63 protein-coding genes (1 of these 63 only partly in view) are annotated in these 53,739 nt (G+C 71.7%); 24 read left to right on the forward strand and 39 right to left on the reverse strand.

Annotated elements, in window-relative coordinates:
* Both JAP66_RS23105 and JAP66_RS23110 read left to right on the forward strand, forming a co-directional pair.
* Positions 1–375, forward strand: partial view of an Rv3212 family protein gene (locus tag JAP66_RS23105; protein ID WP_199433918.1) — the 3' portion only. The gene continues 954 nt to the left of window position 1, outside the view; only the last 375 of its 1,329 coding nucleotides appear in the window; the start codon falls outside the window, past its left edge; it ends in the stop codon at positions 373–375.
* Positions 372–1,289, forward strand: coding sequence for an alpha/beta fold hydrolase (locus tag JAP66_RS23110; protein WP_199433919.1), 918 nt, complete (start codon positions 372–374; stop codon positions 1,287–1,289). Before JAP66_RS23105 ends, JAP66_RS23110 begins: the two co-directional genes overlap by 4 nt.
* 20 nt (positions 1,290–1,309) lie before the next feature.
* On the opposite strand, the gene JAP66_RS23115 is transcribed toward JAP66_RS23110, so the two are convergent.
* The 6 genes from JAP66_RS23115 to JAP66_RS23140 all read right to left on the reverse strand — a co-directional run bounded on the left by JAP66_RS23115 (position 1,310) and on the right by JAP66_RS23140 (position 4,934).
* Entirely contained in the window at positions 1,310–1,693 is a 384-nt protein-coding gene (locus JAP66_RS23115; RefSeq protein WP_199433920.1) for a hypothetical protein, read from the reverse strand.
* Between the two features lie 23 nt (positions 1,694–1,716).
* Positions 1,717–2,571, reverse strand: coding sequence for a RecB family exonuclease (locus tag JAP66_RS23120; protein ID WP_199433921.1), 855 nt, complete (start codon positions 2,569–2,571; stop codon positions 1,717–1,719).
* A gap of 95 nt (positions 2,572–2,666) precedes the next feature.
* Positions 2,667–3,293, reverse strand: a complete 627-nt coding sequence (locus JAP66_RS23125) for a MarC family protein (RefSeq protein WP_199433922.1) — start codon at positions 3,291–3,293, stop codon at positions 2,667–2,669.
* 4 nt (positions 3,294–3,297) lie between these two features.
* Positions 3,298–4,167, reverse strand: a complete 870-nt coding sequence (locus tag JAP66_RS23130) for a PHP domain-containing protein (RefSeq protein ID WP_199433923.1) — start codon at positions 4,165–4,167, stop codon at positions 3,298–3,300.
* Between the two features lie 25 nt (positions 4,168–4,192).
* Positions 4,193–4,753 (reverse strand): PH domain-containing protein, encoded by a 561-nt coding sequence (locus JAP66_RS23135; protein ID WP_199433924.1) that lies wholly within the window; start codon positions 4,751–4,753, stop codon positions 4,193–4,195.
* A 19-nt stretch (positions 4,754–4,772) separates the two neighbouring features.
* Positions 4,773–4,934, reverse strand: coding sequence for a hypothetical protein (locus tag JAP66_RS23140; RefSeq protein ID WP_199433925.1), 162 nt, complete (start codon positions 4,932–4,934; stop codon positions 4,773–4,775).
* A gap of 184 nt (positions 4,935–5,118) precedes the next feature.
* Between JAP66_RS23140 and JAP66_RS23145 the strand changes: the two genes are divergently transcribed.
* On the forward strand, positions 5,119–5,517 hold the full coding sequence (locus JAP66_RS23145) for an NUDIX hydrolase (protein ID WP_199433926.1): 399 nt from the start codon (positions 5,119–5,121) through the stop codon (positions 5,515–5,517).
* A gap of 96 nt (positions 5,518–5,613) precedes the next feature.
* Here the strand turns inward: JAP66_RS23145 and JAP66_RS23150 are convergent, their stop codons facing one another.
* The 3 genes from JAP66_RS23150 to JAP66_RS23160 all read right to left on the reverse strand — a co-directional run bounded on the left by JAP66_RS23150 (position 5,614) and on the right by JAP66_RS23160 (position 9,106).
* Complete coding sequence (locus JAP66_RS23150) at positions 5,614–7,251, reverse strand: acyl--CoA ligase family protein (RefSeq protein ID WP_199433927.1); 1,638 nt, start codon at positions 7,249–7,251, stop codon at positions 5,614–5,616.
* 161 nt (positions 7,252–7,412) lie between these two features.
* Positions 7,413–8,516, reverse strand: coding sequence for a DUF2332 domain-containing protein (locus JAP66_RS23155; protein WP_199433928.1), 1,104 nt, complete (start codon positions 8,514–8,516; stop codon positions 7,413–7,415).
* Between the two features lie 86 nt (positions 8,517–8,602).
* Positions 8,603–9,106 carry a MaoC family dehydratase gene (locus tag JAP66_RS23160; RefSeq protein WP_199433929.1) on the reverse strand — a complete coding sequence of 168 codons (504 nt, stop codon included), beginning with the start codon at positions 9,104–9,106 and terminating at the stop codon, positions 8,603–8,605.
* A 351-nt stretch (positions 9,107–9,457) separates the two neighbouring features.
* Between JAP66_RS23160 and corA the strand changes: the two genes are divergently transcribed.
* The 3 genes from corA to JAP66_RS23175 all read left to right on the forward strand — a co-directional run bounded on the left by corA (position 9,458) and on the right by JAP66_RS23175 (position 12,260).
* Positions 9,458–10,546: a magnesium/cobalt transporter CorA gene (gene corA / locus JAP66_RS23165; protein ID WP_199433930.1), complete on the forward strand. Its 1,089-nt coding sequence runs from the start codon at positions 9,458–9,460 to the stop codon at positions 10,544–10,546.
* Positions 10,547–10,745: 199 nt separating this feature from the next.
* Positions 10,746–11,411: a metallophosphoesterase family protein gene (locus tag JAP66_RS23170; protein WP_199433931.1), complete on the forward strand. Its 666-nt coding sequence runs from the start codon at positions 10,746–10,748 to the stop codon at positions 11,409–11,411.
* 6 nt (positions 11,412–11,417) lie between these two features.
* Positions 11,418–12,260, forward strand: coding sequence for a ParB N-terminal domain-containing protein (locus JAP66_RS23175; RefSeq protein WP_199433932.1), 843 nt, complete (start codon positions 11,418–11,420; stop codon positions 12,258–12,260).
* A 6-nt stretch (positions 12,261–12,266) separates the two neighbouring features.
* On the opposite strand, the gene JAP66_RS23180 is transcribed toward JAP66_RS23175, so the two are convergent.
* From JAP66_RS23180 to JAP66_RS23210, 7 genes are all read right to left on the reverse strand, one after another.
* Entirely contained in the window at positions 12,267–13,154 is an 888-nt protein-coding gene (locus JAP66_RS23180) for a hypothetical protein (protein WP_199433933.1), read from the reverse strand.
* A complete protein-coding gene (locus JAP66_RS23185; protein WP_307849689.1) occupies positions 13,151–13,915 on the reverse strand; it encodes a DUF998 domain-containing protein in 765 nt (254 codons plus the stop codon). Before JAP66_RS23185 ends, JAP66_RS23180 begins: the two co-directional genes overlap by 4 nt.
* Positions 13,916–14,046: 131 nt before the next feature.
* Complete coding sequence (locus JAP66_RS23190) at positions 14,047–15,228, reverse strand: ABC transporter ATP-binding protein (RefSeq protein ID WP_199433934.1); 1,182 nt, start codon at positions 15,226–15,228, stop codon at positions 14,047–14,049.
* A 5-nt stretch (positions 15,229–15,233) separates the two neighbouring features.
* On the reverse strand, positions 15,234–16,073 hold the full coding sequence (locus JAP66_RS23195) for a carbohydrate ABC transporter permease (protein ID WP_199433935.1): 840 nt from the start codon (positions 16,071–16,073) through the stop codon (positions 15,234–15,236).
* Positions 16,073–17,035, reverse strand: a complete 963-nt coding sequence (locus JAP66_RS23200; RefSeq protein WP_372449006.1) for a carbohydrate ABC transporter permease — start codon at positions 17,033–17,035, stop codon at positions 16,073–16,075. Before JAP66_RS23200 ends, JAP66_RS23195 begins: the two co-directional genes overlap by 1 nt.
* Positions 17,032–18,354, reverse strand: coding sequence for an ABC transporter substrate-binding protein (locus JAP66_RS23205; protein WP_199433936.1), 1,323 nt, complete (start codon positions 18,352–18,354; stop codon positions 17,032–17,034). Before JAP66_RS23205 ends, JAP66_RS23200 begins: the two co-directional genes overlap by 4 nt.
* 187 nt (positions 18,355–18,541) lie before the next feature.
* Positions 18,542–19,063, reverse strand: a complete 522-nt coding sequence (locus JAP66_RS23210; RefSeq protein WP_199434023.1) for a YflT domain-containing protein — start codon at positions 19,061–19,063, stop codon at positions 18,542–18,544.
* 380 nt (positions 19,064–19,443) lie between these two features.
* Between JAP66_RS23210 and JAP66_RS23215 the strand changes: the two genes are divergently transcribed.
* Both JAP66_RS23215 and JAP66_RS23220 read left to right on the forward strand, forming a co-directional pair.
* Positions 19,444–20,193 carry a hypothetical protein gene (locus JAP66_RS23215; RefSeq protein WP_235999311.1) on the forward strand — a complete coding sequence of 250 codons (750 nt, stop codon included), beginning with the start codon at positions 19,444–19,446 and terminating at the stop codon, positions 20,191–20,193.
* 4 nt (positions 20,194–20,197) lie between these two features.
* On the forward strand, positions 20,198–20,788 hold the full coding sequence (locus tag JAP66_RS23220; RefSeq protein ID WP_199433937.1) for a class F sortase: 591 nt from the start codon (positions 20,198–20,200) through the stop codon (positions 20,786–20,788).
* 15 nt (positions 20,789–20,803) lie between these two features.
* Here the strand turns inward: JAP66_RS23220 and JAP66_RS23225 are convergent, their stop codons facing one another.
* Positions 20,804–22,000, reverse strand: coding sequence for an acyl-CoA dehydrogenase family protein (locus tag JAP66_RS23225; RefSeq protein ID WP_199433938.1), 1,197 nt, complete (start codon positions 21,998–22,000; stop codon positions 20,804–20,806).
* Between the two features lie 51 nt (positions 22,001–22,051).
* Positions 22,052–22,888, reverse strand: a complete 837-nt coding sequence (locus JAP66_RS23230; RefSeq protein WP_199433939.1) for a slipin family protein — start codon at positions 22,886–22,888, stop codon at positions 22,052–22,054.
* Positions 22,889–22,992: 104 nt separating this feature from the next.
* Here JAP66_RS23230 and JAP66_RS23235 point away from each other — a divergent pair, with 104 nt between their 5' ends.
* From JAP66_RS23235 to JAP66_RS23245, 3 genes are all read left to right on the forward strand, one after another.
* Positions 22,993–24,336 (forward strand): magnesium transporter MgtE N-terminal domain-containing protein, encoded by a 1,344-nt coding sequence (locus tag JAP66_RS23235; RefSeq protein WP_199433940.1) that lies wholly within the window; start codon positions 22,993–22,995, stop codon positions 24,334–24,336.
* Positions 24,329–24,850, forward strand: coding sequence for a DUF1003 domain-containing protein (locus tag JAP66_RS23240; protein WP_199433941.1), 522 nt, complete (start codon positions 24,329–24,331; stop codon positions 24,848–24,850). Before JAP66_RS23235 ends, JAP66_RS23240 begins: the two co-directional genes overlap by 8 nt.
* Before the next feature lie 79 nt (positions 24,851–24,929).
* Positions 24,930–26,069: an Mrp/NBP35 family ATP-binding protein gene (locus JAP66_RS23245; RefSeq protein WP_199433942.1), complete on the forward strand. Its 1,140-nt coding sequence runs from the start codon at positions 24,930–24,932 to the stop codon at positions 26,067–26,069.
* An 82-nt stretch (positions 26,070–26,151) separates the two neighbouring features.
* Here JAP66_RS23245 and tatB read toward each other — a convergent pair whose 3' ends face one another.
* The 4 genes from tatB to sigE all read right to left on the reverse strand — a co-directional run bounded on the left by tatB (position 26,152) and on the right by sigE (position 29,591).
* Entirely contained in the window at positions 26,152–26,553 is a 402-nt protein-coding gene (gene tatB / locus JAP66_RS23250) for a Sec-independent protein translocase protein TatB (protein WP_199433943.1), read from the reverse strand.
* Positions 26,554–26,597: 44 nt separating this feature from the next.
* Complete coding sequence (locus JAP66_RS23255) at positions 26,598–28,145, reverse strand: trypsin-like peptidase domain-containing protein (RefSeq protein WP_199433944.1); 1,548 nt, start codon at positions 28,143–28,145, stop codon at positions 26,598–26,600.
* Between the two features lie 85 nt (positions 28,146–28,230).
* Positions 28,231–28,950 carry a zf-HC2 domain-containing protein gene (locus JAP66_RS23260; protein ID WP_199433945.1) on the reverse strand — a complete coding sequence of 240 codons (720 nt, stop codon included), beginning with the start codon at positions 28,948–28,950 and terminating at the stop codon, positions 28,231–28,233.
* Positions 28,947–29,591 carry an RNA polymerase sigma factor SigE gene (gene sigE, locus JAP66_RS23265; RefSeq protein ID WP_199433946.1) on the reverse strand — a complete coding sequence of 215 codons (645 nt, stop codon included), beginning with the start codon at positions 29,589–29,591 and terminating at the stop codon, positions 28,947–28,949. Before sigE ends, JAP66_RS23260 begins: the two co-directional genes overlap by 4 nt.
* A 214-nt stretch (positions 29,592–29,805) precedes the next feature.
* Here sigE and JAP66_RS23270 point away from each other — a divergent pair, with 214 nt between their 5' ends.
* Positions 29,806–30,453, forward strand: a complete 648-nt coding sequence (locus JAP66_RS23270; RefSeq protein WP_199433947.1) for an O-methyltransferase — start codon at positions 29,806–29,808, stop codon at positions 30,451–30,453.
* On the opposite strand, the gene JAP66_RS23275 is transcribed toward JAP66_RS23270, so the two are convergent.
* Positions 30,410–31,621 (reverse strand): MFS transporter, encoded by a 1,212-nt coding sequence (locus JAP66_RS23275; protein ID WP_372449009.1) that lies wholly within the window; start codon positions 31,619–31,621, stop codon positions 30,410–30,412. The two genes, JAP66_RS23270 and JAP66_RS23275, sit on opposite strands and share 44 nt — an antisense overlap.
* 72 nt (positions 31,622–31,693) lie before the next feature.
* On the opposite strand from JAP66_RS23275, the gene JAP66_RS23280 reads away from it, so the two are divergent.
* The gene (locus JAP66_RS23280; protein ID WP_199434026.1) at positions 31,694–32,695 is read left to right on the forward strand and encodes a LysR family transcriptional regulator; all 1,002 of its coding nucleotides are present in this window, start codon (positions 31,694–31,696) and stop codon (positions 32,693–32,695) included.
* On the opposite strand, the gene JAP66_RS23285 is transcribed toward JAP66_RS23280, so the two are convergent.
* Together JAP66_RS23285 and JAP66_RS23290 are read right to left on the reverse strand one after the other, a co-directional pair.
* Positions 32,620–34,149, reverse strand: a complete 1,530-nt coding sequence (locus JAP66_RS23285; protein WP_199434025.1) for a leucyl aminopeptidase — start codon at positions 34,147–34,149, stop codon at positions 32,620–32,622. The two genes, JAP66_RS23280 and JAP66_RS23285, sit on opposite strands and share 76 nt — an antisense overlap.
* Positions 34,150–34,233: 84 nt before the next feature.
* Positions 34,234–34,401 carry a DUF3117 domain-containing protein gene (locus tag JAP66_RS23290; RefSeq protein ID WP_142000455.1) on the reverse strand — a complete coding sequence of 56 codons (168 nt, stop codon included), beginning with the start codon at positions 34,399–34,401 and terminating at the stop codon, positions 34,234–34,236.
* Positions 34,402–34,591: 190 nt separating this feature from the next.
* Between JAP66_RS23290 and JAP66_RS23295 the strand changes: the two genes are divergently transcribed.
* On the forward strand, positions 34,592–35,386 hold the full coding sequence (locus tag JAP66_RS23295; RefSeq protein WP_199433949.1) for an enoyl-CoA hydratase-related protein: 795 nt from the start codon (positions 34,592–34,594) through the stop codon (positions 35,384–35,386).
* 14 nt (positions 35,387–35,400) lie between these two features.
* Here JAP66_RS23295 and JAP66_RS23300 read toward each other — a convergent pair whose 3' ends face one another.
* From JAP66_RS23300 to JAP66_RS23315, 4 genes are read right to left on the reverse strand one after another with little or no spacing between them, the layout of a single operon-like run.
* Positions 35,401–35,970, reverse strand: a complete 570-nt coding sequence (locus tag JAP66_RS23300) for a DNA-3-methyladenine glycosylase I (protein ID WP_199433950.1) — start codon at positions 35,968–35,970, stop codon at positions 35,401–35,403.
* Complete coding sequence (locus JAP66_RS23305) at positions 35,967–36,419, reverse strand: SRPBCC family protein (protein ID WP_199433951.1); 453 nt, start codon at positions 36,417–36,419, stop codon at positions 35,967–35,969. The genes JAP66_RS23300 and JAP66_RS23305 overlap by 4 nt, the downstream gene beginning before the upstream one ends.
* Positions 36,416–36,739, reverse strand: coding sequence for a DivIVA domain-containing protein (locus tag JAP66_RS23310; RefSeq protein WP_199433952.1), 324 nt, complete (start codon positions 36,737–36,739; stop codon positions 36,416–36,418). Before JAP66_RS23310 ends, JAP66_RS23305 begins: the two co-directional genes overlap by 4 nt.
* A 27-nt stretch (positions 36,740–36,766) precedes the next feature.
* Positions 36,767–37,687, reverse strand: coding sequence for a glucosyl-3-phosphoglycerate synthase (locus JAP66_RS23315; protein WP_199433953.1), 921 nt, complete (start codon positions 37,685–37,687; stop codon positions 36,767–36,769).
* Between the two features lie 47 nt (positions 37,688–37,734).
* Here JAP66_RS23315 and JAP66_RS23320 point away from each other — a divergent pair, with 47 nt between their 5' ends.
* A complete protein-coding gene (locus tag JAP66_RS23320) occupies positions 37,735–38,412 on the forward strand; it encodes a lysophospholipid acyltransferase family protein (protein ID WP_199433954.1) in 678 nt (225 codons plus the stop codon).
* A gap of 20 nt (positions 38,413–38,432) precedes the next feature.
* Here JAP66_RS23320 and JAP66_RS23325 read toward each other — a convergent pair whose 3' ends face one another.
* From JAP66_RS23325 to dapE, 3 genes are all read right to left on the reverse strand, one after another.
* Complete coding sequence (locus JAP66_RS23325) at positions 38,433–39,002, reverse strand: LOG family protein (protein ID WP_199434028.1); 570 nt, start codon at positions 39,000–39,002, stop codon at positions 38,433–38,435.
* A complete protein-coding gene (locus JAP66_RS23330) occupies positions 39,002–39,778 on the reverse strand; it encodes an LOG family protein (RefSeq protein ID WP_307849693.1) in 777 nt (258 codons plus the stop codon). The genes JAP66_RS23325 and JAP66_RS23330 overlap by 1 nt, the downstream gene beginning before the upstream one ends.
* A gap of 64 nt (positions 39,779–39,842) precedes the next feature.
* Positions 39,843–40,919 carry a succinyl-diaminopimelate desuccinylase gene (gene dapE / locus JAP66_RS23335; RefSeq protein WP_199433955.1) on the reverse strand — a complete coding sequence of 359 codons (1,077 nt, stop codon included), beginning with the start codon at positions 40,917–40,919 and terminating at the stop codon, positions 39,843–39,845.
* Between the two features lie 36 nt (positions 40,920–40,955).
* Between dapE and JAP66_RS23340 the strand changes: the two genes are divergently transcribed.
* The 3 genes from JAP66_RS23340 to JAP66_RS23350 all read left to right on the forward strand — a co-directional run bounded on the left by JAP66_RS23340 (position 40,956) and on the right by JAP66_RS23350 (position 43,452).
* Positions 40,956–41,396: a hypothetical protein gene (locus tag JAP66_RS23340; RefSeq protein WP_307849690.1), complete on the forward strand. Its 441-nt coding sequence runs from the start codon at positions 40,956–40,958 to the stop codon at positions 41,394–41,396.
* 22 nt (positions 41,397–41,418) lie between these two features.
* On the forward strand, positions 41,419–42,402 hold the full coding sequence (dapD, locus tag JAP66_RS23345) for a 2,3,4,5-tetrahydropyridine-2,6-dicarboxylate N-succinyltransferase (protein WP_199433956.1): 984 nt from the start codon (positions 41,419–41,421) through the stop codon (positions 42,400–42,402).
* Between the two features lie 93 nt (positions 42,403–42,495).
* Complete coding sequence (locus tag JAP66_RS23350) at positions 42,496–43,452, forward strand: CHAD domain-containing protein (RefSeq protein ID WP_199433957.1); 957 nt, start codon at positions 42,496–42,498, stop codon at positions 43,450–43,452.
* Positions 43,453–43,484: 32 nt separating this feature from the next.
* On the opposite strand, the gene dapC is transcribed toward JAP66_RS23350, so the two are convergent.
* From dapC to JAP66_RS23365, 3 genes are all read right to left on the reverse strand, one after another.
* Positions 43,485–44,579 (reverse strand): succinyldiaminopimelate transaminase, encoded by a 1,095-nt coding sequence (gene dapC / locus JAP66_RS23355; protein WP_199433958.1) that lies wholly within the window; start codon positions 44,577–44,579, stop codon positions 43,485–43,487.
* On the reverse strand, positions 44,576–44,896 hold the full coding sequence (fdxA, locus tag JAP66_RS23360; protein WP_199433959.1) for a ferredoxin: 321 nt from the start codon (positions 44,894–44,896) through the stop codon (positions 44,576–44,578). Before fdxA ends, dapC begins: the two co-directional genes overlap by 4 nt.
* Positions 44,897–45,020: 124 nt before the next feature.
* On the reverse strand, positions 45,021–45,257 hold the full coding sequence (locus JAP66_RS23365) for a hypothetical protein (RefSeq protein ID WP_199433960.1): 237 nt from the start codon (positions 45,255–45,257) through the stop codon (positions 45,021–45,023).
* Between the two features lie 38 nt (positions 45,258–45,295).
* On the opposite strand from JAP66_RS23365, the gene JAP66_RS23370 reads away from it, so the two are divergent.
* The 6 genes from JAP66_RS23370 to JAP66_RS23395 all read left to right on the forward strand — a co-directional run bounded on the left by JAP66_RS23370 (position 45,296) and on the right by JAP66_RS23395 (position 50,229).
* Complete coding sequence (locus JAP66_RS23370; protein ID WP_307849691.1) at positions 45,296–46,030, forward strand: GNAT family N-acetyltransferase; 735 nt, start codon at positions 45,296–45,298, stop codon at positions 46,028–46,030.
* 28 nt (positions 46,031–46,058) lie between these two features.
* Positions 46,059–47,060, forward strand: a complete 1,002-nt coding sequence (cofD, locus tag JAP66_RS23375) for a 2-phospho-L-lactate transferase (protein ID WP_199433961.1) — start codon at positions 46,059–46,061, stop codon at positions 47,058–47,060.
* Positions 47,053–48,402: a coenzyme F420-0:L-glutamate ligase gene (locus tag JAP66_RS23380; protein WP_199433962.1), complete on the forward strand. Its 1,350-nt coding sequence runs from the start codon at positions 47,053–47,055 to the stop codon at positions 48,400–48,402. Before cofD ends, JAP66_RS23380 begins: the two co-directional genes overlap by 8 nt.
* Entirely contained in the window at positions 48,399–48,944 is a 546-nt protein-coding gene (locus tag JAP66_RS23385) for an NUDIX hydrolase (RefSeq protein WP_199433963.1), read from the forward strand. Before JAP66_RS23380 ends, JAP66_RS23385 begins: the two co-directional genes overlap by 4 nt.
* A gap of 128 nt (positions 48,945–49,072) precedes the next feature.
* A complete protein-coding gene (locus JAP66_RS23390) occupies positions 49,073–49,876 on the forward strand; it encodes a hypothetical protein (RefSeq protein WP_199433964.1) in 804 nt (267 codons plus the stop codon).
* Positions 49,873–50,229, forward strand: coding sequence for a GntR family transcriptional regulator (locus JAP66_RS23395; RefSeq protein ID WP_199433965.1), 357 nt, complete (start codon positions 49,873–49,875; stop codon positions 50,227–50,229). The genes JAP66_RS23390 and JAP66_RS23395 overlap by 4 nt, the downstream gene beginning before the upstream one ends.
* 6 nt (positions 50,230–50,235) lie before the next feature.
* Here the strand turns inward: JAP66_RS23395 and JAP66_RS23400 are convergent, their stop codons facing one another.
* Genes JAP66_RS23400 through JAP66_RS23415 form a run of 4 tightly spaced genes read right to left on the reverse strand, consistent with a single transcriptional unit; the run spans position 50,236 to position 53,709 of the window.
* Positions 50,236–51,000: a putative hydro-lyase gene (locus JAP66_RS23400; RefSeq protein ID WP_199434031.1), complete on the reverse strand. Its 765-nt coding sequence runs from the start codon at positions 50,998–51,000 to the stop codon at positions 50,236–50,238.
* Positions 51,000–51,875: a 5-oxoprolinase subunit C family protein gene (locus tag JAP66_RS23405; RefSeq protein WP_199433966.1), complete on the reverse strand. Its 876-nt coding sequence runs from the start codon at positions 51,873–51,875 to the stop codon at positions 51,000–51,002. The genes JAP66_RS23400 and JAP66_RS23405 overlap by 1 nt, the downstream gene beginning before the upstream one ends.
* Positions 51,872–52,489 carry a 5-oxoprolinase subunit B family protein gene (locus JAP66_RS23410; RefSeq protein ID WP_199434032.1) on the reverse strand — a complete coding sequence of 206 codons (618 nt, stop codon included), beginning with the start codon at positions 52,487–52,489 and terminating at the stop codon, positions 51,872–51,874. The genes JAP66_RS23405 and JAP66_RS23410 overlap by 4 nt, the downstream gene beginning before the upstream one ends.
* Positions 52,490–52,491: 2 nt before the next feature.
* On the reverse strand, positions 52,492–53,709 hold the full coding sequence (locus tag JAP66_RS23415; RefSeq protein WP_199433967.1) for an NRAMP family divalent metal transporter: 1,218 nt from the start codon (positions 53,707–53,709) through the stop codon (positions 52,492–52,494).
* Between the last annotated feature and the right edge of the window lie 30 nt (positions 53,710–53,739).

Raw genomic sequence — 53,739 nt, forward strand, 5'->3', positions numbered from 1 at the left:
GGCATCCAGCACGCCGCCTACCCGCTGGAGGTGCCGGACTCCGACCTCACGGCCAACCCGCCGGGGCGGGTGGCGCCGACCGCGAAGGGCATCGAGAACGTCTACTGGTTCACCGGGTCCAGCACGGTCGCGCTGTCCAGGGCCGACCTGGCTCCGCGATGGACACTCGAAGGGACGCTCGGACCCGGCACCGTCTTCGGCAAGCAGATCGTCGTACCGGTCGAGAGTGGGCTCGCCGTGCTCGACGAACTCACCGGCGACACCGCCGGGACGGTCGCCGTCGACCGGCGTGGCTATGCCGGGCCGGTCCGGCTGAACGCCATCGGCCCGGTACTGCTGGAACAGCGCGGCGGCACCCTGGTGGCACTGCGATGAGCGAGCCGGCTCCCCAGGAGCAGGCGTTCTCGCAGCTCTCGCCGCACGGCGGCAGGCGGATCGAGCTGGCAGGCCGCTACGGGCCGATCGCGGCACTGGCCGGCCCGGCACCGGCCGATCCGATCGCCACCGTCCTGCTGCTGCCCGGATACACCGGTTCCAAGGAGGACTTCGCCCCGCTGCTCGGCGGCATCGCGGGTGGCGGCTTCCGGCCCGTCGCCGTCGACCTGCCCGGGCAGTACGAGTCGCCGGGCCCGGACGACGAGTCGCTTTACCTGCCCGCGGCGCTGGGCGAGGTCGTCGCGGAGCTGATCGGCAGGCTCGCCGAGGACGGTCCGCCAGTGCTGCTGCTCGGGCACTCCTACGGAGGTCTCGTGGCGCGCGGCGCGGTGCTCGCCGGCGCGCCGCTCGCGGGACTGACGCTGCTGGACAGCGGCCCCGGCAGGCTGCCGGACGGCGCCCGGCTGCACGCCCTCGTGCTCGGTGAGCCGCTGATGCGGGCACAGGGCGTGGACGCCGCCTACGCGCTCAGGGAGCGGCTCGACACCCGCGTTCCCGGCCACGCCGCCGAGTTGAAGGAGTTCCTCCGCACCCGCTTCGTCGCGTCGAGCGCGGCCGGCCTGCTCGGCATCGCGCTCGCCCTGCGGACCGAACCGGACCGGGTGGCCGAGACGGCCGAGGTGCTGCGGCGGCGGGAGGTCCGGCGGCTCGTGGTCGCCGGTGAGCACGACGACGCGTGGAGCGTGCCCGCGCAGCGGGACATGGCGCGGCGGCTGGACGCGCCGTTCGCCGTGGTCGAGGGCGCGGGGCACTCCCCGAACACGGAGAATCCGGCCGGGCTGCTGGAGATCCTGCTGCGCCGTTGGCGGTCATGGTTCGGCACGTCACCGGCACCGGCTCCGGCGCGGCGCTGATCACCGGCTCACCGGCCCGGTCACCACCAGAACAGCCACAGCACGGCACCGGTGAGCACCAGCACCGTGGCCCCCGCCGTAGCGGCGGGCAGGCCACGGCCACGGTCGGCGAACCGCTGCGCGACCAGTGCGAGCACGGCGGCGGCGAGGTGCCCGGTGACCCAGCCCGCGCCGGGGCCGGTGCCGGCGCTGCCCCAGCCGGCCACCTGGGCACCGGCGACCGCGAGTGCGAGCAGGACGAGCCCCGCCGCGAGCGAACCGGTCAACCCTCGCCACCAGCGGCCCCGCCTGACCCGGCGAGGCTCCGCTGCCCGCGCGGGCTGCGGAGCCTCGCCGGTATCCGCCGCCTCGGTGTGCAGCGGCGACGCGCGCTCCTTCGGCGCGGACTTCGCTCGGTCGTACACGTTCGTTCCCGTGTGTTCTCGGCTCACGGGGCAAGCAGCTCCCATGAGCGGGCTGCGGGCGCGGCCCGCTGCCCCTCGGTACAGCTCGGCCGGAAGTCGCACCACGCGCAGCGCCGTCCGGTCCTGGCGGGGAACAGCTCGTCCGCGTCCCCGCTCTCGGCAAGGGTATCCGTCGCCGTCCGCAGCTCCGCCGCGGTCTCACCGGCGCGGCCGAGCTGGCGACGCAGGCTCTGCGCGGTGTGCTCGGCCGCGGCGACCGTGCCGGTCGGCACATGGTGCAGCTCGACGCGGTGGCACGGCTTGTGCAGGGTGCGGGCCGCGGCCACGGCGTACATGGCGAGCGCCTGGGCGCCACGGGCCTCGTCCTCGTCGGGCTCCCGCCTGCCGGTCTTGTAGTCGACGATCACCAGCTCGTCGTCGCGGTCGTCGATCCGGTCGGCGCGGCCCTCCACGATCAGCGACGGCGGCCCCTCGTCCGTGCTGACCGACGCGGACACCCAGCGTTCCAGGCCGACGGGATCCGCGGAGACATCGTGCTGGTCGACGTATCCGGCGACCCAGCCCCTGGCCCGCTCGCGGTACTCGGCCGCCTGTTCGGCGTCGAGGAAGCCGCCGTCCTTCCAGTGCTCGGTGACCAGCGCGGCCGCCCGGGCCGGCGTGCGCCGCTCGGCGGGCAGGTCGAACAGCGCCCGCAGCGCGTTGTGCACCACGGCGCCGAGCGTGCTGTGCGCCCACGGGCCGGTGCGCTGCGGGACAGGCCGGTCGAGGTAGCTCAGGCGGTAGCGGCGCGGGCAGTCGTCGAACGTCGCCAGCCGCGCCGGGGTCACCTTCGTCAACCGGCGTGGCTGCACCTCGAAGTCGAACCCGAGCTGCGCCAAGTCACTCACCCCCTGAACGGCCGACAGCAACCGCCGCTCACCCTACGCACCGGCCCCGACACTCCCGCGCCGTGGCGCAGCGAGAGAGCGGGCGATCACGCGCCGGTGACGAAGCCACGGACCGAGTCGGCGACCAGCTGCACCGCGATCGCGGCCAGCAGCAGGCCGGCGATCTTCGCGAGCAGGGTGATCCCGCTCTCCCGGACCACCCTGATCACCACGCCCGAGTAGCGCATGCATGCCCACAGCACCACGTGCACGGTGACGATCGCCAGCGCCAGCGCGATGTAGGCGCCCAGCTGCGCCTGCGCCTCCCGGACGAACACGATGGTCGCGGCGATCGCCCCCGGACCGGCCAGCAGCGGCGTGCCCAGCGGCACGAGTGCGACGTTGACGTCCTCGGCCGCCTCCGGCTCCGTACCACCGCGACCGGTGAGCAGGTCGAGCGCGATGAGCAGCAACAGCAGCCCACCCGCGCCCTGCAACGCAGGGATGCCGATGCCGAGATACGCCAGCACCGCCTGGCCCGCCACGGCGAACAGCGAGATCACCACCAGCGACACCAGCACGGCCTGCCGGGCCGCCCGCGCCCGCGCCGCGGGCGGCTTGCGCCCCACCAGGCTCAGGAAGACGGGCACGGTGCCGGGCGGGTCCAGGATCACCACGAGCGTGATCGTCGCCTCGAAGAAGAGAGTGACGTCGAAGTAGTCCCCGAACGTCACGGCCTCAGCCCACCTGCACCGGCGCGCCGGACGCCTGCTCCACCAGCGCTTCGAACTGGTCCGGGGCCGTGGTCTCCTGGCCGATCCGGATGGTCTTGTTGGTGCCGTGGTAGTCGCTGGAGCCGGTGCGCGCCAGGTCCAGCCGCCGCGCCAGCTCCCGCAGCTCGGCGCGGGCCGCCTCGTCGTGGTTGGGGTGATCCACCTCGAGCCCGGCCAGCCCGCGCGCGGCCAGCGCCGCGATCACCTCGGGCGTCACCATCGGCCCGCGCGACGCCGCGAACGGGTGTGCGAGCACGGTCACGCCGCCCGCCTCGCGGATCATGTCGATCGCGTCCTCGACCGGTGTGTCCGCACGGGGCACGTAGTAGCCGCGCCCGTTGCCGAGGAAGCTCGCGAACGCCTCGTCGACGGTCTCCACCAGGCCGGCACGCACGAGCGCCTGCGCCAGATGGGGGCGGCCCGCGGGCGCGTCCGGGTGCAGCAGCCCCAGAATCTCGTCGGGATCGACCGGCAGCCCGTCATCGGCCATCCGCACGGCCATCGCGCGCAGACGCGCGCGCCGCTCGCCCCGCAGCCGCTGCTGCTCGGCGACGAGCACCGGGGACGTGGGGTCGAACAGGTACGCGAGCAGGTGCACGCTCACCCGGCGGCCGTACGCGTCCACCGACTCGCACGACAGCTCGGCGCCCGGCACGAGCCGGATGCCGGGCCGCAGCGCCTGGATGGCGGGCTGCCAGCCCGCCGTGGTGTCGTGGTCGGTCAGGGCGATGACGTCCAGACCCGCACGGACGGCCGCGTCGACCAGGCCCGCCGGGCTGTCGGTGCCGTCGGAGACCGTCGAGTGGGTATGCAGGTCGATGAGCACACCGCCCATTGTCGACGACCGGCGCCCGGTGAGGTCAGCCGACCATCCGCTTGCCGCGGGCGGCGCGCTGCGCCTTGATCATCGAGAAGCGCTCCGCCTGCTTCTGCTTGTCGCCGAACACCAGGTCGGAGATGGTGTCGTAGAACTCCTCCGGCCGCGGCAGGTAGCCGATCCGGTTGAGCGCCTGTATCTGCCCCGCCGACTCGACGACCATCGTGCCGTAGCCGAAGATGCGGCCCCAGAACGTGCGCTCGTACGTGAGGTCGGTGACCTTGGTGATGGGCATCATCAGGACCTTCGTGGTCCACACTCCGGTGGTCATGATGAACCGCTTGTCGGTGACGACGAGCCGTTCGACCCACCACTCGATCACCTGGTAGGCGAAGCGCAGCACCACGATCAGCGCGGCGTACCAGAGCACGTTCTGCAGTACCCACATCGCCGGCGGGAGGATGTAGGAGATCATCACGCAGATCGCGAGAAGCGCGACGGCCTCGAACGTGTCCCAGATCAGGCAGGCCCAGTGCCGCCGGACCCGGATGACCCTGCGCTCGGTGTCGAGCAGGTACTCGTCTGGATCCCGCGGCGCGAACATGATGGCAGCGTAACGCCGATCAGCTGAATACGCTGCTGACGAAGGTGATGACGGACTCGGCGGCGTCGCGGAGGAAGCCGATGATGTTGTTCACGAGGCCCGCCGCGTTTCCTGGTTGCGCGATCACGAAGAAGAGGACCAACGCGATACCAGCGATTGTCGCAAGCTTTTTCGCGTTCACGGCAATGTATCCCGTCTCTCGAGTGCAGACCTGTACGGCAAGGTGCCACTAAGTTTGTACCGCACTGCGGAGCGTTACGGGAGGAAAGTCCCGCGCTTGGGTCAGCCGTCTGCGAAAATCGCCGCCGCCAACTACCCTGCGTGACTGGGTGGTGGCGGCGACCACCACCGGCGGAAGGAATGCGATGAGCCTGGTGCGCTGTGTCGGCGCGATCGTGCACGACGACGCGGGCCGGCTGCTGCTGGTCCAGCGGGCACACGAGCCCGCGAGAGGCCGCTGGACGCTGCCCGGCGGGCGGGTCGAGGCCGGCGAGTCCGACCCCGACGCGCTGGCCAGGGAGCTGCGCGAGGAGACCGGCCTGCGGGTGCTGCCCGGTGCTCTCGTCGGCACCGTCGTGCGCGGCCCGTACGAGATCTTCGACTACGCGTGCGCGGTGGACGGCGGCCGGCTCGTGGCGGGCGACGACGCCGCCGACGCCCGCTGGGTGAACGCGGCCACGTTCGGCGAGCTCGCCGGTCAGGGCGCCCTGACCGAAGGGCTCGCCGAGATCCTGCGGGACTGGGACGCCCTGCCGAGGGCCTGAGTCACCTCTCGTGAGTGCGCACACGAGTTAGAACACTGTTACGCACTCACGACCGGTGACCTGCGGAAACAGTGCGCCCTGGTGTTGTCGGGGTGCTCAGCCCCGGACGCGGCCCTCGCGCCCGGCCCACTCCCGCTCGCGCAGCTGGAACTTCTGGATCTTGCCGGTGGATGTCTTCGGCAGCTCGGTGACGAACTCCACCCGCTCCGGCACCTTGTACCGCGCGATCTGCGAACGAGCGTGTTCCAGCAGGTCGTCGGTGCCGACGGACTCCCCCGGCCGGCACACCACGTAGGCCTTGGGCCGCTCTCCCCACCTGTCGTCGGGAACCCCCACCACGGCCACCTCCAGCACAGCCGGATGCGAGTCGAGGGCCGCCTCGACCTCGATCGTCGAGATGTTCTCGCCCCCGGAGACGATGATGTCCTTCGCGCGGTCGCGCAGCTCGATGTAGCCGTCCGGATGCCACACGCCGAGGTCGCCGGAGTGGAACCAGCCGCCGCGGAACGCCTTCGCGGTGGCCTCCGGATCGGCGAAGTAGCCGGACATGACGTTGTTCCCGCGCATCACCACCTCGCCCATCGTGGCGCCGTCCCGCGGCACGTCGCGCAGCTGGTCGTCGACCACCCGAACACCGTCGGTGACCACCATCCCGACACCCTGCCGCGCCAGCAGCCTGCTGCGGGCGTCCACGTCGAGCCCGGCCCAGCCGTCCTGCCACTCGCAGACCGTGTAAGGGCCGTAGGTCTCGGTCAGGCCGTACACATGCACCAACCGCGCACCGAGCGCGGACATCCGTTTGATCACCGTCGGGCTCGGCGGCGCGCCCGCCGTCGTCACGACCACCTCGCGCGCGAGCGGATGCGCGGCTTCGTGGTTGGCGATCGTGTTCAGCACGGTCGGGGCGCCGTTGAGGTGCGTGACGCCCTCGGCGTCGAGCAGCCGCCAGATCTCGGCGCCGTCGACCGCGCGCAGGCACACGTGCGTACCGCCGACGGCCGTGATGGCCCAGGTGGTGCACCAGCCGTTGCAGTGGAACATCGGCAGTGTCCACAGGTAGCGCGACTCGCTGGTGTGCCGGGAGTGCACCAGCTCGGCGAGGGAGTTCAGGTACGCACCGCGGTGGTGGTACATCACGCCCTTGGGCCTGCCGGTGGTGCCGGACGTGTAGTTGATCGAGATCGTGGCGCGCTCGTCGGCGACGGCCCACGGCAGGGGCTCGTCACCGGGCTCGTCGCCCCTGGCGAGCAGGTCGGCGTAGGAGAGGCCGCCGACCGCCGGGTCCGGGCTCGCGCCGGAGGCCGGGTCGGTCACCGTGACGATCTCGTGCACGGGTGCGTCGCCGGGCACGGAGCCGTGCAGGGCCGCGTCCACGACCAGCATCCTGGCGCCGGAGTGCTCCAGGATGTAGCGGATCTCGGCAGGCGCGAGCCGCGTGTTGATCGCCACCAGCACCCCGCCGGCCAGCGGTACCGCGAAGTGGGCGACGAGCATCTCCGGGATGTTCGGCAGCAGGTAGGCGACCCGGTCGCCGGGCCCGATGCCCGAAGCGCGCAGTGCGTGCGCAACCCGGGTCGTCTCGGCGGCGAAGGCACGATAGTCGATCCGCCGTTCGCCGTAGGAGATCGCGACCTTGTCGCCGAAGACCTCCGCGGAGCGCTCCAGAAAGGACAGCGGGGTGAGCGGGGTGAACCAGGTGTCGCCGGTCGCTGCGTTGTCTTGGGTGACGCCCATCACCCCATCCTCACCAGTGCTCCCGCCGCTCACAACCTCTGGATGGAGACCACCCGCGAGTCCCCCGTCCCTGCCCGCGAGTTGCCCGTTGGCGGGAGCGGGCGTGCGCAGCCGCAGTACGCGAACGCAGAACTCGCGGGCCTGAGCGGGGGACTCGCGGGTTAGGCGAGCCAGGTCATGCGACCGCCGTGCGGGGCGGCCAGCGCCAGCGCCTGCGCACGCACCTGGTCCCTTTCCCACGTCGCGACGCCCACGACCGCCTGCTGCGTGCGCTCGTAGTCCAGCTCGTCGCGGCCGGGCAGCACGTGCCGCAGCCCGGCGGCGTACACCTCCTGGCTGACCCACCACAGTGGACGTTCGGCGGCCAGCCGCCCCAGCGCGGCGACGAACTCCGGCCTGCGCTCCTCGGCCAGGTAGGACAGCACATGACTGGTGAACACGATCAGCGGCAGCTCCGCGGGCACGCGCGCCGCGGCGGCGGGCAGGTCGTCCACCGCGTCCCCGGCGACCAGCTCGGGGGTACTCCTGCGCTGCGCGGCCGCGGCCGTGCGCAACGACCTGGTCCGGTCCGGCTGGTCGGCCCACACGCACGCCTCCAGCCAGGCGAGCTCCTCCTCGTCACCGGCGTCCACCGGCGACCGGTCCAGACCCACCTTCGCGCCGGTGGCGAGCTTCTTGGGCAGCTTCGGCAGCGCCGCGCCCGTCCCGAGCTCCAGCGCGCAGTGCAGCCCGACGGCAGCCTTCGCCGGCCCGGCGGTGAGCTGCTCGCCACCGTCGCACTGGTACCGGTAGGAAAAGGTGTCCATACCGAGCAGCAGCCCCGCGCTACAGCCGACCTCGAGCAGGCCGACCTTGCCGCGAGCCTGCTTGGCGGCCAGCGCCACCACCGGATACAGGGTCGCCGCGCGGCGCACCTCGTTGGTCTGGGTGGTGCGCGTGCGCATGATCTCGCGCACCCGGTCGGCCCGTTCGAGCAGGAACGTGCGGAACATCGGCCACGTCTCGGAGTCCATCCCGTCCATCCCGCCGAGCGACGGGTAGTAACGCGACAGCTCGTGGATCGGCTCGGCCTGGACGAGCCGGTGCGCGGCGGCCAGCAGCAGCGTGGGGTGCGCGTCGTCCGGCGGCGCCTCGGCGAGCAGCTCCGCGACGTCGGTGTCCTCCGCGGCCTTGGCGGCCAGGTGCTCGTAGAGCGGCGACAGGCCGGCCGCCTCCCGCTCGGCGAACCGGCGCAGCCGCCGCCGGACCAGCTCCAGCTCACTCATGGGGCACCGGCCGCCCCGGCTGCTCACCGTGCAGCATCGGCCTCACTCGTCCCTCGCTCGGCGTGTCGCGGCTCGCCGCCGACAGCTCACTCATGGGGCACCGGCCGCCCCGGCTGCTCACCGCCCCGGGACTCCCCGTACGAACGCTTCGGCACCATGACCTTCCGGCGGAACGTGCACACGATCAGGCCGTCCTGCTTGTACCCGCGCGTCTCCACGTACACGACCCCACGGTCGTCCTTGGACTTCGACGGCGTCTTGTCGAGCACCTCGGTCTCACCGTAGATGGTGTCGCCGTGAAACGTCGGCTTGACGTGGCGCAGCGACTCGACCTCCAGGTTCGCGATCGCCTTGCCGGAAACGTCCGGTACCGACATCCCGAGCAGCAGCGAGTAGATGTAGTTGCCCACCACGACGTTCTTGCCGAAGTCGGTGGTCTCCCCCGCGTAGTGCGCGTCCAGATGCAGCGGATGGTGGTTCATCGTCAGCAGGCAGAACAGGTGGTCGTCGTACTCGGTGACGGTCTTGCCCGGCCAGTGCCTGTACACCGCGCCCACCTCGAACTCCTCGAAGTACCGCCCGAACTGCACGTCTGGTCCTCCTCGCTGTCGCGGCGCCCGCGCGCCCGCAAGTAACGTCACACCGCCCTGCGACGACGTCACATGATGTTGAGGAGTACCCTCGACTATTGGCACAGATCGCGTCAACGCGAGCAAGGCCACGCCGACCCGAAGGAGGTGAGGAACGCAACATGAGCAGTGGCGATAGTCCGCTCCCTAGTACGACCAGCGTTCCCGCCCATGGGATCGGCCGCGCTTCCCACTGAGGCGCAGTCTCCTGTGAGCCCGGCAGGTTCTCCGGCCGGAGCGCTGGTTCGCCGAGCGGACGACCTTCCGCCCGGCCCGTCGTCATGATCAACGACGTCACAGCCTGGAGATCCCATGCCCGCCATTCCTTCCCTCGGCAACCTCCGCGGCCGGGGCAACGGCCGCGCCACACGTACCGGTCAGCCGCACGTTCCCGTGCCGCTGTCCGCGTACGTCGTCGACTGCGGCGTCTACGTGGGTGGCGAACGGCAGCCCGGCCCGTGGACGCACAGCGAGGCCATCCAGGAGGTCCGCTCCCGCGGTGAGGGCTTCGTCTGGATCGGCCTGCACGAGCCGGACGCGCAGCAGATCCAGGGCGTCGCCGAGACGTTCGGCCTGCACGAGCTGGCCGTCGAGGACGCCGTGCACGCCCACCAGCGGCCCAAGCTGGAGCGCTACGACGAGACGCTCTTCATGGTCTTCCGGACCGTGCGCTACGTCGAGCACGACTCACCGACCACCGCCAACGAGATCGTCGAGTCCGGCGAGCTGATGGCGTTCCTCGGCACCGACTTCATCATCACCGTCCGGCACGGCAACCACGCCGGTCTCGCGCACCTGCGGCGCGAGCTCGACGCCGACCCGGAGCGCCTCGCCGCCGGGCCCGCGTCGGTACTGCACGCGATCGCCGACCACGTCGTCGACCACTTCCTCGACGTGACCGACCGCATCGAGGACGACATCGACGAGATGGAGACCGAGGTCTTCGCGCCGCGCACCGGCGTGACGTCCGAGCAGATCTACCTGATGAAGCGCGAGATCCTGGAGCTGCGCCGCGCGGTGTCCCCGCTGGCGACACCGCTGCGCAGGCTCGCCGAGGGCTACACCCGGCTGGTGCCCGACGAGGTGCGCTCCTACTTCCGCAACGTGCACGACCACGTCACGACCGTCGCGGAGCGGGTCACCGCCTTTGACGAGCTGCTCACCACGCTCGTCGACGCCACGCTCGGCAAGATCACCCTCCAGCTCAACTCCGACATGCGCAAGATCACGGCGTGGGCGGCGATCATCGCCGTTCCCACGGCGCTCGCCGGGATCTACGGCATGAACTTCGACTACATGCCCGAGCTGCACTGGCGCTACGGCTACCCGATGATCATCGCGGTCATCCTCACCATCTGTCTGGTGCTCTACCGGATCTTCCGGAAGAACCGATGGCTTTAGGGGCATCGCGCCCCCGCCTCCGCTCTTCCGCGAGTTCCTCTCGACAGCAGACTGGAGTACCGCCATGGCCCGGATGCTCACCAACATCAAGTTCTGGGGGCTGACCGCCGCCCTCGTCTGGATCGTCGTCGTCACCGCCGTGATCACGAAGAACCCGGACTTCGCGCTCGGCGCCCGGTAACCGGCCTACCCTGGGGCCATGCCACGGGCGCTGGTGGTCGCCGACGAGGTCGACGAGCGGCTGTGGACCGGCGCGGTTCACGGCCTCTCCGTCGACCTCGTCCTGTCCGCGGGCGACCTGCCGTTCGACTACCTGGAGTTCCTGTCGAGCGCGCTGGACCGGCCGCTCGTGTTCGTCCCCGGCAACCACGACCCGGACCTGTCCGGGTTCACCCGCTACGGCGGCCTTTCCATGCGCGACGGCTTCCCGGCGCGCTGGCCGGGCCCGGCCGGCGGGACCAACGCCGACGGGCACGTCGTGGACGCCGCCGGTCTCCGGATCGCCGGCCTCGGTGGTTCCGTGCGCTACAGCGACGGGCCCAACCAGTGGACGCAGGCCCAGCAGGCGCGCCGGGCCCGCCGGCTCATGCGCCGCGCCCGGTGGCGCGCGTGGCGGGACGGCGGGCCCGTCGACGTCCTGCTGACGCACTCGCCGCCGCGCGGTGTCGGGGACCGCGACGACCCGCCGCATCACGGGTTCGGTTGCCTGCACCCCGCGGTGCGGCGGCTGCGGCCGGACTGGCTGCTGCACGGGCACATCCACCCGTACGGCGAACATCCCGCCGAGCACCGGATCGACGGAACCCGGGTGCGCAACGTGGTGGGTGCGCACGTGCTCGAACTGGGCCGGACACAGGGGGGCTGAGCCGTCGTGAACAGAGACACCGGATTCCCGCGCGCCGACGCCGAGCACGACTTCCTGCGGGCCCGGCGCAGGCAGGTCCTCTCGCGCCTGGCGACATGGCTGCGCCGCGAGCCCGACGACGTCAACATCATGCTGCCGTTCGACGAGGTCGTCGAGGCGCTGGGCTGGAACGGCGAGCGCCGCATCGGGCTGCACGTGATCCGGCTGGACTCCATCGTCGGCAGTGTCGACCGCGGCCGCGACTTCGACCGCCGCTTCCGGCCGACGTCCGGCCGGGTCCGCGAACGCTGGGAACGGCTGGCGCTGGCCAGCAGGCGCGGGGAGAGCATCCCGCCGATCGAGGTCTACCGCGTCGGGGAGCTGCACTTCATCATCGACGGGCATCACCGGGTGTCGGTCGCGCACGCACGCGGGCTGAGCACCATCGACGCGCTGGTGACCGAGGTCCGCACGAAGCTCGGCCCCGGTGGCATCCGCTACCGCGGCGACCTGATCGTCAAGGACTACCGCAGGCTGTTCCTGGAGCGGGTACCGCTGACCGGGCAGGCCCGGATGTCGATCGTGCTCTCCGACCCGTGGGACTACGCCGAGCTCGGCGAGCACATCGAGGCGTGGGGCTTCCGGCTGATGCAGGACGAGGGCGCCTTCCTCGACCGCGCGACGGTGGCGGCACGCTGGTACGAGTCGGAGTACGTACCTGTGGTGCGCATGCTGCGGCAGGCCGATCTGATCGGTGACCGCACCGAGGCGGAGGCGTACATGTGGGTGGCGGGCGAGCGCTACCGGCTCATCCGCACGCATCGCTGGGACGACGAGGTGATCGAGGCGCTGCGTCCGCGGCGCAGGTGAGCGCCGTCAGGTCGACGAGGCCGCCCGGCCACGTGCCTCCCGGCGCAGCCGCCTGCGCTCGATGGCCTCCGGGTGGTGCCTGGCGAGCACGGCGACACCGGCGACCGCCACGGCACCACACAGCGCCAGCGTGGTCAGCACCCCCGGCGCGACGTTGCCGGCCTCGCCGAGCAGGACGAAGCCGATCGCCGTGGCGACCACCGGGTTGAGCACGGTCTGCGAACCGACGACCACGTCCGGCGGGCCGTTGGAGTAGCCGAGCTGGATGAGCCACGAACCCGCGACGAAGGCGAGGGCGAGCCCGGCCAGCGACAGCAACGGAAGGTCGGCGATCCCCTCGGTGCGCACCGTGTAGGTCACGTCCCGCACCAGCACCGTCACCAGGCCGTACGCGGCGCCCGCCGCCATGGCGAACGCCACGCAACGCACGATGCCGTGCCCGGCCAGCCCGGCCAGCACCAGCAGCAGCACCCCGGCGCCGACGTACTCGCCCGACCGGAGCACGGCGCTCGGCGCGATCGCCTGCTCGGTGACCGTGTCCGCCGTGCGGGACACGAACACGGCGATGGCGGCCGAGGTGGCCGCGACGGCGATCCAGCCGGCGAGATCGAGCTCGCGGGCGTTGAGCAGCGCCACCATCGGCAGCGCGAGCACGACTATCGGCGCGACCACCGACACCGGCGCGAAGGTGAGGGCCAGGATCTGCAGCACCGCGCAGGCGAACAGCACGGCGAAACCGCGCAGCCACATCGGGTTGCGGACGAGGCGGCCGAGCTTGCGCAGGGTCAGCCCGCCCTCCTCGGTCTCCGCGCGGACCCCGTCGTGCTGCAGCTGGGCGCCCACCGCGCTGCACGCGGCGCCGAGCACCGCGCACACGATCGCGAAGAGCATCATGGCGTGCTCACCGGGCTGCGCGTGCCGGCCGCCGCTGCGGCGCGGCGCTGATCGCGGACCGCTGACCAGGACACCCGCAGCAGGCTGATCGCGAGCACCACGAGCATCCCCAGCTCCAGCGCGAACAGGGCCCGCTGGATGAGTCCGGAAACGGCACGCCAGTCGAGCGCGCCGGGGAACTGCCACCACGGCAGCAGGTCCGGCAACCGGGCCGCCAGGTAGCCGAGCGCGAGCAGGACGGCGCCGAGCGCCAGCCCGCGCAGCACGCGAGCGGCGGTGGCCCAGCCGGGCTGGCCGGCGAGGACGCGGGACAGCGCGAGCCCGGCCAGTGGCAGCGTGACGAACAGCGAGGCGCCCGCGAACTGGTGGATCCAGCCGCTGACGGTCTCGATCCGCGGCGAGTTGTCCGTCGGGAAGGCCACGCACAGCAGGAGCGCAGCGCACCACAGCCCGAACAGGACGCCCGCACCGGTGCCGAGCCGGATACGCAGCTGCGCCATCCCGGCGAGCAGCGTGGCGGTGGCGGCGGCCACGGCGATCAGCGTGGCGTCGAACACCTCGGCGCCGCGCTCGACGAAGACGTAGTAGCTGATTGCGCGGGAGAGCGGGTCGACGTCACCGGCGAACCGGACGTTGAGGTAGGTCATCGCCAGCACGGAGCGGGCCAGCGCGAGCAGCGTGACGATCGCGAGCGCGCAGGACAGCACGGAGAACGCGCCGCCCCAGCGCGCGCGGCGCGCACTCAGTCCCCCTGCAGTCACGGCCGGACCTCCCTGAATGTGAGGCTCGTGTCAAGTCCAACGCCGTGATCGTCGCAGCTGTTCCCTGAGAATCCGCCAAGACTCGTGAGTGCGCACACGAGTTCTAACTCGTGTGCGCACTCACGAGGCCCCTAGCCTGCGTAGGTGAGGTTCTTGCCGGAGGACGGGTCGAACAGCTGCAGCTTGTCGGCGTCGAACCACACCTGCAGGTCCTGGCCGACCCGGGCACCCGACGACGCGGACAGCCGGGCGACGATCGTCGAACCGGTGCCGGGCACGTCGGTGGCCCCGGCGTCGGCAGCCAGCTCCTGCAGTTCCGCGGTGCGGGCCAGCTCGCCCTCGACGGTGAAGTAGGCGAACTTCTCGGAGCCCATCGACTCCAGCACGTCCACCGCCGCCGAGAAGCTCGCCCCGCGAGCCTTGTGCTCCTCCTCCAGCAACGCCGCGTCCTCGAAGTGCTCCGGCCGGATGCCGAGCACCACCTCACGAGGCGCGTTCGCCTCCTCGGCCAGCCTGCGGATGCGGTCGGTCAACGTGATGGTGCCCAGTGGGCTCTTGAGCGCGCCGTCCTCGAGGGTGGCCGCGACGAAGTTCATCGACGGCGAGCCGATGAACCCGGCCACGAACAGGTTCGCCGGCTGCTCGTAGAGGAACTGCGGGGAGCCGATCTGCTGAACGACCCCGCCGCGCAGCACCACGACCCGGTCGCCGAGCGTCATCGCCTCGGTCTGGTCGTGGGTGACGTAGACGGTGGTGGTGCCGAGCTGCTTCTGCAGCTTCGCCACCGACGTCCGCATCTGCCCGCGCAGCTTCGCATCCAGGTTGGACAGTGGCTCGTCCATGAGGAACGCCTTGGGACTGCGGACGATGGCCCGGCCCATCGCCACCCGCTGCCGCTGCCCGCCGGAGAGGTTGGACGGCCTGCGGTCGAGGTGCTGCGTCAGGTCGAGGATCTCCGCCGCCTCGTCGACCTTCGCCCGCACCGTGGCGTCGTCGACTTTGGCCAGCCGCAGCGGGAAGGCCATGTTCTCCCGCACGCTCATGTGCGGATACAGCGCGTAGGACTGGAACACCATGGCGATGTCGCGGTCCTTGGGGGCCTTCTCGTTGGCCCGCGCACCGTCGATGCGCAGCTCGCCCGAGGAGATGTCCTCCAGCCCCGCGATCATGTTGAGCGCGGTGGACTTCCCGCAGCCGGAGGGGCCGACCAGAATGACGAACTCGCCGTCCGCGATTTCGATGTCCATCTCCGAAACGGCGCGCGCACCGTCGGGGTAGGTCTTGGTCACCTTGTCGAGCACGATCTCAGCCATCAGTCTTACCCCTTAACCGCACCGGAGGTCAGCCCCGCGACGATGCGGCGCTGGAAGAACAACACGAACAGGACGATCGGAATGGTGATCACCACGGCGGCCGCGGCGATCGTCCCGGTCGGGTCCTCGAACTGCGAGGTCCCGGTGAAGAACGACAGCGCGGCAGGCACCGTGCGCGCCGCCTCGGTGGACGTCAGCGAGATGGCGAACAGGAAGTCGTTCCAGCAGAAGATGAACACCAGGATCGCCGTGGTGAACACGCCCGGCGCGGCCAGCGGCGCGATCACCCGCCGGAACGCCTGCGCCGGCGTGGCCCCGTCCATCTTCGCCGCCTTCTCCAGCTCCCACGGGATCTCACGGAAGAACGCCGAGAGCACGTAGATGCCCAGCGGCAGCGCGAACGTGATGTAGGGCAGGATCAGCCCCGGCCACGTGTCGAAAAGGCCCAGCTCACGTTCGATGTTGAACAGCGGGGTCACCAGCGAGATCTGCGGGAACATCGCGATCAGCAGCGACACCCCGACGAGCGCCCGCTTGCCGGGGAAGTCGAGGCGGGCGATGGCGTAGGCGGCCATCATGCCGAGGCCGACGGCGATGACCGTCGCGATGGTCGCGATGCCGATCGAGTTGATCAGTGGCCGGATGAACTCGTTTGTGGCGAAGATGTCGGCGTAGTTCTGCAGCGTCCACTCGCGCGGGATGAAGTTGCCGTCGGCCAGCGTGTCCTTGGTCTTGAACGACAACGAGGCGATCCACAGCACCGGGATGAGCGCGTACACCACGATGACGATGTCGAGCAGCGCCCACCTCGTCTTGCGGGCCGTTGTGACCGTACCCATGACCATCAGCGCTTACCTCCCTGGTCGCTGCCCGGTGCCGCGGCGCCGAACAACTTGACGAAGATGACGGCGATGATCGCGACCGTGATGAAGATCAGCACCGCCATCGTCGAGCCGATACCGAGGTTCAGGCCCTTGATGAGGTTGTTGTACGTCTGCATGGACACCGATGACGTGTCGTTGGAACCGCCGGTGAGCACGAAGATGTTGTCGAAGATCCGGAACGCGTCGAGCGTGCGGAACAGCAGCGCGACCAGGATCGCCGGCTTCATCACCGGGATCATCACCTTGGTGAACCTCTGCCAGGCGTTCGCGCCGTCCATCGCCGCCGCCTTGAGCAGGTCGTCCGGCACCAGTGCGAGCCCGGCCAGCAGCAGCAGGGCCATGAACGGCGTCGTCTTCCACACCTCGGCCAGGACGATGATCATCAGCGAGGGCCACCGGTCGGTCAGCGGCGCCCCCTCCCCGGCGAAGATGTTGGCCAGGTAGCCGACGTCCGGCGTCCACGCGTAGTACCAGGAGAACGCGGCGACCACCGTGACGATGCCGTAGGGCACGAGGGTCACCGTGCGCACCAGGCCGCGGCCGACGAGCGTGCGGTGCATGGCCAGTGCGAGCGCCATGCCCAGCACCAGTTCGATGGCCACCGACACCACGGTGAGGAACATCGTGGTGCCGAAAGCCGTCCACCAGTACGAGTTCGACAGCACCGCGACGTAGTTGTCGAGGCCGACGAACTGCCGCTCGTCCGGGAACCGCAGGTCGTAGCGTTGCAGCGACAGCCAGATCGAGTACGCGATCGGATAGCCGGTGACCGCGAGCATCACGATCGCGGCCGGCGCGCACAGCATCAGCGCGAGCCGCCGTTCCGCCTTCTTGCCCTCGCTCAGGGCCGCCTTGCCGGGTTTCGCGTGCGCGGGCCCGCCGGGCCTCTCGGAGGTCGCCTGCCGCTCTGCCGTCTCACTCACGGGATCACGCCCTTCGAGTCGAGCGCGTCGGCCAGCTGCTCACGCAGCTCCTCCGCCGTGCCCTGTGGATCGATGTCCGACGGCGGCGAGAGCACCTTGGACATGACGGTGGACAGGTTCTGGTATGCCGGGGTGAGCGGGCGCACGGCGGCGTTCTTCAGCGACTCCCGGATCGTGTCCTTCATCGGGTACTCGGTCGCCATGCTCGGGTTGTCCTCGGGATCCGGGGGCTGCGACGGATCCAGCGGCTCAGGGTCGGTGTAGACGGACTCGATGGTGGGCGGCACGCCGTCGTTGAGCGCGGAGAACTTCTGGTTCTCGGCGCTGCGCAGGCACAGCGCCGCCTCGAACGCCTCCGGCTTGTGCTGCGACGAGGCGCTGACCGCGAGGTTGTAGCCGCCGATCGTGGTCCGGCCGGACCCGGGCGTGCCCACGCCCGGATACGGCGCCCACTTGAAGTGCTCCAGCTCGTCAGGCTTCTCCTCGGCGTAGGAAGCGTAGACGTACGGCCAGTTCAGCTGGAACGCGCCACTGCCGCCCTGGAAGGCGAGCCGGACGTCGTCCTCCTGCATGTTGGTCAGCGAAGGGTCGGTGAGGCCGGAGCTGCTGACCTCCTTGAGGATCTCCAGCGCCCGGATGGCCCCGTCGTCCATGACCACCCGCTGGCCGTCCTCGGACAGGATCCGGCCACCCGCCGACTCGACGATCGAGTTGAAGGTGACCACGAGACCCTCGTACTGCGCGCCGGTGAACAGGATCTCGTGCGGTTCGCCCCGCTCCCTGAGCTCGCGGGACATCGAGATCATCTCGTCCCACGTCCTCGGCGGCTCCGGCGTGATCCGGTCGTCGTACCAGAGCAGCCGCACGTTGGTGTTCTTCGTGGCCGCGTAGAGCTTGCCGTCCCAGGTGGCGGTCTCCAGCGGGCCGGGCAGCACGTCCTCGGTGGCCTCGGCCTTGTTCGCACCCGTCCACTCCTCGATCCAGCCCGCCTCGGCGAACTCGGGTACCCAGGTGACGTCCAGCCCGAGCACGTCGAGCGACTCGTCGCCCGCCGCGAGCCTGCGCACCATCTGCTCGCGCTGTCCGTCGGCGTCACGCGGCAGCTTGTTGTAGACGATCTGGTAGCGGCCGTTCGCCTGCTCGTTGCAGTTGTCCACCACGGACTGGAAGTTGTCCTCGGGCGCGTAGTACACGTTGACCTTCATGCCGCCCTCGGACCCGCAGGCCGTGAGCAGCCCCGCCCCGACGACGGTCGCTCCGAGCACCGCGGTCGTCCGACCGGGCGAGCGGACTCGGCGTCGTGCGTTGACCTTCCCCATCGGGTCTCCTTCCCAGCGCGCACGCCGAAGCGCTCGCGTCCGGTCGGACACACCCGGCGCGGGAGGGTCCTCCGCGCCCGCACCCCGTCGTGCAGGAGGAAAACCTATTCCTGCCGATCACTCGGCGCAAGCACCGGCAGTAACGATTCAGGGACGCAGGGCTGTGATCGGCTGTGATCGGCTGTGATCAGCCGGAGGACCCCATCGCGAGCCGGGCCAGCAGATCGCGCCCCTGCTCGGCGTTGCGGGGCTGGCACAGCACGTCGTAGCGCCCCGCGACGAGCTGGCTGGACGAGGAGAAGTCGCGGCGGCCGCGGGTGGAGGCATAGCTCGTGGCGGCGAAGACGACGCCGAAGAGCACACCGGCGACCAGGCCGACCAGCACCGGCGCGTAGGACATGCCGTCGGCGCTGCTGAAGAGGCCGAGCAGCAGGCCGACGAACAGGCCGAACCAGGCGCCGGAGAGCGCGCCGGTGCCCAGCACCTTGCCCCAGCTGAGCCTGCCGATGACCCGCTCGACGAGCATCAGATCGACACCGACGATGGTCACGTCCTGTACCGCGAAGTCGTTGTCGGCGAGGTGGTCGACGGCGCGCTGCGCCTCCTCGTAGGTTCCGTACGACCCGATCGGCCACCCGGTGGGCGGAGTCGGCAGGCGCGGCTGACCGGCGGCCTGCCGTCCCGAAGAGAATGGACCGGTCACGATCATCACCTGTGCCCTGCTGCGTGGACGTCGCCGTCATCGATCCGGCGTGACTGGTAGTGGATATACAACCATCCTGCCAACATCGCCAAACCCGCGCGAACCCGGCGTACGGGCCCCGAGGCACGATGGGGCGCTACGCTGTTCGGGCGACGCCGATCGTCGCGCCGGAACCGATCCGACTCGGCCTTGTTATGGTTCTCTTACCGTGCAACCGGTCCCCGGCGAAGATCGTTCGGCGCCGCTTTTCGTTACCAGAAAAGGTAATGACCTTTCTCATGCGCTTTCGCTGTACTTCCGGGCGTTCCACACGGCAATATCACTTGGGCTCGCCCGAAAGTGGGTGACGGCTACTATCCGTATCCGAACTGTCCGTGGAGCTCACCTTGAGAAAGCCGCTGCGCCGCCTTGCCGGCGCCGTGCTCGCCAGTGCCCTTGTTCTCGCTGCCGTCGCGGCACCCGCGATGGCGCACACGGAGGAGGCAGGCACATCGACGAGCGTTCCGGCCACGGCGACAGCCACGACAGCCAGCGAGCCGCCGGCCGCCACCACGTCCTCGACAACCGCCGAGGAAACGGCGAGCACCACCGCGACGTCGAGCACCCCGGGCAGCACCACGTCGACGCCGCAGACCTACGGGTCCTCGCCGACATCACAGGCCTCCGAGACCTCCGAGACCTCCCAGACCTCGGCCGAGCCGAGCAGCACCAACGTGCCGACCGAACCGCCCGGCCCGCAGGAGCCGCCGTACGAGGACAACACCGGATACGGCATCGACCTCGACCCGGAGAGCGGGCTCGGGCTGCTGCTGATCGCGTGCGCCGCAGGCGAGCCGAAGCACGTCACCTCGCCGGACTTCGAGATTCTCGAGGGGCCGTACCAGGAGGAGCAGGACGGCCGCTACTGGAGCTACCTGGTGCAGCTGCGCTCCGGGATCACGTTCGCCGAGAACGAGGTCCTCGGGTACTGGGAATGCGACGGCGACCGGCCCGGCGGCGGTGCCACGCCGGTGTCCCCGGTGCCCGGCTCGGATGACGCCGGTGAATGGCAGGACAGCAACAACGGCGCTGCCCAGGTGTCGTTCGCCCCGAAGCGCGGCGTCGAGACCGGCTTCGGCGGCAGTGCGCGGGACTGACCGGATGCGCTCCACATCACGGCGGGGCGGCCGCGCGCTGGCGGCCGCCCTGCTCCTGTCAGGGGCCCTGACCGGCTGCGGTTCCGCCGAGCCTGAGCCGGAGGCCGCCGAGCCTACGTCGTCGGTTCCGGTGACGAAGCCGTACGACAAGCTGCGCCCGACCGAGGTCAGCATCCCCAAGCTGGACGCCACCTCCTCGCTGATCACGGTCGCCGTGAACAAGGACGGCGAGCTCGCGGTCCCCTCGGCGGACGACCCGATGCAGGCCGCGTGGTACCGGCTCTCCCCGGTGCCCGGCGAGGTGGGGCCCGCGATCCTGCTCGGCCACGTCGACGGCGGCGGCAGGCCGGGCATCTTTCACAAGCTGCACGAACTGGTGCCCGGCGACGAGATCCTGGTCGAGCGCAGCGACGACGAGCGACTGCGGTTCGTCGTCGACCGCTCCGAGCAGGTGCCGAAGGACGAGTTCCCCGCGGAGGCCGTCTACGGCAACACCGACCAGCCGCAGCTGCGGCTGATCACCTGTGGCGGCGTGTTCGACCAGGCCGAGCACAGCTACGAGGACAACGTGATCGTCTACGCGAACCTGGCCTGACCGGCTGTCCCCACGTCAGCCGCGAGACCTGTACTCCCGCAGCAGGCCCCGGCTGATGATCGTCTTCTGGATCTCGCTGGTGCCCTCGCCGATGAGCAGGAACGGTGCCTCCCGCATGAGGCGTTCGATCTCGTACTCCTTGGAGTAGCCGTAGCCGCCGTGGATGCGGAATGCCTCCTGCGTCACCTCCGCGCAGTACTCGCTGGCGATCAGCTTCGCCATCCCGGCCTCGACGTCGTTGCGCGAGCCGGCGTCCTTCAGCCGCGCCGCGTTCACCATCATCAGATGCGCCGCCTCGACCTTGGTGGCCATCTCGGCCAGCTTGAACGCAATGGCCTGGTGCTCCGCGATCGGCTTGCCGAACGTCCTGCGCTGCTGGGCGTACTCGATCGCCAGCTCGAACGAGCGGATCGCGATGCCGCACGCCCGCGCGGCCACGTTGACCCTGCCGACCTCGATCCCGTCCATCATGTACGCGAAGCCCTTGCCCGGCGCCTCGCCCAGCACCTTGCCCGCACCGATGCGGAAACCGTCGAACACCGCCTCGGTGGTGTCGACGCCCTTGTACCCCATCTTGTCGATCTTGCCGGGGATGGTCAGCCCCGGCGCCACCTCACCGAAGCCCTCCGGCTTCTCCACCAGGAACGCCGTCAGGTTCTGATGCGCTTTCTCGGCTCCCTCGTCGGTGCGGACCAGGAGCGCGATCAGGTTCGACGAGCCGCCGTTGGTCAGCCACATCTTCGAGCCGTCGATCACGTAGTCGTCGCCGTCGCGCACGGCCCTGGTCTTGATCGCGGCCACGTCCGAGCCCAGATCCGGCTCGGACATGGAGAAGGAACCGCGCACCGCACCCTCGGCCATGCGCGGCAGGAAGTGCCGCTTCTGCTCCTCGGTGCCGTGCCTGGAGATCATGTGCGCCACGATGAAATGCGTGTTGATCACGCCCGACACGCTCATCCAGCCGCGCGCGATCTCCTCCACCACGAGCGCGTAGGTGAGCAGCGACTCGCCGAGCCCGCCGAACTCCTCCGGAATCGTCAGGCCGAACAGCCCCATCTCCTTCATGCCCTCGACGATGTCGGCGGGATAGGTGTCGCCGTGCTCCAAGTCCTGCGCGTACGGGATGATCTCCTTGTCCACGAAGGCACGCACCGTGGACAGGATCTCGGACTGCACATCGGTCAAACCGGCGGTCTGGGCGAGGCGGGCCATGCATCTTCCCTTCGGGCACGAAGCGCCGGCGCGCTGCCGCCCCGGCGCGGGTTACCGCTGAGTATGACCCGAAACGGCGTCGTCCGTGGGCACAGGGTGGGCAGCGCCACGATCGGTGTCGTCCGGCTCGGCGCCCTCGCGCGAGGAACGGTCCAGGAACCGCAGCAGCTCCACCGGGAACGGCAGCACGAGCGTGGAGTTCTTCTCGGCGGCGACCTCGACGACGGTCTCCAGCAGGCGTAGCTGCAGGGCGGCCGGTGTGTCGGCCATCCTGGCCGCCGCCTGCGAGAGCTTCTCGGAGGCCTGTAGCTCGCCCTCGGCGGCGATCACCCGGCCACGCCGCTCGCGTTCGGCCTCGGCCTGGCGCGACATCGCGCGCTTCATCGCCTCGGGCAGCGCGACGTCCTTGATCTCCACCCGGTCGATGTGGATGCCCCAGCCGAGTGCCGGGCTGTCGATCATCAGCTCCAGCCCCTCGTTGAGGCGCTGGCGGTTGGACAGCAGGTCGTCCAGGCTGCTCTCACCGATGATGCGGCGCAGGCTGGCCTGCGCGACCTGGCCCATCGCGAAGCGGTAGTCCTCCACCCCGACGATGGCCTGGACCGGGTCGATCACCTTGAAGTAGACGACCGCGTCGACCCGGACCGTGACGTTGTCGCGCGTGATGCCGTCCTGCCCCGGCACGGGCAGCGTCACGATCTGCATGTTGACCTTACGGACGTGGTCGACGCCGGGGACGATCATCATCAGCCCGGGTTCGCGGGGAGCCCGGTGCACCCGGCCGAACCGGAACACGAGCCCCCGCTCGTACTGCTTGATGATCCGCACGCTCGCCGCCAGTCCGGCGGCACCCACCGCGGCGACAGTGGCCACGATCTCCACCAACATAACTACTCCCGGGCGAGACCCCTGTCACAGCGATGCTACTCCGTGTACGCGCGGCGGGCTCGCGTTCCGGGCGACGGGCGGCCACACGCAATAGGCTTGGCCACATGGCCGCCGTAAGCCGGGTCTTCGCTGCTCAACTAGCCGGGCTGCCGGTGTTCGGCCCCGACGGGGAGTCGATCGGCCGGGTTCGCGACCTGGTCGTCGGGCTGCGGCTGGACCAGCTACCGCCCCGCGTGCTCGGCGTCGTGGTCGAGCTGGCGACGCGGCGCCGGGTGTTCGTCCCGATGCTGCGCGTGACCGCGATCGAGTCCAACGCCGTCACCCTCGGCAGCGGCTCGGTGAACATGCGCCGCTTCCACCAGCGCCCTAACGAGGTACTGGTACTCGGGCAGCTCTTCGACGCGCGCGCCCGGCTCACCGACTCCGGTACGCGCGTGACCGTCGTCGACGCGGCGATGGAGCCCACCCGCACCCGTGACTGGGTGCTCGCCAGGCTGGCGATCCGGGAGCGCACCGGGCGCCTCGGCCTCGGCCGGCGTCGCTCCGCGCTGCGGGTGGTGCCGTGGGCGGAGATCTCCGGCCTCGGCCTCACCGACCTCACCGGCCAGACCCAGGGCGCCGGGCAGCTGCTCATGCTCTTCGACACGATGCGGGCGGTCGACGTGGCCGCCACCCTGCGCGACCTGCCGCTCAAGCGCAGGCACGAGGTCGCCGACGCGATGGACGACGAGCGGCTGGCCGACGTCCTCGAGGAGCTGCCGGAGGAGGACCAGAAGGAGCTGGTCGCCTACCTCGCCGACGAGCGCGCGGCGGACGTGCTGGAGGCGATGGACCCGGACGACGCGGCCGACCTGCTCTCCGAGCTGACCCCGGCCGACCAGAGCCGGCTACTGGAGCTGATGCACCCGGACGAGTCGGAGCCGGTGAAGCGGCTGCTGGAGTACTCCTTCGACACCGCGGGCGGGCTGATGACCCCCGAGCCGGTGGTGCTGACGCCGGACGCGACCGTGGCCGAGGCGCTCGCGCACATCCGCAACCCCGACCTGACCCCCGCGCTGGCGAGCATGGTGTTCGTCTCCCGGCCGCCGAACGCGACGCCCACCGGCCGCTACGTGGGGTGCGCGCACTTCCAGCGGCTGCTCCGGGAGCCTCCCGCGGAGCTGGTGGCCGCCGTCGCCGACACCGACCTGCCCACGCTGCGGCCCACGGCGCCGCTGAGCGAGGTGACCCGCTACTTCGCCGCCTACAACCTGGCCTGCGCACCGGTCGTCGACGCCGAGGACCACCTGGTCGGCGCCGTGACCGTGGATGACGTGCTCGACCACCTGCTGCCGGAGGGCTGGCGGGAGACCGGCCTGCACGATGTCGGAACCCAGGCCGGTCCGGCCACCGACAGCACCGACAACACCGACAGCACAGACAGCACCGAGGAGGCCGAACGTGCCTGAGCTGCTCTCCCGTCGCCGGCTCGACCAGCCCCGGCAGCAGCGCCGGTTGTCGGTGAACATCGATCCGGACACGTTCGGCCGGTTGTCCGAACGGCTCGCCCGGCTGCTCGGCACGGGCAAGTACCTGTTCTGGCAGACGCTCGTCGTGATCGCCTGGATCGTGCTGAACCTCACGGCGGCGACCCTGCGCTGGGATCCGTACCCGTTCATCCTGCTCAACCTGGCCTTCTCCACGCAGGCCGCCTACGCGGCGCCGCTGATCCTGCTGGCGCAGAACCGGCAGGACGACCGCGACCGCGTGTCGCTGGAGGAGGACCGGGCGCGGGCCACCCAGACGAAGGCCGACACCGAGTACCTGGCCCGCGAGCTCGCGGCGCTGAGGCTCGCGGTCGGTGAGGTCGCCACCCGCGACTACCTGCGGAGCGAGCTGGACAAGCTGCGCGAGGACCTCGACGGCAGGGGCCCGCGGAACCGGGCCAGGCGCGAGGACAGCGGGGCCGCGCACCTGGGCTGAGTCGGCTGGGGGCGCGGGTGGCCACGTAGCATGGTGAGAGCAAGCCGCGTCCCCTCGAAAGAAGGTCGGTGCCCGAGCAGTGACCACCACACAGGAGATCCCCAGCGTCGAGGATGTGCGCACCGCGCTCAAGAACGTCCAGGACCCGGAGATCAAGAAGCCCATCACCGAGCTGGGCATGGTGAAGGACGTGACCGTCGCGGAGGACGGCACCGTCTCGGTCGCCGTGTACCTGACCGTGGAGGGCTGCCCGCTCAAGGAGACCATCACCCGCGACACCACCGCGGCCGTCAAGACGGTGCCCGGGGTGCGCGACGTGCACGTCGAGCTGGACGTGATGAGCGACGAGCAGCGCACCGAGCTGCGCAAGTCACTGCGCGGCGACGCCGAGGAACCGGTAATCCCCTTCGCCCAGCCCGGCTCGATGACCAGGGTCTACGCGGTCGCTTCGGGCAAGGGCGGGGTCGGCAAGTCCAGTGTGACGGTGAACCTCGCGGTCGCCATGGCCGAGCGCGGGCTTTCCGTCGGCGTGGTGGACGCCGACATCTACGGCCACTCGGTGCCGCGGATGCTCGGTGCGAGCGACAAGCCCACCAAGGTCGAGAAGATGATCATGCCGCCGCAGGCGCACGGCGTGAAGGTGATCTCGATCGGCATGTTCACGCCGGGCAACACCCCCGTCGTCTGGCGCGGCCCGATGCTGCACCGGGCGTTGCAGCAGTTCCTCGCCGACGTCTTCTGGGGCGATCTCGACATCCTGCTGCTCGACCTGCCGCCGGGCACGGGGGACATCGCGATCTCGGTGGCGCAGCTGATCCCGAACGCCGAGCTGCTGGTGGTCACCACGCCGCAGCAGGCGGCCGCGGAGGTCGCCGAGCGGGCCGGGGCGATCGCGTTGCAGACCCGGCAGCGGATCGCCGGTGTGATCGAGAACATGTCGTGGCTGGAGACGCCGGACGGTTCGCGGATGGAGATCTTCGGCTCCGGCGGCGGCCAGACGGTGGCCGACTCGCTGACGAAGTCGGTCGGCGCGGAGGTCCCGCTGCTCGGTCAGGTGCCGCTCGACCCGCGGCTGCGGGAACAGGGCGACATCGGCACGCCGCTGGTGCTCTCGGCCCCGGACGCGGCGGCGAGCCAGGTTCTGCGCGACGCCGCGTCGAAGCTGTCCACCCGTGCCCGCGGACTGGCCGGCAAGATGCTGAACGTCACCCCGGCCTAGCCGCAGGCGTGTCCGCGTTCCATGCTCACGTGTCCGCGTCGCGCGACGCAGACACGTGAGCGTGTGGCGCGGACACGATGCGCTAGGTCGCGTCGGGGTCGACCGGGGGCTTCTCCCCCGGCTTGAGCGGCTCCGGCTGCGCCTTGGCCGACGCCGGGTGACCGTTGGGCTTGCCCGCGCCGTTGCCGTTGATCTCGTTCAGGCCGATCGGGTCAGGGTCACCGTCGAACAGGTGCTGGGTGACCGCGCGCTTCGGGTCGAAGCTGCGCAGGCCACGCAGGTCCTCGATCGGCTTGCGGAACTCCTCGAACTCCGGGCCCATCTCGTCGCGCAGCTGCTGCCGCGCGCCCGTGGCGAAGTCCCGCATCTTGCGCATGTTCTTGCCGAGCCACGCCGCCGCATCGGGCAGCCGCTCCGGGCCCAGGATGAACAGGCCCGCGACGATGAGAACCAGGATCTCGCCCCAGCCAATGCTTTCGAACACGTGCGAACCTCCGCCTCAGCTCCCGCTGCGCACAGAGTACCCCTTCAGTCTGAACCCAAGGTGACGTCGACCGTGAACGGACGGCCGTCGCGGACCAGCCGGACCGGCACCACCTCGCCGACCTCGTGCTCGCGGACGGCCACGGTCAGCTCGGCGGCGTTGCGCACCTGCCGGTCGCCGACCCTGGTGATCACGTCGCCCTCCGCGATGCCCGCCGAGGCGGCCGGACCGCCCTCGACGACGTTCTGGATCTGCGCGCCCTCGGACGTGTTCGCCGAGACCGACGCCGCGTTCACGCCGAGGTCGGCGTGCTCGACCTCGCCTTCGGCGATCAGCGCGTCGCTGATGCGCACCACCTGGTCGACCGGGATGGCGAAGCCGAGCCCGATGCTGCCGCCCTCACCTCCGCCGCCGCCGACGGTGCGGATCAGCGAGTTGATCCCCACCAGCGCGCCGGTCGCGTCCACCAGCGCGCCGCCGGAGTTGCCCGGGTTGATCGCCGCGTCGGTCTGGATCGCGTCGTAGGTGACAGCCGGCTCGCCGTTCTCGCCGGGTGCGGTGACCGGGCGGTTCAGTGCGCTGACGATGCCCTCGGTGACGGTGTTCTCCAGCCCGAACGGCGAGCCCACCGCGACCACCGCGTCTCCCGGGGCCAGGTCCGCGGACCTGCCGATCTCGATGACCACCGGGTTCGACACGTTGACCTTGAGCACGGCGAGGTCGGTCTTCGGGTCCGTGCCGACGATCCGGGCCTCGCTGCGGGTGCCGTCGATGAACACGGCGGTGATCTCGGCCTGGTCGTCCTGGACCGCCTGGGACACCACGTGGTTGTTGGTGACGACGTAGCCGTCACCGTCGATGACGACGCCGGAGCCGACCCCGCCGGACTGCCCGGACTTGACCTCGATGGAGACGACGGCGGGCGCGACCCTGGAGGCGATCCCGGCGATGGAACCGGCGGGGCGTTCCTTGCCCGCCTGCGCCTCGGCCACGTTGAGCTCGCCGGTCAGCGAGTCACCCGCCCCGGCAAGCGCCCAGCCGACGAACCCGCCTGCGGCGCCGACGAGAAGGGCGACGACGCCGAGCAGGGCCAGCGCGGTGGGCTTCACGCGGCGCCCGAAGAGCACCTCGGGCAGGCTGAGCAACGGTCCCGGTGTCCGCTCGGCATCGGCTTCCTGGTCGTCGGCGTGGACGGCCGGGCCGCCGAGCACGGCCCCCGCGCCCGGGTCCCGCCACGGGTCGCTCGACGACGACCACAGCGGTGAGTCGTCGCCGGTGCTCGCACCACTGCCGTCACCGTTGTTGTCATGGGGGTCGTCATGGGGGCGCTGCAGGATGACGTCGTCGGCGCCGGGCGGTCTGCTGAACGCCTCGGCCAGCGACTCGGGCGGCGGCGGTGCGGTGCGCAGCTCGGTGCCGTTGCCGGTGTCGGGTGCGTGCAGCCGGTCGAACGGGCCATCCACTCCACGCGGCCGGCCGAACGTCGCGGCCTGCGCCGGGTCCACGGAGGGGCGGTTGATCGCGCGCGGCCGGATCCGGTCGTCGTCCCGCTCGCCGGGCTCCTCCTGGTGCGAGTTCGGTGGCTGGTTCATCATTCCCCGGCAGACGACGTGATCGGTAACCGGCGTGACGATACGCCACGCTCAGAGTACGAATTCTGCCGTGAGAGCGGTGAAGTCAGCGTGGGCCTGCGATCGGGGCCGCCGCCGTGGTCAGCGAGGCCGCCGGGGTCGCGGGCGCGGGCCTCGACGGTGTCGTCGAGGTCGCCGGGGGCGTGGCGCGGCTGTGCGCGCCGAACTGGGCGCGGAGCACGTCGCCCGCGGGCGGTGCACCGGGCTCGTCGGCGACGTTACCGGCGGTGCTCGACGTGGCGACGAGCACGAGCGCGCTGAGCACCAGGCCGGAGACGACCACACCGGCGCCCTGCGCGGCGCGGCGCCGTGCCGCGTCCAGCCGGTGACCGCCGCCGAGCACGTTCGGCGAGCTGCCCAGCGGCGCGGAGCCGCCGAGCGGGGTGGCGGAGAGCGGTGTCGAGGACACGGGGGCGGAGGGCAGGCCGCCGCGCAGCCCGGCGACCCGCTCGGGACGCTGGACGGCGACCAGCTGGCCGTCGACGGTCACGGCGAGGTTGTCGGGCGTCGTGCCCACGTCCGTGTGCTCGGGGATCGACCGCAGGCTCGCCAGGAAACCCGCGGACATGGCGGGCGCCTGCGCGCCCTGCACAGCGGCCCTGGCCTGCCGCTGAGCGGCGACGTCCGCCGCGCAACCGGGACAGCGGGCGATGTGCATCGCCGCGCGCTCGTGGGCCCCGATCGAGAGCTCGTTGTCGACGAACGCCACCACGGCGTCCGGCAGCAAGTGCGACTCGGGGAGTGCCCATCCCCGGTGTTCGGTCATACGTGCGCCTCCTGTTTGAGCGCACGCCTGCGCTCCAGCGAGGCGCGCAACGCCTGGCGGCCACGGTGAATTCTGCTGCGCACGGTACCGAGCTTAACCCCGAGCGTCGCGCCGATCTCCTCGTAGGACAGACCCTCGACGTCACAGAGCACGACGGCGGCCCGGAACTCGGGCGGCAGCTCGTCGAGCGCGGCCTGCAGGTCGGGGTCGAGGTGGGTCTCGGAGTACACCTGTTCGGGGCTCGGGTCGTCACCGACGATGCGGTCGGTGTCGTCGGGCAGCCCTTCCATGCGCACCCGCGAGCGGCGGCGTGCCATGTCCAGGAAGAGGTTGGTCGTGATGCGGTGCAGCCAGCCCTCGAAGGTGCCGGGCTTGTAGGAGGCGAGTGAGCGGAACACGCGGATGAACGTCTCCTGCGTGAGGTCCTCGGCGTCGTGCGCGTTGCCGGCGAGGCGGTACGCCAGCCGGTACACGCGGTCGGCGTGCTCGCGCACGACCTCGTCCCAGGACGGTGGCGTCCAGGCGGCTTCGCCCTGCTCACCCGCGGCGCTCACCACTGCGGGCTCGGCCTGCTGTGCCGACTGTGTCGGTCGAGTCACGGCCTTCAGGCTGTTCTGCGTCGGCAGTGGAGGCACCTCCATCGGGCTGATCCCCTAACTACTCTGCCCAACGCGGCGGCCGCGCCGGGTGTTCCCGTCCTAGGGACGAAGTCTCGCGTGCTTCCTTATGGTTCTAGTGAGACAGCACTGAGAGGAGCCTGAGAGATTGCGCGGGCGGTGCGGGGGCACCTCGCCACCTCGTCACACCACAGCGTGGTTCACCGGGCCGGGGGGCCGGCCACGCTAACCTCACCCCGTGAGCTCCGAGACGCACCTCGCCGGCACGGCCGATCTCGGCGACTTCATCGAGGGATACGTCCCCGATGACGAGGTACTCGTCGCCGCCCGTGGCCGGGCGGAGGACCTCGGCTGCGGGCCGGTGTCCCCTGCCGGCGGTACGATGCTCAGCTTCCTCGCCGCGACGCTGCAGGCCAGAGCGGTGGTGGAGATCGGAACCGGGGTCGGCGTGAGCGGGCTCTACCTGCTGCGTGGCATGGTCCGTGACGGCGTGCTCACCACGATCGACATCGAACCGGAGTTCCACCGCGCGGCCCGCTCGGCGTTCCTGGAGGCGGGGTTCGCGGCGGGGAGGATGCGGCTGATCATGGGCCGGGCGCTGGACGTGCTGCCCCGGCTCACGTCGGGCGGTTACGACCTGGTGTTCGTCGACGCGGCCCGGCTCGAGTACCCGAACTACTTCGAGCAGGGCGTGCAGCTGCTGCGGCCCGGCGGGGTGATCGTGTTCCACGACGTGCTGGCCGGCGCCCGGATCGGCGAGCCCGCACGGCGCGAGCCCGAGGCCCTGGCGCTGCGGGAGGTCGCCCGCGCCGTGCGTGAGGACGAGCGGCTGCTGCCCGCGATCATCCCGGTGGGCGGCGGGCTGCTGGCGGCGGCGGCGTTCTGACCGCTCGCCCGCTCACCACGGCGGCCGCGACGGCGGCGAGCGCGAGCCACGCCGACACGGCGGCCACCAGGGCGGCCCAGCCGGCGTGGCCGTAGACGACGCTGCCTGCCGTGCCGCCGACGCTGCTGCCGAGGTAGTACGCGAGCGTGTAGAGGCCGGCCGTCTGGCCGCGGACCCGTTCGGGTGCCTCCGCCGCGGCCCACCCGTTGGCCACCGCGTGGGCCGCGAAGAAACCACCGGTCAGGACGATGAAGCCGAGCACGATCAGGGGCAGCGAGTCGGGCAGCGTCAGCAGCGCACCCAGCACGGTGATCGCGAGCGCGGTGAGCAGCGAGCGCCGCCTGCCGAAGCGGGCGACGAGCTGTCCCGCGGTCGCGGAGGACACGGCGCCCATCGCGTAGGCGAGGAACACCAGCGACGCGACGGCGGGGCTGAGCGCGAGCGGCGCACCGGTGAGCCGGAACCCGGCAGCGTTGTAGAGCGCGACGAACGACCCCATCGCCAGCAGCGCGACCGCGTACTGGGCCAGCAGCACCGGTTGCCGCACGGCCACCGCGATCCCGCTGATCGCTCCCCGCGGCCGCCGCCGGTCCCCCGCGGGCGGGCGGGGGAGGAGGAGCACGGTGAGCAGGGCGCAGAGCAGGGCGAGGACGGCGACGACGAGGAGCGCCCCACGCCAGCCGAACCACTCGGTGCTCACCCCGCCGGCCAACCTGCCGAGCATCCCGCCGACGGTGTTGCCCGCTATCATCGCGCCGACCGCGGCGGCGACCCCGGCCCGCCCGAGCACCTCCACCAGGTACGCGGCCGCGATCCCGGGGAATCCCGCGATCGCCACGCCCTGTACCGCGCGCAGCACGAGCAGCACCTCGAACGACGGCGCGAGCGGCAGCAGCAGCCCGAGTGCGACCGACGCGAGCACCGAGCCGAGGATGACCGGCCGCCGCCCGACGAACTCCGAGAGCACCGCGATCGGCAGCACCATGATCGCGAGCGCACCGGTGGCCACGCTGACCGCCAGCGACGCCCGGCCCGGGTCCAGCGCGAACCGCTCGGCGAGCTGCGGCAGCAACGGCTGCGGCGCGTACAGCAGCGCGAACGAGCAGATCCCGGCCGCGGCGACCGCCACGGTCACGTGCCGGACTTTCACCCGCTGCTCCACGGCCATCGTCACGGCCATGACGCTAAGCGGCGCTAACCAATACGTCCAATACGTCTATACGGCACAATCGATGCTGTGATGAATGAGTCACTCGAGTCGACCGACGACCGGGTGGTCGCGGAGCTGGCCCCGCAAGCCGCGCTGCTCGCCGCACTCGGGGAGACGGGCAACCTGACCCGCGCCGCCGAGTCGCTCGGCATCCCGCAGCCCACCGCGAGCAGGCGGCTGGCCGCGCTCGGGGAGCTGCTCGGTGCCCCGGTGACCGTGCCCGACGGCCGCGGCATCCGGCTGAGCCGGGCCGGGGTACTGCTCGCCGACGCCACCACCAGGGCGGTCGGCATCCTGCACGGCGGCGCCCGGCGTGCCCGCGAGGAGATCGAGCCGGAGCGTGGCCACGTCGTGCTCGGCTTCCTGCACCTGCTCGGCCGCTCGCTCGTACCCGGGCTGCTCCGCGACTTCCGCGCCCACCACCCGCACGCCCGGTTCAGCCTCGTACAGGGCTCCCGTCAGGACGTCCTCGACCGGCTCGGCACCGGCGCGATCGACGTCGCGCTCGTCGCCCCGCCACCCGACGACCCGGCGGTCGCCAGTGGCGTCCTCGCCGAGGAGGAGCTGTTCCTCTCCGTGCCCGCCGACCACCGGCTCGCCGGGCGCGGCCAGGTCCGCGTGGCGGAGCTGCGGCGGGAGGAGTTCGTGCTCCTCGAACCGGGCTACGGGCTCCGGCAGATCACCGACGAGCTGTGCGCGCGGGCCGGGTTCACGCCCACGATCGCGTTCGAGGGCCAGGAGTCGGATACCGTGCGCGGGCTCGTCGCCGCCGGGCTTGGCGTCGCGCTCCTGCCGAAGTTCGGGCCCGCCGCACCCGCCGGGGTGGCCGAGGTGCCGCTGAGCCCCACGGTGACCCGCTCGATCGGGCTGGTGTGGCCCGCACGGACACCGCTGACCCCGGCCGTCGCCGCGTTCCGCGACTTCGTGCTGGCTCGGTGCCCTTCACCCGGGCCCGGTCAGGCGAACGACTCGGCCAGCTCCACGAGCGTGCGCGCGGCGAAGCCGGTGCCGCCGGGCACCACCTCGTCGTAGTTCTTGTCCGAACGGGCCGGGCCTGCGATGTCCAGGTGCGCCCACGGCAGCCCGCCGGTGAACTCCCGCAGGAACAGCGCGGCCGTGATTCCGGCGGGACCGGGCGGCGCCTGCCGCACATCGGCGATCTCGCCCCGCACGTCCTCGGCGTGCGCCTCCAGCAGCGGCATCCGCCACCACTGCTCCCCGGCCCGCTCACCCGCGGCGCGCACCCGCTCGGCGAGGTCGTCGTCGCTGGCGAACAGGCCGCCGGTGCGCAGGCCGAGCGACACCTTCATCGCTCCCGTCAGCGTCGCCACGTCGACCAGCGCGTCCGGGCCGAAGTGACGCACCCCGTAGGCGAGCGCGTCGGCCAGCACCAGACGGCCCTCGGCGTCGGTGTTGGCGACCTCGGTGGTCCGGCCGCCGTAGTGGCGCACCACGTCGCCGGGACGATAGGCCGAGCCGGACACGTGGTTCTCCGCCGCGGGCACCAGCGCGGTCACGCGGACGCCGGGGCGCAGGGCGGCGATCGCGCGCATCGCCGCGATCACCGCGGCTCCACCGGACATGTCGGTGCGCATGAGATGCATGCCGTCGGCGGGCTTGATCGAGATGCCACCGGTGTCGAAGGTGATGCCCTTGCCGACGAGCAGTAGGTGCCGGGTCGCGCCCCGCGGCCGGTAGCTCAGCTCGATCAGCCGCGGCGGGCTCGCCGAGCCACCCCCGACCGCGAGCAGACCGCCGAACCCCTTGGCGGCGAGCCACTCCTCGTCCCGCACGGTCACGGACAGCCCGCTGGTGTCACCGGCCGCGCGCTCGGCCATCCCGGCGAGCCACGCGGGGTCCTTCACGTTGGCGGGGGTGTTGGCCAGGTCCCGGGCGAACGCCGACGCGGCGGCCAGCTCGCGCGCCCGCCGGACCGAGTCGGCGCAGGCGGGCAGCTGGTGGCCGGGCCCGGTCACCAGGCGCAACGCGCGAACCGCCGGCTCGGGGTCGGCGGAGCTCAGCTCGTAACGGTAGCCGCCGAGCAGGGCACCGAGGGCGAACTCGGCGTAGTGCTCGGAGCCCGCGGCGGCGGGCAGCTCGACCTGGACGGTCCGGGGCGGCCGGGCGCCTGCCTCGGACTCCGCCGCGGCGTAGGCGTTCGCGGCGCGGATGAACGCGGCACCCGCGCTGCGGTACTGCCTGCCCGTACCGCCGCCGACGCCGACCAGCCAGCGCGGTCCGGAGTCCCCGGGTACGGTCTGCACCTCACCGGCCTTGCCGGTGACCCCGAGCTCGGTGAGCAGACCAGCGTGCGGTGACGGCTCGGTGGCCCCGGTGTCCTCGGTGTTTCCCGTGGCTCCGGTCTCGTCGGTTTCGCCGGACTGCTGCGGGACCAGGACGGCGAGCGGCGCCGCACGGCGAGCGGTGTCGGCGACCTCGACGTCGAGTAACCGGGTGGGGACGGGCGGCAGCGGCGAACGAGCCATCGACATGCCTCCAGGGCAGGGTGAACGGGCCAGCCCGAAACAACGTCACATGCTGGCGAGCGGTGGGGACGGGCCGGGCGCGCTCTAGCCGGTGGCCTCCTGAAGGGCCGCACCGAGATCCTTGGCCTCCTCGGCCGACAGTTCGACGACGAGTCGCCCACCACCCTCGAGCGGTACGCGCATCACGAGGCCCCGCCCCTCCTTAGTCACTTCGAGGGGACCATCTCCGGTCCGGGGCTTCATGGCCGCCATAGCGTGCTCCCTCCGTCTGAACCAGCGCGCCCGGGTCGCGCTCGCCAAAGCAACCGGGTTGTGACCATTGTCCCCCATCAGCCGAAGGCCGCGAACGCGGACCGATCTTAACGCAAGCCATAGGTGCTGGTATGCGGCTCGTGAGGCTGTCAGACTCGCGGGTCGGGAACGAGGAAAGGAAGGATCTTCAGTGACCACAGAGGACGTGCTGCAGCTTACCGACGCCGACGGCGTGCGGACGCTGACGCTGAACAGGCCGAAGGCGTACAACTCACTCACCGTCGAGCTGAAGGAGCGGCTGCTGGCCGCGCTGCGGGACGCGGCCGCGGACCCCGGGGTGCGCGCGGTGGTGCTGACCGGCTCCGGCAAGGCCTTCTGCGCCGGGCAGGACCTGAAAGAGCACGTCGGGATGCTGCGGACGGGCGACAAGGCACCGCTGTCCACGGTCGCCGAGCACTACAACCCGATCGTCCGGACGATCGTGGACATGCCGAAGCCGGTGATCGCGGCGGTGAACGGCCCGGCCGCCGGAGCGGGCGCGGCCTTCGCCTACGCCGCCGATCTGCGGATCGCGGCGGGGTCGGCGAACTTCATGATGGCCTTCGCCAATGTCGGGCTCGGACCGGACTCGGGCGCGTCGTGGACCCTGCAGCGGCTGATCGGCTACGGCCGGGCGACCGAGCTGATGCTGCTCGCCCGCACCGTCGACTCCACCGAGGCGCTGCGGATCGGGCTGGTCAGCGAGGTCGTGACCGACGAGGAGCTGCCGTCGAGGGCGCACGCGCTGGCGGCCCGGCTGGCGGCGGGGCCCACGCTCGCCTACTCGAAGATCAAGGGAGTCCTCGCCACCGCCGCCGAGAGCACGCTGGAGGAGGCGCTCGCCGCGGAGGGCGAGGCGCAGGGCGTGCTCGGCGCCACCGCCGATCACGCGGAGGCGGTCGACGCCTTCGTCGCCAAGCGCACCCCCGACTTCACCGGCAAGTAGTTCAGCGGGCTGGTTCAGGAGGCGCGGAAGCAGCCCTGCACGTGGTCGTCGACCATGCCGGTGGCCTGCATCGTCGCGTAGCAGGTGGTGGGCCCCACGAAGACGAACCCGCGCTTCTTCAGCGCGCGGGCCATCGCCGTCGACTCCGGGGTGATCGCGGGCAAGTCGGCCATCGTGCGGGGCCGCTCGCGCGCACCCGCGGAGGGGGCGAACGACCACAGCAGGTCGTCCAGCGGCAGGTCGAGCTCCGCGATCGCCCGCGCGTTGGTGATCGTGGCCAGTATCTTCGCCCGGTTGCGCACGATCGAGGCGTCGCCGAGCAGCCGCGCCACGTCGTCGTCGCCGAACCGCGCCACCTGCTCAGGGTCGAAGCCGGCGAACGCGCGCCGGAAACTGTCCCGCTTGCGCAGGATCGTCAGCCAGGAAAGGCCTGACTGGAACGCCTCGAGCGACAGCCGCTCGAACAGCGCGGCCTCGCCGCGCACCGGAAAGCCCCACTCGGTGTCGTGGTACTCGGCGTAGTCCGGCGCCGAGTTCCCCCACGAGCAGCGCGCGACGCCGTCCTCCCCCAGCAGCTCGTTCATCCGCCCACCACATAGGACTCGGCGAACCGCGCGAAGCGCTGCAACGACTGCCGCAGGCCGAGCGAGAACACCGGCTTCACGAGCGGCCAGCCGAGCCGTCCCAGCACGCCGAACGGCAGGACCAGCTGTTCCGACCAGATGAACACCGACCGCTGCGGCCCGCGGTCCTGCACGTGGAAGGCTCCGGTGCCCCGCACGATCCGGCCGAGATGCCGCACCGTGCAGCGCACCGGCGGTTCCCAGCTGGTGATCTCCATCGTGTCGGTGAACCCGATCCCGGCGACGCCGGTGAACGCCTCCAGCCGCGAGCCGACGCTGCGCCCGTTACCGGAGACCACCCGCACCTCCGTGCCGAGCATCCACTCCTGCTGGCGGTTCCAGTCGGTCAGCGCCAGCCACGTCGTCCCGGCCGGCGCGGCCACGTCGACGGACACCACCACATCGGTCATCGGGTCGCCTCGCGCCGCTCGGCCCGGCCGGCGACCTCGGCCTCCAGCTCCGCGACGCGGCTCCGCAACCCGTCGATCTCGGCGCCCAGCCGGGTCATCACCCAGTCGACCTCGGACATCTTGTAGCCGCGCAGAACGAGCTGGAACCGCACCGCGCTCACGTCCTCGCCGGTGACCTCCTCGGCGGGCAGCCGCGTCGGCGAGCTGCCCGGCGCCAGCGGGGCCAGCTCCTCACCACGCCCGAACACGACCGCGGCCAGCAGGAAAACCACTGCCGCCACGAGCAGCATGATCACGAGGTAGATGAGCGCGGTGGTCACGGGTCCGATCGTGACACACCGGCGCGGTCAGCCGCGCGCCGCCAGCACCTCCCGCATCGGCGGCCGATCGGTCACCAGCACGTCGGTGACGTCCGGCAACCACTCCCCCGACACCTGCACGAACTGGGTGAGCTCGGCGCCGTCCGCCTCGATCCCGCAGCGTGCGAGCGCGGTGCCGAGGATCTGCCTGGCCATCACGCCGAGTTGCAGCAGCGAGCGGTTGCGGTGCTTGCGCACGCCCAGGTTCACCTGCGCGAGCGCGTCGATCCCGTAGCGCGCCTCCGCATCGAGCAGCAGCCCGATCTCGACGCCGTACCCGGCTGCGAACGGCACCGACTCCAGCAGTTCCCTGGTGGCCGCGTACTCCCCGCCCAGCGGCTGGACCAGCCCGGAGAGCGCCGGCCGCAGCGCCGAGAGCACCGGCCGGGCCAGCAACTCGGTGACGCGGCCGCCACCGGTGCCGATCTCGGCGGTCTCCAGTCGCAGCGGGCGCCGGTAGAAACCCTTCACCAGGTGCACATCCGGTTCGGACAGCAGCGGCCCGAGCAGCGCGGGCACGAACGCCGGGTCCGGGTCGACGAGGTCGGAGTCGAGGAACACCACCACATCGCCGCTGGTCGCCGCGAGCGAGCGCCACAGCACCTCGCCCTTGCCGGGCAGCGTCGCCCAGTCGGACAGCACGTCCTCGCGCCGCACCACGCGCGCGCCCGCCCTGGCCGCCGCCGCGACGGTGCCGTCGGTGGACCCCGAGTCGGCGACCACGAGTTCGTCCACGAGCGAGCCGAGCAGCGGGCGGACGGAGGACACCACGCCGGCGACGGTGTCCTCCTCGTTCAGCGCGGGCAGCACCACGGAGACCGTCCGTGCTCCCTTCGCGCGCGCCAGTCCGGCGGCCGTCCACGCGGGGGCCTGCCAGGTCCGTTCGGAGAACCAGCGCGGCGATGTCATGTGTCTGATCGTGCCATCCTGGGTAGTCGCGGACGGCTGGAGGAGACGTGTTGCATCTGTTGATCCGGAGGATTCTCGCGCCGCTGGTGCGGATGCTGTACCGCCCGGTGGTGCACGGCGCGGAGCGGGTACCGCCGGAGGGGCCGGTGATCCTGGCGGCGAACCACCGTTCGGCGGTCGACACGGCGGTGATCCCGCTCGTGACACCGCGGCCGGTGCGGTTCCTCGGCAAGGCCGAGTACTTCGAGGGCCGGGGACCGAAGGGCCGGTTCGTCGCCGCGTTCCTCTCCGCGCTCGGCTACGTGCCGGTGGAGCGGGGAAACGCGAAGGCGGGACTGGCCGCGCTGGAGGCCGCGCGGAAGGTACTCGACGACGGCGGCGCGTTCGGCATCTACCCGGAGGGCACCCGCTCGCTGGACGGCAGGCTGCACCGCGGGCACACCGGCGTCGGCGCGCTCGCACTGGCCACCGGGGCCAGGGTGGTGCCGGTGGCGCTGGCCGGTACCGAGCGGGTGCAGCCGGTCGGCAGGCGCATCCCCCGGCCGGCGAAGGTGACCGTCCGCTTCGGCGACCCGCTGGACTTCTCCCGCTACGACGGCATGGAAGCCTCGCCCGCGATCCGGCGCGCCGTGACCGACGAGGTCATGTACGCGATCATGGAGCTGTCCGGCCAGGAGTACGTCGACGCCTACCACAGGAAGCCGGGAGCGGCGGACGCCGCGTGAGCGCTGTGTGAGCGCCGGGGTCAGCCTGCCCACCTTTCGACCGGCTCCGCCTGGTGCCGCTCGAACGCATCGAGCAGCGCGACCGGATCCGCGTCGATGGTCACCAGCTCGCGGCTGCGGGTGTTGAGGAAGCCCTCCTCGACCATGTGGTCGATGAACTCGGCGAGCTTGGTGTAGTAGCCGCCCGCGTCCACCAGTGCGAGGGGCTTGGCGTGCAGGCCCAGCTGCGCCCACGTCCACACCTCGAACAGCTCCTCCAGGGTGCCCGCGCCGCCGGGCAGGGCGAGGAAGCCGTCGGAGAGCTCGGCCATCTTCGCCTTGCGCTGGTGCATGTCCTCGACGACGTACTGCTCGGTGAGCCGGTCGTGGGCGATCTCCACCCGCATGAGGTGCTGCGGGATCACGCCGATGACCTCACCACCCGCGGCCAGCGCCGCGTCGGCGACGACCCCCATCAGCCCGACACTCGCGCCGCCGTAGACCACGCCGATCCCGCGCTCGGCGAGCAGCGTGCCCAGCGCCGCGGCGTCGCGCCCGTAGCCCTCGCCGACGCCCGTCGACGAACCGCAGAACACACAGACCCGCCTGATCAATGCGTGTCCTCCCAAGCCTTGTACGCCTCGAGCACTATCCCCACCGCATCGTCGATGTCGTCGGTGACGTGCAGCAGCGCGGCGTCCCGCTCGCCGATCTTGCCCTCGGCGAGCACCGTGTCGCGCACCCATTCGTAGAGCCCGTTCCAGTACGCCGAGCCGAAGAGCACCACGGGGAACTTCGTGACCTTCTTCGTCTGCACCAGCGTGAGCGCCTCGAACAGCTCGTCGAGCGTGCCGAACCCGCCCGGCAGGCAGATGAACGCCTGCGCGTACTTGACGAACATCGTCTTGCGGGTGAAGAAGTAGCGGAAGTTCACCCCGAGGTCCACCCACGGGTTCAGGCCCTGCTCGAACGGCAGCTCGATGCCGAGCCCGATCGAGAGGCCGCCCGCCTCGGAGGCACCGCGGTTGACGGCCTCCATCGAGCCGGGACCGCCGCCGGTGATCGAGGCGAAGCCCGCGTTGGCCAGCGCCGCCCCGATGTCGCGCCCGAGCTGGTACTCGGGATGCTCGCGCGGGGTGCGGGCCGACCCGAACACCGTCACCGCGCGGGGCACCTCGGCGAGCGCGCCGAAGCCCTCCACGAACTCCGCCTGGATCCGCAGCACCCGCCACGGGTCGGTGTGCACCCAGTCGCTCGGCCCCCGGGAGTCCAGCAGCCGCTGGTCGGTCGTGGAGTCCTCGGCCTGCCTGCCCCGGCGCAGCACGACCGGTCCGCGGTGCCGCTCCGGCGGGTGCTCGTTGTCCTCACCGGAGATGTCACGGGGGATGTCACCGTGCTGGCTGTGCTCGTCCTGGCGGTCCACGTGGTCACTCACAGCGCCCACCCTAGAGTCACCCGGCGAGGAACGACCGGAGCACCTCGGCAACGCGGGCGATCTCGGCCCCTGCCACGTGCTCCTGCCGGGTGTGGGCGAGCGTCGGGTCACCGGGGCCGAAGTTCAGGGCGGGCATCCCGAGTGCGGCGAACCGGGCGACGTCGGTCCAGCCGAGTTTGGCGGCGGCCTCGCCCCCTGCCGCCCGCACCAGTTCCGCGGCGGCGGGCGCCGAGAGCCCGGGCAGGGCTCCCGGCGAGCAGTCGACCACGACCGGCTCGAACCCGTCGAACACCTCCCGCAGGTGCCGTTCCGCGTCCTCGGGACTGCGGTCGGGGGCGAACCGGAAGTTGACGGCGAGCACCGCCTCGTCCGGTACGACGTTGCCGGAGACCCCGCCGGACACCCGCACGGCCTGCAGGCCCTCGCGGTAGGTCAGCCCGTCGATGTCGACCACCCTCGGCGTGTACCCGGTGAGCACCCGCAGCGGCGCGGCCAGTGCGTGGATGGCGTTCACCCCCATCCAGGCCCGCGCGGTGTGCGCCCTGGTACCGGTACCGCGCAGCTCCACCCGCATCGTGCCCTGGCAACCCGCCTCGATCACCGCGTTGGAGGGCTCCCCCACGATCGCGAGGTCGCCCCGCAGCCAGCCCGGCAGCTCGCGTTCGATGCGGCCGAGGCCGTTGCGCGCAGCCTCGACCTCCTCACAGTCGTAGAAGACGAACGTCACGTCGTGCCGTGGCTCCGGCAGCGTCGCCGCCAGGTGCAGGAACACCGCGTCGCCGCCCTTCATGTCCACCGTGCCGAGGCCGTACAGCACCTCGCCCGCCCCTGAGCCGCTGCGGCGCACCGGCAGGTTGCCGTTCACCGGCACGGTGTCCAGGTGGCCTGCCAGCACGACCCGCGAAGGCCGGCCCAGCGAGGTGCGTGCGAGCACGGCGTCGCCGTTGCGGACGACCTCCAGGTGCGCCGCCTGCGCGCGCAGGGCGGCCTCCACGGCATCGGCGATCCCGGCCTCGTCGCCGGAGACGCTCGGGATGTCCACGAGGGCGGCGGTGAGGTCGACGGGATCGGCGCGCAGGTCGAGCGAGGGCATGCTCGCACCGTACTGGCCGCTGCGTACGGTGATGGCGTGCGCATCCGAGTAGTCCTCGCCACCCTCGCCGGTGCCCTGCTGCTGATGCTGCCCGCCTGCTCCGAAGAGGCCGGCCCGACGCCCAAGCAGGCGCCCGATCCCGGGCCGGAGGCGCTGTCGGTCAAGCTCGGCAACCTGATGGTCGATCCCTGCTTCCGCAGACCGGCCGAGATGGACCCGCCGAGCTGCCAGAAGTACGTCACCCAGCTCGCCAGCGTGCCGGGCACCGCCGAGAAGTTCGCCGGCACCGAGCACCCCGAGCTGGCGGCGGCAGCGCGCGAGCTCGCGGCCGGGGTCAGCACCTACCGGGACAACGGCTGTGCCGCACCGGACGCGGGCGAGGCGTGCACGAGGGCGCTGACCGACATCGCCGCGGCGGTCGAGGAGATCGAGGCGGGCGTCGGCGAGCTGCCCGGTGTCCCGGAGACGGCCGGCTGAGCCAGGCGTTACGGTTACGGCCGTGAGCGAGACCCCGAACCCCGAAACCACCGGCGCGACCGGCGTCGGCCTCGCGACCGTCACCGACGGCGGCACGGTGCTGGACACGTGGTTCCCGCACCCCAAGCTGATCGACGGCGGCAGTGGAGGCGGCACCGAGCGGCTGTCACCCGCGCAGGCGGCCGAGGCCCTCGGCGAGTCGGTCACGGCGTTGCTCGGCCCGGACACCGACCGCGAGGTGGAGATCGTCGCGGTGCGCGTGACCATCCCCACGCTGGCGAGCGCGCCCGCGGACGCGCACGACATCTACCTCCGGCTGCACCTGCTCTCGCACCGGCTGGTCCAGCCGCACGGTCAGAATCTGGACGGGGTGTTCGGGCTGCTCTCGAACGTCGTCTGGACCAACCACGGCCCGTGCCCGGTGGAGGGCTTCGAGGCCACCCGGCTGCGGCTGCGCGCACGCGGCCACGTGACGGTGTACGGCATCGACAAGTTCCCGCGGATGGTCGACTACGTCACGCCGGGCGGCGTGCGGATCGCCGACGCCGACCGGGCCCGCCTCGGCGCGCACCTCGCCCCGGGCACCACCGTGATGCACGAGGGCTTCGTGAACTTCAACGCGGGCACGCTCGGCGCCTCGATGGTCGAGGGCCGGATCTCGGCGGGCGTGGTGATCGGCGACGGCACCGACATCGGTGGCGGGGCGTCGATCATGGGCACCCTCTCCGGTGGCGGCAAGGAAGTGATCTCGGTCGGTGAGCGCTGCCTGATCGGCGCGAACGGCGGTGTCGGGATCTCGCTCGGCGACGACTCGGTGGTCGAGGCCGGGCTGTACGTCACGGCGGGCACGAAGGTCCTCGTCGAGGGCCGGTCGGTGAAGGCGCGCGAGCTCTCCGGCGTCTCCGGGGCGCTCTTTCGCCGCAACTCCTCGACCGGCGCCGTGGAGGCCGTGCCGCGCACCGGTTCCGGCGTCGAGCTGAACTCCGCGCTGCACGCCAACGACTGAGCACCCGTCCCGCCCTCGTGAGTGCGCACACGAGTTAGAACGCCGGTTGCCACTCACGAGGGTCCACCGGCGCGTTCACCTACAATTCATCCGGTGACCGCCGAATCGCTGCCCGAGACCGCCGAGCTGGGACTGTCCGAGGAACCGCTCGAAGCCGGCCCCGACGACTCCCCTGCGCGGCACGTCCGCGCCAAGGTGGATGCCCAGTTGCGCGAGCTGCTTGCCTACGAGCCGGGCACCCGCAGCGGCAAGGATCCCGAGGACCTGCACCAGATGCGGGTGGCCACCCGCAGGCTGCGCAGCGTGCTCAAGCTCGCCGCGCCGCTGCTCGGTCCGGGCACCGAGCAGGTGCGGGCCGAACTCGGCTGGCTCGGTGCCGCGCTCGGTGAGGTCCGTGACCACGATGTGCTCATCGGTCACCTGCGCGAGGTTGTCGAGGACTTCGAGGTCGCCGACCAGGCGGCTGCCCGCCGGCTGGTCACCGTGTTCATCAGGGAGCGCGGGCGCGCGAAGCGGCGGCTGAACCGGGCCCTGTCCTCGGGCCGGTACACCGCGCTGCTGCGCGACACCGCGCAGCTCACCAGGCAGCCGGACATCGAGCCGGACACCGCGGCGCTCGTCGGCAGCCAGGAGGCGGGCACGCTGCTCGTCGACTCGCTGCGCAAACCGCACCGCAGGCTGATGAAGGCGGTCGCGGCGTTGCCCGCCGACCCGCCGGACGACGACCTGCACGCCCTGCGCATCCATGGCAAGCGTTTGCGTTACACGGCGGAGCTGGCCCGGCCCGCCGCGGGCAAGAAGCAGACCAAGAAGATCGGCAAGCTGGTCAAGGCGGCGAAGGACCTGCAGACGGTGCTCGGCGAGCACCAGGACGCCGTGGTCGCCACCACGCGCATGCGGGAACTGCTGGACTCGCAGGACGCCCACGTGGGCTTCGTCGCGGGCCGGATCGCCGAGCGCGAGCAGGCCCGGCGTGCGCTAGCCCGCCAACAGTGGCCCGGCACGGTGTCCCGGATCGACGCGGCGGCACAGGCCCTGCTCAGGTCGTGAGTGCGCACACGAGTTAGAACTCGTGTCGGCACTCACGACTTGGCCAGGCGCTCGGCCGCGGCGTTGATCCGCTCGTCCGTCGCGGTCAGCGCGATGCGCACGTGCTGCCGCCCCGCGGGGCCGTAGAAGGAGCCGGGAGCGACCAGGATGCCCTGCCGGGCGAGCCGGTCGACGGTCACCGTGGCGTCCTCGCCCCGGGTCGCCCACAGGTACAACCCTGCCTCGGAGTGGTCGATGCGAAAGCCACTGTCCCGCAGCGCCTCCCGCAGCACCTTCCGGCGGGCGGCGTAGCGCTCGCGCTGTGCGTGCATGGCCGCGTCGTCGGACAGCGCGGCGGTCATGGCCTCCTGGACGGGCCTCGGCACGATCATGCCGGCGTGCTTGCGCACCGCCAGCAGCTCGGCGACCAGCGCGGGATCGCCGGTGACGAACCCGGCGCGGTAGCCGGCCAGGTTCGCCGACTTGGACAGCGAGTGCACGGCGAGCAGGCCGTCCAGCCGACCACCGTGAACGGCGGGATGCAGCACCGAGACCGGCTCGCCCTCCCAGCCGAGCGCGAGGTAGCACTCGTCGGACACGACGATCGTGCCGCGGTCGCGGGCCCACTCGACGACCTTGCGCAGGTGCTCGAGGCCGAGCACCCGGCCGGTCGGGTTGGACGGTGAGTTCAGCCACAGCAGTGCGGGCCGCTGCGGCCCGAGCGCCGTGAGCCCGTCCGCCCGCAGCACGGTCGCCCCGGCGAGCAGGCCGCCCACCTCGTACGTCGGGTAGGCGAGCTCCGGGATGACGACCAGCTCACCCGGGCCGGTGCCGAGCAGCGTCGGCAGCCAGGCGACCAGCTCCTTGGACCCGATCGTCGGCAACACGGCCGCCGGATCGATCCCCTCGACACCGTGCCGCCTGCGCAACGCGCCGACCGCGGCGGAGCGCAGGGCCGGCGTGCCGTGGGTGGCCGGGTAACCGGGCACGTCGGACACCGAGGCGAGCGCGGCACGGATGCTGTCGGGTACCGGATCGACCGGGGTCCCGACGGAGAGATCCACGATCCCCCCTGGATGCGCCCGCGCCCGCTCGGTCTGCTCGGCCAGCGAGTCCCAGGGAAAGTCCGGGAGCTGGACCCGGCTCATTCGGCCTGCGGGGGCAGGTCCTTGATCCACTGCGGGTCGTGGCTGGTCTTACCGACCTTGGAGGCGCCGCCCGGCGAGCCCAGCTCGTCGAAGAAGTCGACGTTGGCCTTGGTGTAGGCGCTCCACTCGTCCGGGACGTCGTCCTCGTAGTAGATGGCTTCGACCGGACACACCGGCTCGCAGGCTCCGCAGTCGACACACTCGTCGGGGTGGATGTAGAGCATCCGGTCGCCCTCGTAGATGCAGTCGACGGGGCACTCGTCGATGCATGTCTTGTCGAGCACGTCGACGCAGGGCTCGGCGATCACATAGGTCACTGCGTTTCTCCTGGTTCAGTGGTCTGGCCCGATAACGGACATTACGCTGTCCCGCTCGGCATCCTATGCCGAGGCCCGTCTCGGTCCCCGGCCGCACGGGTGGCGTGAACGCCGTTCACCGAACCTACTCCGCGCGGCGGTTCTTCCGCTCCGGCACACGGCTGTCGCCGGTCACCACGAAGCGGGGCTTCTCCTTCGCGGCCCCGCCCTGGCCATCCGTGCCGTCAGTGCCGTCATTGTTGTCATTGTCGTCATTGTCGTCCGTGCCGGACCTACCGGTGTTCACCGCCCGGTTGAAGCCCTCGGCGATCTCCTTGACCAGATCGGCGTTGTGACGATCGTCCCTGCGCGCGATACTCATCGATCCTCCTCGCTTGCGGCTTTGCTACCAATCTAATGGTGAACGACGCGGAAATGCTCGAGCACGCGTGCGCCGACGCCTGGCCCCCGCAGGTCGAACGCGCCCTCGGCGGGTGGCGGCTGCGGGCGGCAGGCGGCTTCACCGGCCGGGCCAACAGCGCACTGGCCATCGGCGATCCGGACGGCCCGGTGCGCCGCGCGCTCGAATCGGTCTGTGAGTTCGCCCACGCTCACGGCATCGAGCCGATGGTGCAGGCGATCCTCGGCGGCCCGGTCGAGGACGTGCTCGCGAGTTCGGGCTGGGTGCCGCACGACGACCACCCGGCGGGCAACGAGGTGTCCGTGCTGCTCGGGCCGCTCGGCCGGGCCGAGGAGCACGCGCCGACCCGCGTGCTCGGCACGCCGACGCCCGGCTGGTGGGAGCTGACCGTCGGCACCACCGAGCCCACGGACGCGCAGCGGCACGTGCTCACCGGCCGCCCGCCCGCCGGGTTCGGCGTCGCCGAGGACGGCGGCAGCACCACCGGCGCGGTGCGGGGCGTGCTCGTCGGTGACGTCCTGCACGTCGCCCGCCTTGCGGTGCGGCCGGAGCTTCGCCGCGGCGGACTCGCCACCGCGCTGATGGGGGCGATCGGCGGCTGGGCGGCGGGCCTGGGCGCTACCCGCTGTGCACTCCAGGTGTCGGTGCGCAACAGCGGCGCGCTCGCCCTCTACGAGCGGCTCGGATTCCGCGAGCACCATCGTTATCGCTACTGGGTTCCCGCCGCCCCGTGACGGGCCGGACGTGGAAGGATCGGGCCCCGTGAAGGTTGTGGTTGTAGTCGGCGGAGTGGGTGGCGCCCGCTTCCTGCTCGGCGTGAAGGCCGCCCTCGGACTGCCCGCCGTCGGCGAGGCGCCCGCGGGCTCACCGCACGAGATCACCGCGGTGGTCAACACCGGCGACGACGTGTGGCTGCACGGCTTGCGCGTCTGCCCGGACCTGGACACGTGCATGTACACGCTGGGCGGTGGCATCGACACCGAGCGCGGCTGGGGACACGCCGGCGAGACGTGGACGGTGAAGGAGGAACTGGCCGCCTACGGCGCCGAACCGACCTGGTTCGCACTCGGCGACAAGGACATCGCCACCCACCTGATCCGCTCGCGGATGCTGCGCACCGGCTACCCGCTGTCGGCGGTGACCGAGGCGCTGTGCGACCGGTGGCGGCCGGGGGTGCGGCTGCTGCCGATGACCGACGACCGGGTGGAGACGCACGTCGTGGTGGACGACCCGGACGAACCGGGCCAGCGCAAGGCGCTGCACTTCCAGGAGTGGTGGGTGCGTTACCGCGCGCGACTGCCCGCGCACGCGATCGTGCCGGTGGCGGCCGAGGAGTCCACGCCCGGCCCTGGCGTGCTGCCCGCGATCGCCGAGGCGGACGCCGTCCTGTTCGCCCCGTCGAACCCCGTGGTGTCGGTCGGCACGGTGCTGTCGGTGCCCGGGATCCGGGAGGCGCTGCGCAAGACCGAGGCGGGGATCGTCGGGATCTCGCCCATCATCGGCGGCAGGCCACTGCGCGGCATGGCCGACGCGTGCCTGGCCGCGATCGGCGTCGAGACCTCCGCCGAGGCGGTGGGCAGGCATTTCGGTTCCCGGCAGACGTCGGAGGACGGCCTGCTGGACGGCTGGCTCGTGCAGTCGGGCGAGTCGGCGGACGTGCCGGGGGTCGCGGTGCGCGCGGTGCCGCTGCTGATGTCCGATGTGGACGCGTCCGCGAAGATGGCGCGCGCCGCCCTCGACCTGGCCGGAGTGAACGTTGACTGAGCACGATCACGCCGCCGCCGGGCGGCTGGAGGTCATCGCGGTCGAGGGCCTGCCGGAGTTCCGGCCCGGCGACGACCTGACCGGCGCGATCGCGGACGCCGCGCGCTGGCTGCGTTCCGGTGACGTGGTGGTGGTGACCAGCAAGGTCGTGTCCAAGATCGAGGGCAGGCTCGTCACCGTGCCGCGCGACCCCGACGCCAGGGACGCCGCCCGGCGCCAGCTGGTCGAGCAGGAGGCCGTGCGGGTGATCGCCCGGTTCGGCCGCACGGTGATCACCCAGAACGGGATCGGCATCGTGCAGGCTGCCTCCGGAGTGGACGCGTCCAATGTGGCCGGCGACAAGGTGGCGCTGCTGCCTGCGGACCCGGACGCGTCGGCACTCGCGCTGCGCAACGGGCTGCGCGAGCGGCTCGGCGTCGAGGTCGCCGTGGTGATCACCGACACGATGGGCCGGGCCTGGCGGCTCGGCCAGACCGACGCGGCGATCGGCTCGTCCGGGCTGCGCGTGCTGCACTCCTACGAGGGCGCCGTCGACGGCCAGGGCAACGAGCTGGCGGTGACCGAGGTCGCGGTGGCCGACGAGATCGCCTCGGCTGCCGACCTGGTGAAGGGCAAGCTCGGCGGCACACCGGTCGCCGTGGTGCGCGGCCTGCGGCTCACCGACGACTCCTCCACCGCCCGCGACCTGGTGCGGCCGGTCGAGGAGGACCTGTTCCGCCTCGGCACCGACCAGGCGATCGAGCGGGGGCGCAGGGAGGCGGTGCTGCTGCGCCGGTCGGTGCGCGAGTTCCGCGACGACCCCGTCGACCCGGCGGCGCTGCGCCGCGCGATCGCGGCAGCCCTGACCGCGCCCGCGCCGCACCACACGCGGCCGGTGCGCTTCGGCTGGCTGCGCGAGCGGCACCGGCGCGACGAGCTGCTGGCGGCCATGCGCGAGGCGTGGCGCGCCGACCTGGCCGGCGACGGGTTCACCGAGGAGCAGATCGCCAAGCGGCTGCGGCGCGGCGACATCCTCTTCGACGCCCCCGAGGTGGTGATCCCGTTCCTGGTTGCCGACGGCGCGCACACGTACCCGGACGACCGGCGCAACGCCTGCGAGCACACGATGTTCACCGTCGCCGCCGGTGCCGCCGTGCAGGGACTGCTCATCTCGCTCGCGGTGGAGGGGCTCGGTTCGTGCTGGATCGGCTCCACGATCTTCGCGGCGGACGTGGTGCGGCGGACGCTGGGGCTGGAGCAGGGCTGGGAACCGCTCGGCGCGGTGGCGATCGGGCACCCCGTCACGGACCTTTCCAGCCCCCGCGAGGCCCGCGAGCTGGACGAAGGGCTGGTGGAGTGGTGAGCCTGCGCGCGGACGCGGTGTCCACACTGGACTCGTGGAAGGCGCCGACGACCGCACAGGATTCGCTGCGGCACGGCTACCTCGGCTTCCTCGCCGCGCGCGAGGACGCCTGCGCGCGGGCGTGCGCGGCCGGGCATCTCACGGCGTCGGCGGTGGTGCTCGACCACGCAGGGGAACGGGTGCTGCTGACGCTGCATCCCCGGGTCGGCCGGTGGCTGCAACTCGGCGGGCACTGCGAACCGGAGGACGAGTCGCTGGCCGCGGCAGCGCTGCGGGAGGCGCGGGAGGAGTCCGGGATCGAGGGTCTGACACTCGATCCGGAGCCGCTGCATCTCGAGGTGCACCCGATCACCTGCTCGCTCGGTGTGCCGACCCGGCACTTCGACGTGCGGTTCCTCGTCCGGGCACCGCATGGCGCCGAACCCGTGCGCAGCGACGAGTCCGAGGACCTGCGGTGGTGGCCCGCGAACGCCCTGCCCGCGGGTACCGAGGACCTCACCGAACTGATCGCCACCGCCCTGGACCGGGTCCGAGCCTCGTGAGTGCGCACACGAGTTAGAACGCGGCTCCTCACTCACGACCGGTGACCTGCGGAAACCGCGCACGGCTTGACTTTGTAGCACCATATGTGTCACGTTGACGGCACAAAGGTTGCTACAAAGGAGGGTTGATGGTCGACGTCGACGAGAACGACCTGCGCCGGGCACGCAGGTGGCTGGCCCGGCACCGGGCGCCAGGCCGCGAGCCGAGCCCGCTGCTCACCGCCCGGCTGGCGGTGCGCGAGCAGGCCCGGCAGCGCTTGGTGGTGCACCTGCTGGTGTTCGGCTTCCTGCTCATCGGCTTCACGCTCCTGCGCGAGTTCGTCGTCGACGTTTCGGTGCGGGCGGGTGGCACGGAACTGATGGGGCCAGTGCTACTGGCCGGGGCCTACCTGCTGATGGCGGGCTCAAGCTGGTGGCTGTCGCGCTGGAAGCGGCGCGCCGAGCGGAGCATCGCCGAGGGGATGCCGCGCCGGGTCGCGCACAGCGCGGTCAGGTCGCCGGGTGAGGTGCTCGGCGGCCCGTTCCTGCTGGCCGCCGGTTCGACCTACATCGGCGGGGTCGCGCTCGGGCTGGGGATGCTGCTGTTCAGCACCAGCGTCGTCGACCGCGCGCTCGGCGTGATCTTCGCGGCGGGCACGCTCGCCGTCGGAGTGGTCGCCGCGGTGGTGGCCGGCGAGGAGGTCCGCAGGCCCGCGCTGGCCGAGGACGACGAGACCCTCGCGGTCGACGACCTGCTGCGCACCGAGGACGCGCACTACATCGTCCCGTTCCCCGTCCTGGTCGCGCTGGTGGCCTCGACCAGCACCCACGGCGCCGTCGAGATGACGGCGCTGCTCGCGTTCACGCTGGTGACCGCGCTGCTGTGGACGGCGACCTACCTGCGCGAGCACCGCCGCCCGCTGGCCCGGCACGCCACGGTGGACCCGCGATGATCGTCAGCGTCGACAGCACCTCCAAGGTGCCGCCGTTCGAGCAGGTCCGCTCGGAGCTGGCCCGGCAGATCAACGACGGCACGCTGGCCGTGGGAACCAAGCTGCCGACCGTGCGCAAGCTCGCCGCCGACCTCGGCATCGCCCCGAACACGATCGCGCGCGCCTACCGCGAGCTGGAGGAGGCGGGGCTCATCGAGACGCGCGGGCGCGCGGGCAGCTTCGTCGGCGCCTCCGGCGACCAGAGCAGGCAGCGCGCCAGGGAGGCCGCCACCGAGTATGCGGCCACGGTGGCGCGCCTGGGCATCGGCCGCGACGAGGCCGTCGCCATCGTCACCGCCGCCCTCCGCTCGTGAGTGCAATCACGAGGCGAGGAACTCGGAGTCGCGGGCGTCGGTGATCGCCATGTGCCCCGGCGCGTGACCGATCGCGAACGGCGGTTTCGAGCGCATCACCGCCGCCTGCGGCGTCACCCCGCACGCCCAGAACACCGGGATCTCGCCGGGCCGGACCTCCACCGCGTCGCCGAAGTCCGGGTGGTCGAGGTCGTCCAGCCCCAGCAGGCCCGGCGCGCCGACGTGCACCGGCGCGCCGTGCACGTCCGGGTAGCGCGAGGTCACCCGCACGGCGGTCGGCACCAGCTCCGCCGGAACGGGCCGCATCGACACCACCAGCGAGCCGGAGAGCCTGCCCGCGGGGCGGCACTCCCGGTTCGTCCGGTACATCGGCACGTTCGACCCGGCCTCGATGTGCCGCACCGGCACCCCGGCCTCCAGCAGCGCGGCCTCGAAGGTGAAGCTGCAGCCGATCAGGAAGGAGACCAGGTCCTCCCGCCAGAACCGGGTGACGTCGGTGCACTCGTCGACCAGCAGCCCGTCCCGGTAGATGCGGTAGGCGGGCAGGTCGGTGCGCAGGTCCCCACCGAAGATGGACGCGCTCGTCTCCCCCGGCTCCGTCACGTCGAGTACCGGGCACGCCTTCGGGTTGCGCTGCGCGAACAACAGGAACTCGAACGCGTACTCGCGCGGGATGCTGAGCAGGTTCGCCTGCGTCCAGCCCGCGCAGTAGCCGGACGTCGGTACCCGCAGCCCGGCGCGGAACCGCTCCCGCGCCTCCGTCGGTTTCATCATCGCGTTCTCCTTCCCCGCGCGGTGAACCGCAGCCGCAGGCCGGGTCTGGCCTGGGCGGCCTTGTCGACATCGGCGGCGACGACGACGGCGATCACCGGATAGCCGCCGGTCACCGGATGATCGGCGAGGAACAACGTTGGCCTGCTCGCCGGGGGAACCTGGAGCGCACCGGCCACCATGCCCTCGCTGGGCAGCTCGTCGTCGCGGCGGCGGTCGAGCGCGGGCCCGTCGAGGCGGATGCCGATGCGGTTGCTCTCCGAGGTCACCGTGTACGGCTCGGCGAGCAGGGTGCCGAGGGCACGCTCGGTGAACCAGTCGTGCCGCGGGCCGGGGACGACGGTGAGCACGAGCTCGTCCGCGGCGAGGGGCGCGACCGGCGCGAAGCCGACCGACGGCCACCGTGCGGGGACGGGCCCGACGGGCAGCACCGTGCCCGGGCACAGGGGTTCGGGGCCCAGCCCGGAAAGCAGGTCGGTCGCCCGCGAGCCCAGCACCGGCGCCACGGTGACCCCGCCGCGCACCGCGACATAGCTGCGCAGGCCGCGCTCCGGAGTCCCGAGGCGCAGCACCGCGCCGGCCGGCACGTGCACCAGCGCGTTGGGCGCGGCACCGCGGCCGCCGACCGTGACCGGGCAGGGCGCGCCGGTCACCACAACCGTGAGCGGGCGCAACGCCCGCGCGGCGAACCCGCCGAGGGTCACCTCGACCGCCGCCGCGGCCTCGTCGTTGCCCGCGAGGCGGTTCGCCAGCCGCAGGGAGCTCCGGTCGGCGGCCCCGGACATGCCCACCCCGATCCCGGCGAACCCGGACCGCCCGAGGTCCTGCACCGTGGACAGCGGGCCCGCCTCGAGCACCTCCAGACCCCCGCTCACCGGCCGGTCTCCTCGAAGAACCTGACCCGCACGCCGGGGCGCAGCAGCGCGGGCGGATCGCGATCGGCGCGCCAGGTCTCCAGACCGGTGCGGCCGATCAGCTGCCAGCCGCCGGGCGACTCCCGCGGATAGATCCCGCTGAATGTCCCGGCGAGCGCGACCGCGCCGGCAGGCACCCGCGTCCGGGACTCGGCGCGCCGCGGGACCTCCAGCCGTGCCGACCCGCCCGTCAGATAGCCGAATCCGGGCGCGAACCCGCCGAAGGCGACCGTCCATTCGGCACCGGTGTGCTCGGCCACGACCTCCCGTTCGGTGAGCCCCGTCAGCCGCGCCACCTCGCCGAGATCCGCGCCGTCGTAGACCACCGGTACCCGCAGCAGCTCGTCCCGGCCGTCCGCGCTCTCGGCTGGCGGCGTCGCGCGCACCACGCGCTCGATCTCGGCGACGTCCGCCTTGGCCGGGTCGAGCCGCAGCAGGAGGGTCCGTGCGGCGGGGACGAGATCGGTGACCCCGGCGGGCGGATCTGCCTCCAGTGCCGCATGCAGACCCCGGACCGCGGCCAGGTCGTCCAGCTCGACCAGCAGCCCGGAGTCGGCACACGGCAGCATCCGCATCGTCAGCCCCACAGCTCCGCGATGCCGCTGAGCGACTTCCATCCCAGGTACAGCGTCAACATCCAGGCGAGCACACCGATCGTCAGCAACCACCGGGGGTAACGGTAGCCGCCGAGCAGGTCCGCACGCCGCGCCGCGACCCACAGCAGCACGCCGAAGCCGACGGGCAGAATCAGCCCGTTGAGCGCGCCCGCGAGCACCAGCAGCGTGGTCGGGGCCTGGTTCAGCAGCAGGAAGGCGACCGCCGATACGGCGATGAAGGCGATGATCAGCCAGTTGCGGTGGCGCCGCAGCGCGGCGGAGAACGTCACCAGGAACGACACCGAGGTGTAGGAGGCGCCCAGCACCGAGGTGATCCCGGCGGCCCAGAGGATCATGCCGAACAGCCGCAGGCCGACGTCACCGGCGGCGTGGGCGAACGCTTCGGCGGGCGGGTTGTCCGTGGCCAGCGATGCCCCGCCCGCGACGACGCCGAGGATCGCCAGGAACAGCACGATCCGCATCACGCCGGTGACCAGCAGCGAGATGACCGAGCTTCGGCTGACCTGGGCGACCTGGCCTGGGCCGGTCACGCCCGCGTCGAGCAGCCGGTGTGCCCCGGCGTAGGTGATGTAGCCGCCGACCGTGCCGCCGATCAGCGTGGTGATGGCGAGGAAGTCGATGGTGTCGGGCAGCACGACCTGGGTCATCGCCTCGCCGACCGGGGGCCCGGAGACGATGGCGACGTAGGTGGTCAGCCCGATCATCAGCACGCCGAGCACGATCACCAGGCGGTCCATCGCCACCCCGGCGCGTTTGCTGAGGAAGATCGCGACCGCGATGGCGGCGGAGACGGCGCCGCCGATCTTGACCTCGAGTCCGAACAGGGCGTCCAGGCCCAGCGACGTGCCTGCGATGTTGCCGATGTTGAACACCAGCCCGCCGAACACCACCAGCGCCGCCATCAGGTAGCCGACGCCGGGCAGCACCCGGTTGCCCAGCTCCTGCGCGCGCAGGCCGGAGACGCCGATGACCCGCCACACGTTCAGCTGCACCGCGATGTCGATCACGATCGAGACCACGATCGCGAACGCGAACGCGGCCCCCAGCTGGACCGTGAACTGGGTGGTCTGTGCGATGAAGCCCGGGCCGATGGCACTGGTCGCCATCAGGAACACCGCGCCGAGCAGAGCACTGCGCTTGACCACGGCACCCGCCGTGCCGGTCGTCTTTTCGGCCATGGGAACTCCCATCGTCTTCGGGTGTGAGGC

This window comes from Qaidamihabitans albus (assembly GCF_016464705.1).
Classification (GTDB): domain Bacteria; phylum Actinomycetota; class Actinomycetes; order Mycobacteriales; family Pseudonocardiaceae; genus Qaidamihabitans; species Qaidamihabitans albus.

Excerpts from the sequence above, each read along its gene's own strand:
- JAP66_RS23275 (WP_372449009.1), bottom strand. The coding sequence starts at position 31,621 with ATGGCCGTGGAGCAGCGGGTGAAAGTCCGGCACGTGACCGTGGCGGTC.
- JAP66_RS23305 (WP_199433951.1), bottom strand. The coding sequence starts at position 36,419 with ATGACCGATGTGGTGGTGTCCGTCGACGTGGCCGCGCCGGCCGGGACG.
- JAP66_RS23130 (WP_199433923.1), bottom strand. The coding sequence starts at position 4,167 with ATGGGCGGTGTGCTCATCGACCTGCATACCCACTCGACGGTCTCCGAC.
- JAP66_RS23180 (WP_199433933.1), bottom strand. The coding sequence starts at position 13,154 with ATGATGCTCTTCGCGATCGTGTGCGCGGTGCTCGGCGCCGCGTGCAGC.
- JAP66_RS23415 (WP_199433967.1), bottom strand. The coding sequence starts at position 53,709 with ATGGCCGAAAAGACGACCGGCACGGCGGGTGCCGTGGTCAAGCGCAGT.
- JAP66_RS23230 (WP_199433939.1), bottom strand. The coding sequence starts at position 22,888 with ATGTTGGTGGAGATCGTGGCCACTGTCGCCGCGGTGGGTGCCGCCGGA.
- JAP66_RS23255 (WP_199433944.1), bottom strand. The coding sequence starts at position 28,145 with ATGAACCAGCCACCGAACTCGCACCAGGAGGAGCCCGGCGAGCGGGAC.
- JAP66_RS23395 (WP_199433965.1), top strand. The coding sequence starts at position 49,873 with ATGATCGTCAGCGTCGACAGCACCTCCAAGGTGCCGCCGTTCGAGCAG.
- JAP66_RS23400 (WP_199434031.1), bottom strand. The coding sequence starts at position 51,000 with ATGAAACCGACGGAGGCGCGGGAGCGGTTCCGCGCCGGGCTGCGGGTA.
- JAP66_RS23410 (WP_199434032.1), bottom strand. The coding sequence starts at position 52,489 with ATGCGGATGCTGCCGTGTGCCGACTCCGGGCTGCTGGTCGAGCTGGAC.
- JAP66_RS23110 (WP_199433919.1), top strand. The coding sequence starts at position 372 with ATGAGCGAGCCGGCTCCCCAGGAGCAGGCGTTCTCGCAGCTCTCGCCG.
- JAP66_RS23315 (WP_199433953.1), bottom strand. The coding sequence starts at position 37,687 with ATGACATCGCCGCGCTGGTTCTCCGAACGGACCTGGCAGGCCCCCGCG.
- JAP66_RS23280 (WP_199434026.1), top strand. The coding sequence starts at position 31,694 with ATGAATGAGTCACTCGAGTCGACCGACGACCGGGTGGTCGCGGAGCTG.
- dapC (WP_199433958.1), bottom strand. The coding sequence starts at position 44,579 with ATGAGCCGGGTCCAGCTCCCGGACTTTCCCTGGGACTCGCTGGCCGAG.
- sigE (WP_199433946.1), bottom strand. The coding sequence starts at position 29,591 with ATGGAGGTGCCTCCACTGCCGACGCAGAACAGCCTGAAGGCCGTGACT.
- JAP66_RS23150 (WP_199433927.1), bottom strand. The coding sequence starts at position 7,251 with ATGGGCGTCACCCAAGACAACGCAGCGACCGGCGACACCTGGTTCACC.
- JAP66_RS23365 (WP_199433960.1), bottom strand. The coding sequence starts at position 45,257 with ATGAGTATCGCGCGCAGGGACGATCGTCACAACGCCGATCTGGTCAAG.
- dapE (WP_199433955.1), bottom strand. The coding sequence starts at position 40,919 with ATGCCCTCGCTCGACCTGCGCGCCGATCCCGTCGACCTCACCGCCGCC.
- JAP66_RS23170 (WP_199433931.1), top strand. The coding sequence starts at position 10,746 with ATGCCACGGGCGCTGGTGGTCGCCGACGAGGTCGACGAGCGGCTGTGG.
- JAP66_RS23285 (WP_199434025.1), bottom strand. The coding sequence starts at position 34,149 with ATGGCTCGTTCGCCGCTGCCGCCCGTCCCCACCCGGTTACTCGACGTC.
- JAP66_RS23220 (WP_199433937.1), top strand. The coding sequence starts at position 20,198 with ATGCGCTCCACATCACGGCGGGGCGGCCGCGCGCTGGCGGCCGCCCTG.
- JAP66_RS23260 (WP_199433945.1), bottom strand. The coding sequence starts at position 28,950 with ATGACCGAACACCGGGGATGGGCACTCCCCGAGTCGCACTTGCTGCCG.
- JAP66_RS23195 (WP_199433935.1), bottom strand. The coding sequence starts at position 16,073 with ATGGTCATGGGTACGGTCACAACGGCCCGCAAGACGAGGTGGGCGCTG.
- JAP66_RS23205 (WP_199433936.1), bottom strand. The coding sequence starts at position 18,354 with ATGGGGAAGGTCAACGCACGACGCCGAGTCCGCTCGCCCGGTCGGACG.
- JAP66_RS23225 (WP_199433938.1), bottom strand. The coding sequence starts at position 22,000 with ATGGCCCGCCTCGCCCAGACCGCCGGTTTGACCGATGTGCAGTCCGAG.
- JAP66_RS23290 (WP_142000455.1), bottom strand. The coding sequence starts at position 34,401 with ATGGCGGCCATGAAGCCCCGGACCGGAGATGGTCCCCTCGAAGTGACT.
- JAP66_RS23155 (WP_199433928.1), bottom strand. The coding sequence starts at position 8,516 with ATGAGTGAGCTGGAGCTGGTCCGGCGGCGGCTGCGCCGGTTCGCCGAG.
- JAP66_RS23145 (WP_199433926.1), top strand. The coding sequence starts at position 5,119 with ATGAGCCTGGTGCGCTGTGTCGGCGCGATCGTGCACGACGACGCGGGC.
- JAP66_RS23190 (WP_199433934.1), bottom strand. The coding sequence starts at position 15,228 with ATGGCTGAGATCGTGCTCGACAAGGTGACCAAGACCTACCCCGACGGT.
- JAP66_RS23390 (WP_199433964.1), top strand. The coding sequence starts at position 49,073 with ATGGTCGACGTCGACGAGAACGACCTGCGCCGGGCACGCAGGTGGCTG.
- JAP66_RS23300 (WP_199433950.1), bottom strand. The coding sequence starts at position 35,970 with ATGAACGAGCTGCTGGGGGAGGACGGCGTCGCGCGCTGCTCGTGGGGG.
- corA (WP_199433930.1), top strand. The coding sequence starts at position 9,458 with ATGCCCGCCATTCCTTCCCTCGGCAACCTCCGCGGCCGGGGCAACGGC.
- JAP66_RS23235 (WP_199433940.1), top strand. The coding sequence starts at position 22,993 with ATGGCCGCCGTAAGCCGGGTCTTCGCTGCTCAACTAGCCGGGCTGCCG.
- JAP66_RS23210 (WP_199434023.1), bottom strand. The coding sequence starts at position 19,063 with ATGATCGTGACCGGTCCATTCTCTTCGGGACGGCAGGCCGCCGGTCAG.
- JAP66_RS23135 (WP_199433924.1), bottom strand. The coding sequence starts at position 4,753 with ATGTTCGCGCCGCGGGATCCAGACGAGTACCTGCTCGACACCGAGCGC.